Source organism: Sphingobium sp. SG1 (genome assembly GCF_057063145.1).
Window position 1 is genome coordinate 278,778 of sequence record NZ_JBVVOJ010000005.1, and the last position, 50,201, is coordinate 328,978.

The window sequence follows — 50,201 nt, forward strand, 5'->3', positions numbered from 1 at the left end:
GCGAGGAGCCGGACAATGATCCCAGCTTCTACGCGATCGACGGCGCCTATACCGCCGCGATGAATAGCTATGCCCGTGACGAGCTGAAGTACAAGACCGACCGTAGCTATGTGACGATCGGCGGGGTCAGCGGCTGGGACTGGAATCTGCAGGGCCAGCGCGGCCGCGACAGCGAAGTCTATGCCAGCGTCGCGCCCTATCTCAGCAAGGCCTTGCGCGAGAATAGCGGGCTCAAGGTCTTCGTCGGCCAGGGCTGGTATGATTTCGCCACCCCCTTCTTCGGCGCGGAATATGCGATGAGCCGCACCGGCTTCGATCCCGCGCGGATCCAGTATCATTATTATGATGCCGGCCACATGATGTATGTCCGCCCCGACGACCTGCGCAAGCTGAGCGCGGATATCCGGGCGTTCATCAACGCGCGCTGATCTACGCTAACGATCCGGCCCTTCCTCCCGCGCCTGCCAGTCTTCCCGACCATGGCGGACCCGCAGGATGAGGGGCCGGTCATCCTCGACAAGGTCATAGAGAATCAGATGCGCTCGAAAGCGGCGCAGTCGCACCGCGAAGGGGTATTCCGCAATCCGTTCGAAGGCCGCCGCCAATCCCGCATGGTAGAGGTCGGCCTGCAGCAGCCCGAACCGTTCGACACCATCCACGAAAATCGCCATAATATCGTCCGACGCCGCACGGGTCAGACGATAGCGCACCATCTCAGCCCTGCAGCCCGGCCTGCTTCAACGCCCGCTCGCGGATATCGTCCATCGTCTCGTCGCTGATCCCGCCTTCCCGGCCTTCATCGACCAGCATTTGCATATGGGCAATCTTCGCCTGTCGCTCCTGATCACGGCGGATCAGGTCGCGCACATAGTCGCTCGCATTGCTGTATCGTCCGGTCGCGGATTGCGCCTCGACCCAGTTCTTCATCGGATCGGGCAGGGAAATATTCATCGTCGCCATAGGTCGCTCCTGCTTCATCCTATCGCAAATTGGCAAAGATTGCCAATCATTCGAAGGCTTCACAGGCATGCCTCGCCATCGCAACAATCCCCTTTAACGCCCGTAAAATCCCCCTATGCTCCTGCCCAGCAAGGGAGATTCAATCATATGCGCCACGCGCTCACGGCCTTTCTGGCCGCTGTCAGCTTTTCGTCCATCGCCGTCGCCCAAACCCCGACTGCACCGCCGCCGGCTCAGCCGGCCATGGTCCAGCCTACCCCCACGCCGCAGAGCGAACTGGCCGGCCTGATCGCCAGAGATATGGAGGGGCTGATGACCCTCTATCGCGACCTGCACGCCAATCCCGAACTCTCGCTGCAGGAGGTGAACACCGCTGCCAAGCTGGCCAAGCGCCTGAAAGCAATGAAGTTCGACGTAACCGAGAAGGTCGGCGGCACCGGCGTCGTCGCGGTGATGAAGAACGGATCGGGGCCGGTGCTGCTGATCCGCGCCGACATGGACGGCCTGCCGGTGGTCGAGCAGACCAGCCTCGATTTCGCGTCCAAGGTCCGCACCAAAACGCCCGAGGGGGTCGAGACCGGCGTGATGCACGCCTGCGGCCATGACACCCACATGACCGCCTTCATCGAGACCGCCAAGCTCCTGTCCAGCCAGAAGGACAAGTGGAAGGGCACGCTGGTGATGATCCTCCAGCCGGCCGAGGAAGTGGGCAAGGGCGCCCGCGACATGCTGGAAGACGGGCTCTACACCCGCTTCCCGCGCCCGACCCATGCCATCGCCTTCCATGATGCCGCCAATCTCCAGGCCGGCGTCGTCGGCTATACGCCGGGCTATGCCCTCGCCAATGTCGACAGCGTCGATATCGTGGTGAAGGGGCTGGGCGGCCATGGCGCCTATCCGCAGACGACCCGCGACCCGATCGTGCTGGGTTCGCGCATCGTCACCTCGCTGCAGACCCTGGTCAGCCGCGAACAGGATCCGCAGGATCCCGCCGTCGTCACCGTCGGCAGCTTCCAGGCCGGCGCCAAGCACAACATCATCCCCGACCAGGCGCTGCTGCTGTTGACCGTGCGCAGCTATTCGGACGAGACCCGCGCCAAGCTGATCAAGGGGATCGAGCGGATCGCCCGTGGCGAGGCGATTGCGGCGGGCGTGCCCGACGACAAGATGCCGGTCGTCAGCGTCAAGGACGAGTTCACCCCGTCCACCTACAACCCGCCCGAATTTGCCGAACAGATGGGCGCGCTGCTCAAGGGGCATTTCGCCGAGGGCCGCGTGGTCAAGACCCCGGCGGTGATGGGCGGCGAGGATTTCGGCCGCTTCTACCGCGCCGACAAGTCGATCAACAGCTTCATCTTCTGGGTCGGCGGCGTGCCGGCCGACAAGATGGCAGCGGCGCAGGCCGGCCAGATCACCCTGCCCTCGCTGCACAGCCCGTTCTGGGCGCCGGAGGCAGACAAGGTGATCGCCACCGCCAGCGAGGCGATGACCGTCCTCGCCATGGACATCCTGAAGAAGGATTGAGCTTATACGCTGGCCGCGCAGCGGCGCCGATGCATGTCCATCAGCGCCAGCGCGGTCAGCGCCACGCCCAGCCCCAGGATCATGTCGATCAGATAATGGGTGCCCTCGACCGGCGTCGACAGCAGCATCGCCGCATTGAGCACGACGATCGGCCAGCGCAGCGCCGCAATCCGCCACCCCGCCGCAATATAGAGCACCGCCGCCGCCGTATGAAAGCTGGGCGCCGATACGATCCCGCGCAACTGCCCCAGATCGATGGCATGGACCGCATGCGTCCGCAGCGCCGGGATCAGCCCCTGCTGCCACAACTCGCTTTCGGGCATGTAGTGGATCGGTTCGTGCCACAGATAAGAGAATGGCCCGACCGCCGGCATCAGGCTGAACAGGATCAGGGTGATGACCGCCGCCAGCCAGAAGGTGGCGATGAAACGCCAGGCCCGTTCCTGCTCGCCCGCCCGCGCCATGCACCATAGCAGCAGGGCCGGCGTCACATAGATGCTGCGATAGGCGGCCGTTTCCAGGAATTGGAGCGTCCAGTGCGACGCCGTCAGCCGATACCAATGGAGCCAGTCGAACCCCAGTGCTTCGTCGATGCGCTGCAAGGTCGCGTCGGCATAGCCATGGGTCAACGCCGCCACGGGATAGCTGGCCGCCGCGCCCATGACCGAGATCAGCGTGAACAGGCCGACATAGGTGGCAAATGGCGCCACCACCCCAGCATGGCGCCAGCCGCTGCGCGGCAGGCCGAAGCGCAGCGCCAGCAACAGCGCCGCCGCCGCGCCATAGGCGATGCTGCTCACCTGCCAGAAATCGATACGCAGGTCCGCCATGTCCAGCAGCAGGGCGAGCAGCACCATGCTCACGCCCAAGGCCGCCAGAAAATGCCGCCGAATCGCCAACGGGGGCGTGATGATCGGGATCGGGCTCGCCGCCTGCGCGGCAACAGGCTCAGCCAGGGGCCAGGAGGTTTCGATCGACGGCATCACGCATATGTCCGGGAAGAAAGGCGGAAAGGCCGCCCTTCCGCCTCCCGTGCTTAAGCTGCGATGAACCGTTGCACTCTACTACCCGTCAGGGCTGCAACAGCCATCCCGCGCCACCGCCCAGCGCGATGATCGCCGGCATGCTCCACTGCCCCTTGATCCGCCAGGCACAGAGCGCACCGATCACGACGATCAGACTGGCGGCCCAGAGCCGGTCCGCTCGCATTGCCGCCGCCCAGCCCAGTTGCACCAGCGTCGCCGCGATCACCCCGACCACTGCCGCCGCCACCCCGGCCAGCAGATGGTGAAGCGCCGGATTTTCCACCAGCGCCTCCAGCCGTTCATAGAAGATCAGGGAAAAGGCGAAGGCCGGCAGGAACATGCCCGCTGTGATCGCCAGCGCGCCGCCCAGCCCCCCGGCCATATAGCCGGCAAAGGTCGCGAAGATGACCAGTGGTGCGGGCAATATCCCCGCCAGCGCCACCCCGTCGAGGAACAGCCCGTCCGACAGCCAGCCGCGCCCGACCGTATCGCCGCGTACATAGGGAATGGCGGTATAGGCGCCGCCAAAGGTCAGCAGCCCGCCCTTCAGCCCGGCTATGAACAGCAGCAGCATGTCAGGCCGCGCTGCACCAGCCACCGTCGGGATCGGCGCAACCGCCGCTGGTCCTTTATGCAGCAACAGCGCCAACATAACCGCCCCGACCAGCACCACGCCAATGACCATCGGCCGCGCGCGAAAGCCATAGACCAGCCCCGCCGCCAGCAACGGAATCCAGAAGGGCGTGCCGAGCAAAGTCGCGGCAAAGGCACCGATCGCCAGTGCCCAGAGCAGCCGGTCCTCCAGCACATGGCCACCGATCCGCTGCACCGCGCGCGCGATGATCGCCAGCACCACCAACTGAATGCCGAACAGCACCGGTAGCGCCCAGCCCGCGCCGGCGATCCAGTCGCGATAGAGCCAGGCGGCGACCAGCATCAGCAGCAGACCGGGCAGCATGAAGCCCAGCCCCGCCAGCAGCCCGCCGATCCGGCCGCGCGCCATCATGCCCATATGGACGCATAGTTCATGGGCTTCAGGCCCCGGCAATATCTGCATCACTGCCAGCAAGCGGTTGAAGCGTGGCCCGGACAGCCAGCGCTCCTCCTCCACCAAGGTCTGGCGCAGCATCGCGATCTGCGCGACCGGCCCGCCAAAGGCCAGGCAGCCAAAGCGCAGGAATTTCAGGAACAGCGGGAACAGGCGGATCGGCGGCGGACCATCATCCAGTGTCGTCATCGTCATCGGCTCCTGCCGCAGGCGCGGCGCATGGAGCGGAACTTGGACGATCATCGCCTGAACGGGCGCCCGCACGGCCCGTTGGCGCTCATCATAGCATCGCGCGCCGCGAAGAAAAGAGGCGGCGCAACAGGATGGGGCGGCCGTTCAGCCGCCCCTCCCGAGCGGACGATCAGGCGCCGAAGCCGCCGTCGATCGTGTGCATGGCGCCGGTGATGATGCCGGCTTCCGGCCCCGCCAGATAGGCGGCCAGCCCGGCAATTTCCTCGCCCGTGGCATGGCGCTTGATCGCCATGAAGCCGTGCATGGTGGCGCTCATCGGGCCATCGGCCGGGTTCATGTCGGTATTGGTCGGGCCGGGCTGGATGATGTTGACGGTGATGCCGCGCGCGCCGAAGTCGCGGGCCAGGCCACGCGCCATGCCCTGCAGCGCCGACTTGGTCAGCGCATAGGCCGCGCCACCCTCGAACGGCATGCGGTCGCCGTTGACCGAACCGATGACGATGATGCGGCCGCCATCATTCATCTGCCGCGCCGCCTCGACCGCCGCATGATAGGGCGCGCGGACATTGATATCGATCATCCGGTCGACCGCATCGGCGTCCAGCGTCAGCGGATCGCCCAGCACCAGCGTCCCCGCATTGACGACCAGCACGTCGAGCGCGCCCTCGCCCGCCACCACGTCGATCACCGCCTGGCGATCGGCCGCGTCAGAGCGGATGGCACGGGCGCCGACATCGGCAGCAAGCGCGGTGGCGGCATCCTGCGACCCGGCATAGGTGAAGGCGACATCGGCGCCGTCACCGGCGAAGCGCCGCACGATCGCGGCACCGATACCCCGGCTGCCGCCGAGGACGAGGACTTTCTTGGCAGTGAAATCGGTCATGGGACAATTCCTTGCTAAATTTGTAATGATCGCTATATAAATTACCAATCGCGCCCGTCAAGGATTTTTGTAATGACCATTAAAGAAAAAGCCAAGAGCCGGGGCCGCCCGCGCTCCTTCGACGAGGACGCCGCCCTTTCTGCGGCGCAGGCGCTGTTTCATCAACATGGCTATGATGGTGTCGGTGTCGCCGCGCTGGCGCAGGCGATGGGGATCAATCCGCCCAGCCTCTATGCCGCTTTCGGTGACAAGGCGTCCCTGTTCGACCGGGTGCTGGCGCGCTACGCCCGCAATGCCCTGCCGGTGGACGATATCCTTGTGCCCGGCGCGCCGCCGGCCGCCGCACTTACCGAATTGCTGCGCACCGCCGCGCGCATCTATGCCGCCGACCCGGCCGCGCCGGGCTGCATGGTGCTGGAGGCCGCACGCGGCGCCGACGCCACCGCCGCCGCACAGGCGCGTTGCTGGAAGGACAAAAGCGTCGATCGGGTCCGGGTCTATCTAACCCCCGGCCATCCCGAGCAGGCACTGCCAGTCGCCGATTATATGGTGGCGGTCATGTCCGGCCTGTCGTCCGATGCCCGTGACGGCAAGCCGATCGAGCGGCTGCTCGCCATCGCCGACATGGCCGGCCTCGCGCTGGAAGCCACGTTATCCACCGCCTGACCTATTGCGGCCGATGCCCCTTGCGCCATTTGGTCAGCAGATGGCGCGCCAGCATCAGCGGCGGCATGCGCAGCCAGTGAGACCGCACGAAGAAGGCGAAGACCAGCGCTTTGCGCGTCTCCTGCCCCCAGCCGTTGCGCGCCAGCAGTCGTGCCCGCACCAACCGGTCCCACAGGGTCAGCCGCGCGCCCGCGCCATAGATCGCCGCCGCCAGTCGCTGCGCCTGGCGCGCATGGGGAAGTATCCCATGCCGGGCCGCCCGCGCTTCTAACGCCTGGGGATCGATATCGGCCAGCAGGCAGTGAATATCCCACAGGTTGCGCAGGCCGCCCTGCAAATCGCCGTCCGCCAGCAGATGAGCGACCGCATGACAGACCCGGTCCTCAGCCGACAGCATATATAATCCATCGGCTATCGAAACCGCGTCCGCCATCATCGCGGCGGCATCCGGCGTCGGCCGCGCCGTCAGCGGCAGCACGGTATGATGCACGTCGATCATCCGGTCGCGCTCGGTGTGGATCATCGGCGGCAGCTCATGCATCCACTGCCGATAATAGGCATCGTCATAGGGGTCTTCCTTGACCCATTCCCAGCCGGCCGCGATCAGCGCATCGGCCGCCGCATCGATCCGGTCGCGCGGCACCAATATGTCGAGGTCACCGATGAAGCGCCCCCGCCCCGCCGGCAGGCCCGCCGCCGCATAGGCCGTCCCCTTGAGCAGGATCACCGGCAAGCCGATCGGTGCCAGCGCCGCCCGCGCCCGGTCTGCTTCCCAGATCGCCTGGCGCGCCTCCCGCGCCGCATCCTCCCGTGCATCCGCCAGGATCGGCCGCACCGCGTCGGGCACAGCCTGCCCCTCCAGCCGGAAGGCGAGCGTACCGATCAGCCGTTCCGCCCGCGCCATCGCGATCAGGCTGTTCCAGCCGGCCGCATCCAGCCCCGCCGTCGTCGTCGGATCGCGCAAGGCCCCGACCAGCAGCGCCGCGCTCATGCGATCTCGCTCCACAGCCTGTCGACCAGGGCGATCGCCGCATCCCCCGAGGGGAAGTCGATCGCCCGCGCCGGCACCTGCGCCACGAAGCGCGTCAGCGCGGCGAACGCCGGCTCGCCCAGCGCGACATAATTGGTCGACGCCTGGGTCAGGCGCATGAACACCTCGCCCTGTCCCACCGGCCGCTCCGCCGGCCCGGAGCCGAAGCGGGGGAACAGCAGCAGCGCCGGCATCCCGCCCTCGCCCATCCGCGCCACCGCATCGGCGCGCGGCACCATATGGCGGATATCGCCCTTGGCCGTCGCGCCCAGCAGCGGCCCCATGCGCGCCGCCGGCACCTCGCCCGCGATCACCTCGATCGCCTTGTTCTTGAGCGACACCAGCCGGGGAAAGGGCAGGATCGCCCCGCTGTCGAGATCGAGCAGCGCAAACTCGTCGCCCATCAGCCGCCAGCCGCGCTCGCCCAGTTGCGCCGCCAGCGTCGATTTGCCCGACCCGGACTCGCCGGTCATCACCAGCACCCGCCCATCCTTCTCGACGCTCGACGCGTGGAGCAGCAGATGCCGGCGCCAGCCCAGCGCCATCTGCAGGTTCATCCCCATTTCCGCTGCCAGCAGCCCATGCGCCAGGCTCATCGGCGCCGCGTCGGCCAGGCCATGGTCCCCGGTGATGAAGATGGACGGTCGCACCCAGCGCCGGACCACGCTGGTCGGCTGCAACCGCACGGTGAAATCGGCGATCGCGCCATCGACGTCGGGATAATCGGCGTAGAGGCGCTTCAACTGGTCGATCGGCTGCGCCCAGGCGGAACCGATGCGGAAGGTCGCCGGGCCGATGCGCAGGGTCAGGCTGTGCCTCATGCCGGGCGCACCAGCCCGATCCGGTCGAGATAGGCGAGATGCTGGCCGATTTCGCCCACCACATCGCCCTCGCCCAGATCATAGAGCAGGGCCAGCCGATCGCGCAGCATCGTTGCGCTCGCCGGCAGGCCGTCGGCCATGGCGTCCAATATCTCGGGCACCGGGCTGATCACCATATGGGTCTGGCCCGACGGGCGATGATAGAGCAGGACGATATCATCCAGCGGCCGGACGATGATCGCCTCCGCCCCTTCGCGACGATAAACTTCTTCCCTGACCACGCGTCCGGCACCTCCATGGCTCCCCTCTTGCCCTAAAGCCAAAAGGGTAGCCAAGTGCCTAACGCATCAGGGAAAGGCCTGCAGCGCAACGCCGACCGGAAGCTCCCGCGCGCCGACCGTCATCAGCGCGCGCATATAGGTGTCGAGCGCCCGGTCCAGCCCATGTTCGCGCACCGCCTGCGCCAACTGCTCGGGCGGCGCGGGATGGGTTAGCGCCCATTCGATCGCACGGGCAAAGCCATCGACATGACCGACCGGCACCGGCGGATGCTGGCCGGCGGCGGCCAGCAGCGGATGGATATTGCGGGTGCAATCGGTCGCCACCACGCCCGCGCCACAGCCCAGCGCCTCGATCATCGTGCCCGCCAGCCCTTCCCAGCAGGACGGCTGCAACAGCAGGTCCGCTTCGGCAAACAGGCTGGCCATGCGGTGCGGACAATCGACGAAGCCCAGAAACTCGACCCGGTCCGACAGGCCCAGCCGCGCGCATTGCGCCTCCAACTGGGCGCGCAGCGGTCCCTGCCCGACGATGCGCAGCCGCCAGTCGCGGCCCCGCAATTGCGCCAGCGCGGCCAGCGCGGTCGCCTGGTCCTTCTGCGGCGCCAGCCGCCCGACCATCAGCAATTGCGCCGGGCGCTGCGGGCAGCAGGCGGTGCCGCGATCGTTGCACGCCTGTTCCATCAGCCGGGTGACGGTGGGACGCGGCATCAGCCGCACGTCGCGACCGCCAAGCGGCCCCTCCTCGGCCAGCAATTGCCGATCGGTCTCACCCATGACGATGGTCATGCTGCAGGCCCTGGCAATTGCGCGAAACCGGGTCTTGCGCGCCCAGGCGGACAGGCCCTGCTGTCCCGGCCGGACGATCGGGTTGGAAATGCGGCCGACCGCACGGGTCTGCGTGCCCAGCGTCGCGGCGGCAACCAGCATGTTGCTCTGGTTGCCGGCCGAATAGACGACATCGGGCCGATGGCGACGCACCATCGCCGCCAGCGGCAGGAATTGCGCGATCATCGACAGCCGCCGGGCCCAGCGCGGCGCACAGACACGGCGCACCGTCAGCGCCGGGTCGATCATCCCGGCCAGCGGCCCGTCCAGATGCGCCAGCCACAGTTCGACCCGCAGCCCGCGCCGGTGGAGATGATTGGCAAGCTGGATCGCGACCCGGTCGAGCCCCCCGTCACCGGGGCGATAGAGATAGACGACCGCGAATGGAGAATGTGCCGCCACCTGGCGTGCATGGAACATGGTGTCGCCCTTGCGCTCGACGGAAATGTCGATGCTTCGACGCCGTCAACGCGGGCGACCCGTAATCGGTTCTTTCAGTTCAACCCGGCTTTGGGGCTTAACGCGGCATTTGCAGCGATGCGAAACAGGTAAAGCCGCTCTGTCCCGACTGGAGGCGGCGAATATAGTTCAGATAGGCCTGATTCTGTTCATAGCTGGTGCCCGGCAGCGGCCGGCCGCGCAGCGCCTGCTTGACCTGCTCGCCGGTATAGGTACGCCCCGTCGCCGGATAGGCGCCCGGCGTTCCCGCCGGCACCATCTGGCCGTTGGGGGCGATATAATTGCCCGACCGCGACGGATCGGGCACCGGAATGGTGCAGTTGAGAACAGACGCCGCCGTATTGGCCAGCGCCGGGCGGATCGACACGATTGCCGATGCCGCGACCGCGCCGCCCATCAGCAACTGGCGCCGCGAAGGGACGGCCAGATCGGGCGCCGATGCATCCGTTGCCGCCTTTTCAGGCTCCACGCTTTCCGGTCCGGGGATGGGCTCGCTCATGTCACAATGTTCCGCTATCGCGCTTGCCAAAGCGTAAATATTGGGCGCTATTCTCTGTAGCCATCGCAGCAAATGCGCGCAAAATCCAGCACGGTAACCATGAATCGACTGACAATTTCTCAGATTACATCCTCGCTGGCCGTGCTTCTACTCGGTACCGGTGGCGCGCTGATTCTCGGCGGATCACCGCTCACCATCGCGCTGCCGGTACTCGCCGGCCTGATCGTGCTGGTCATCACGGCCGAAGGCGTGCCGGTCGGCCGCGACGTGCCGACGATCGCGCTCGATGCGCCCGACCTGTTCGCCCACCCCGATTTTCCCGGCCTGCTGGAAGCCATTTCCGATCCGCTCATGCTGGTCGAGCGGGGCCGGATCGTCCATGCCAACCAGGCCGCCAAACGCCTGCTCGGCAGCCATATAGAGGGGGAGGATGCGCGCATCGCCATCCGCCACCCCGCCGCCGCCGAACGGCTGGCCAGCGTTGCACCGCTGGCCGAACCGGTGATGATCGAACTGGTGGGCCTGGGCACGCGCGAACAGCGCTGGCAGATGCGCATCGCGTCGGTGGGCGCAGTCGGCGACATGCGCCGGCTCGTCCATCTGGTCGACCATAGCGGCACCTATGCCGCCGAGCGGATGCGCGTCGATTTCGTCGCCAATGCCAGCCATGAACTGCGCACCCCGCTGGCCGGCATATTGGGCTTCATCGAGACGCTGGCCGACCCGGAACTGGGCAAGGACATCGAAACCCGCAAGCGCTTCCTCAAGATCATGGACGGCGAAGCGCGCCGGATGCAGCGGCTGATCGACGATCTCATCTCATTGAGCCGGATCGAGGCGGAGAAATATCGCCTGCCCGAAGCCGCCGTCGACCTGTCGGAACTGACCGCCGAAGTGGTCGGCGTGTTCCGCACCAGCAATGGCGATCGCGGCCGCGAGGTGGAGATGGAGATCACCCCCGGCCTGCCCGCGATCCAGGGCGACCGCGCCCAATTGTCGCAGCTGATACACAATCTCGTCGGCAATTCGGTCAAATATGGCCGCCCCGGCACGCCGATCCATGTCACCCTGGGCGAAGGGCCCAGCGGCATGGTGCGCCTGTCGGTGGCGGACGAAGGCGAGGGCATCGGCCCCGATCACCTCCCTCGCCTGACCGAGCGATTCTATCGCGTCGATTCGGGCCGCAGCCGGGCGATGGGCGGCACGGGTCTGGGCCTGGCCATCGTCAAACATATTGTCGAACGGCATCGTGGCCGGCTGGATATTTCCAGCGTCCTTGGAAAAGGCACCAATGTCAGCATCTTGCTGCCCGGCGCCCCGGCCGACGACACCGCGACCAAGACCAGGGCGTAAGGAAATTTCACTCCGAAGACGCGATCCGGCCCCTGTGTCATGAAAATGCAATCTGACTGTCACAAAGGCGCGATGGTCCGCGGCTAGGCGCCTCCCTGAGGGGCGCGACATTGCGAATCGCGGCCTGTTAGTTGGAGGTTTCCGTGAAGCAATTCGCCCTTTTCGCCGCGACCGCTGTGGCCGCTCTTTCGCTTGCCGGCTGCGGCGACCAGTCGGGCGGCGGCGCTGGCGCGACCCGTGACCAGATCCGCGCGGTCGGTTCCTCCACCGTCTATCCCTTCGCCACTGCGGTCGCCGAACTGTTCGTGCAGGGCAATCCCGGCATGAAGTCGCCGATCATCGAATCAACCGGCACCGGCGGCGGCATGAAGCTGTTCTGCGCCGGCGTCGGCGCCCAGCATCCCGACATTGCCGACGCCTCGCGCCGCATGAAGAAGGCCGAGTTCGATCAGTGCCAGAGCAATGGCGTGAAGGACATCATCGAGATTCAGGTCGGCGTCGACGGCCTCGCCTTCGCCGAGAGCAAGCAGGGCCCCGGCCTCAAGCTCACCCCCAAGATCGTCTATGAGGCGCTGGCCGCCAATCCCTATGGCAAGGGTCCGAACAAGGCCCAGACCTGGAAGGATGTCGACCCCAGCCTGCCCGCGATCGCCATCTCGGTATTCGGCCCGCCCTCGACCAGCGGCACCCGCGACTCGCTTGCCGAACTGATCCTGACCAAGGGTTGCGAGACCGACCCGGCGATGGAAGAACTCAAGAAGAAGAGCGAGGACGAGTTCAAGGCCACCTGCACCCGCGTGCGCGAGGATGGCAAATATGTGGACTCGGGCGAGAATGACAATCTGATCGTCCAGAAGCTGGGCGCCAACCCCAACGCCGTCGGCGTCTTCGGCTACAGCTTCCTGGAAGAGAATAAGGACACGCTGAAGGACGTGCCGATCAACGGTATCGAAGCCAGCTACGAGACCGTCTCGACCGGCCAATATCCCGGCGCCCGCCCGCTCTACATCTATGTGAAGAAGGCGCATATGCAGGCGATCCGTGGCCTGCAGGGCTTCCTCGACACCTTCGCCGCCAACTGGAACCCCGACGGCGCGCTGACCAAGCGCGGCATGGTCGCGGCGCCGGAAGACGTGCGCAAGAAGAGCGCGGAAATCGTCAAGTCGCTCAGCGTCCTCGACGGTTCGCAGCTGAAGTAAGGGCATCATGACCGGTCCTGCAATCCTCCTGCTGCTGGCGGGCCTGGGCGCGATCGCCTGGGTCAGCGCCCGCGCCCGTGCGCTGCGCCTTGCCGGCGTGGCGCGCGCCAGCGGCCGCCGCGACGCGGTACACAGCCTGCCCGGCTATCATGGCTGGTATGTCGCGCTGTGGACGCTGATCCCGGCCGGCATCTTCCTGGCGGTCTGGGCCAATGTCTCGCCCGGCCTCGTCACCCAGTCGGTTCTGGCCGACCCGGCGGCGCAGAGCCTGCCGATGGACGGCTTCTCCCGCTCCGCCATCCTGGGCGAGGCGCGGGCGATCGCCACCGGTGCGCAGGCCGGCGCCTTCAACCCGGCCGCAAATGCGCTGGTCGAACCCTATCGCACCGCGCTCAGCCATTATGGCATTGCCGGCGCGGTGCTGGCGCTGGTGCTCGCCTTCGCCGGCGGCGCCTATGCCTTCACCCGCGTCCGTCCGGACTTCCGTGCCCGCACACGGGTCGAGCGACTGGTCATGGCGACGCTGCTGATCGCCTCGCTGATCGCGATCATCACCACGCTCGGCATCGTCGCCTCGCTCTTGTGGGAAAGCTTCCGCTTCTTCTCCATGGTGAACCCGATCGACTTCCTGTTCGGCACCAAATGGAGCCCGCAGTCGGCCGCCATGGGTTATGGCAATGAGGATGCGTTCGGCGCGGTGCCGCTCTTCTGGGGCACCATCTTCATCGGCGCGATCATCGCCATGATCGTCGCCATCCCGCTCGGCCTGATGAGCGCCATCTATCTCACCCAATATGCCAGCCCCACGGTGCGCAAGTGGATGAAGCCGACGCTGGAAATGCTCGCGGGCGTGCCCACGGTCGTCTATGGCTATTTCGCGGCTTTGACCATCGCCCCCGCCCTGCGCGACTTTGCGGTGATGATCGGCATCCATGGCGCCTCCTCGGAAAGCGCGCTGGCCGCCGGCCTCGTCATGGGCGTGATGATCATCCCGTTCGTCTCCTCCATGGCCGATGACAGCATCGCTGCCGTGCCGCAGTCGATGCGCGACGGCAGCCTGGCGATGGGCGCCACCACCAGCGAGACGATCAGCCGCGTGCTGATCCCCGCCGCCCTGCCCGGCGTCGTCGGCGGCGTGCTGCTCGCCGTCAGCCGCGCCATCGGCGAAACGATGATCGTGGTGATGGCGGCCGGTCTGGCTGCCAACCTCACCCTCAACCCCTTTGCCAGCGTGACCACGGTGACGACCCAGATCGTCCAGTTGCTGACCGGCGACCAGGAGTTTGACAGCGCCAAGACGCTTGCCGCCTTCGCGCTCGGCCTGGTGCTGTTCATCGTCACCCTGCTGCTCAACATCGTGGCCCTGCGGGTCGTGAAGAAATATCGCGAGGCTTACGAATAATGAGCGCCGAACGCCTCCCCACCGACTGGAAGTCGGACGCCATGCGCAAGCGCATTGCCCGGCGCTATGCCGCCGAACGCCGCTTCAAGGCCGCCGGCATGGCCGCCGTGCTGCTCAGCGCCGCCTTCCTCGCCTTCCTGCTCTTCACCATGGTCGGCAATGGCATGCGCGGCTTCACCCGCACGGAAATCGCCCTCAAGGTCGATTTCCCGGCCTCGCCGCTCCTGCTCGATCCGGCCAACATCACCGATGAAGCGCTGGCCAACGCCAATCTGCCGATGGTCACCAGCACCGTCGCGCAGAAGGCATTGGGCAAGGATGCCGACGCGATGATCTCGCCGAGCGCCTGGATTGCGATCCGCGACGCCATCAAGGCCGATCCCAAGATCCTCGCCCGCACCGAGACCATCGACGTGCCCGCCGCGACCGCGATCGACCTCGCCGCCAAGAGCAAGGGATCGCCCGAGGCCGAGGCCCAGGTCGCGCGCCTGCGTCAGGCCGGCCTGCTCGCCACCGGCATCAACTGGGGCTTCCTGACCGCCAGCGACGGCACCGATCCGACCCAAGTCGGCATCTGGGGCGCCTTCAAGGGGTCGCTGCTGACCATGTTGGTGACGCTGGTGCTCAGCTTCCCGATCGGCGTCGCCACGGCGCTCTATCTGGAGGAATATGCCCGCAAGAGCTGGTGGACCGACATCATCGAAGTGTCGATCAACAATCTGGCGGCCGTGCCCTCGATCATCTTCGGCCTGCTCGGCCTGTCGATCTTCCTCAACCTGCTCCACCTGCCCCGCTCGGCCGCGCTGGTCGGCGGCATGACCCTGGCGCTGATGACCATGCCGGTCATCGTCATCGCCGGCCGCAACGCGATCAAGTCGGTGCCGCCCAGCATCCGCGACGCCGCGCTCGGCATCGGCGCCTCGCCGGTCCAGGTCGTGTTCCAGCATGTGCTGCCGCTGGCCCTGCCCGGCATCCTCACCGGCACGATCATCGGCATGGCCCGCGCGCTCGGCGAAACCGCACCGCTGCTGATGATCGGCATGCGCGCCTTCATCGCCACGCCGCCCGGCGGCATTGTCGATCCGGCCACCGTGCTGCCGGTGCAGATCTTCCTCTGGTCCGATGAAGTCTCCAAGGGCTTCGTCGAAAAGACCTCGGCCGCCATCATCGTCCTGCTGGCCTTCCTGCTCGCGATGAACGGCCTCGCCATCTACCTGCGCAACAAGTTTGAAAAACGGTGGTAATCACACCCATGACCGAAGAACAGCAAAGCCTGGCCGTGGCCAATCCGAAGATGACGGCCCGTGACGTCAAGGTCTTCTATGGCGAGAAACAGGCCATCAAGGGCGTGTCGATCGATGTCGACATGGACCATGTCACCGCCTTCATCGGCCCGTCGGGCTGCGGCAAGTCGACCTTTCTGCGGACCCTCAACCGCATGAACGACACCGTCGCCTCGGCGCGGGTCGAAGGCACGATCACGCTCGACGGCGAAGATATCTACGCCCCCTCGATGGACGTGGTGCAACTGCGCGCGCGGGTCGGCATGGTGTTCCAGAAGCCCAATCCCTTCCCCAAGTCGATCTACGAGAATATCGCCTATGGCCCCCGCATCCACGGCCTCGCCGCGGGCAAGGCGGACATGGACGTGATCGTCGAAAAGTCGCTGCGTCGCGCCGGCCTGTGGGACGAGGTCAAGGATCGCCTCAATGACAGCGGCACCGCTTTGTCGGGCGGTCAGCAGCAGCGTCTGTGCATCGGCCGCGCCATCGCGGTCGAACCCGAAGTCATCCTGATGGACGAACCCTGCTCGGCGCTCGACCCGATCGCCACCGCCAAGATCGAGGAACTGATCCACGAACTGCGCGGCCGCTATGGCATCGTCATCGTCACCCACAATATGCAGCAGGCCGCGCGCGTGTCGCAGCGCACCGCCTTCTTCCACCTGGGCGAACTGGTCGAATATGGCGTGACGAGCGACATCTTCACCAACCCGCGCCAGGAGCGGACCAAGGACTATATCACCGGTCGCTACGGCTGATCCCGCGCGCTTTCGAGCCAGATGCTTGCATCTGGCGGCTTGGAAAGCGCGCCACTTGAGATTCCGGCATCGATCCCTGCAGGATCGATGCCTGCGGAGAGAAGAAACATGGCTGAACATACGATCAAGGCATTTGACGAGGAAATCGACCGGCTGCGTGGCCTGATCGCCGAAATGGGCGGTCGCGCCGAAGCGGCGATCGAGAATGCGATGCTGGCGCTCCAGCGCCAGGACCAGCGTCTCGCCGCCGAAGTCGTCGCCGACGACAAGCGCATCGACGCGCTGGAAGCGGAAGTCGAGAAGCTGGTGGTGCAAATCATCGCCTTGCGCGCGCCGATGGCCAACGATCTGCGCGACGTGATCGCCGCCTTGAAGATCGTCAGCGTGGTCGAGCGGATCGGCGACTATGCCAAGAATATCGCCAAGCGCGTGCCGCTGATCGCCGCCAACCAGCACAAGCTGGAACCGGTGTCGCTGCTGCCCTCGATGGGCCAGGTCGCGGCCGAGATGGTGCATGACGTGCTCAACGCCTTCGCCGCGCGCGACGCCGAACTGGCGCTGGCGGTGGTGGAGCGCGACCAGGTGGTCGACGATTTCTACGACAGCGTGTTCCGCACGCTGGTGACCTATATGGTCGAAAATCCCAAGACGATCAGCGAGTGCGCGCACCTGCTGTTCATCGCCAAGAATATCGAACGCATCGGCGACCATGCGACCAATGTCGCGGAAATGGTCTATTATGCCGCAACGGGCCAGACCCTGCCCGAACGCGAACGCGGCGGCACCCAGCAGCAGGAGAATTGAGGCATGGCGCGGGCGAAGATGCTGTTGGTGGAGGATGACGCGGCGCTCGCCGAACTGCTCATCTGGCATTTCAAGCGTGAGGATTTCGAAGTCGCCCATACCGTCGATGGCGAGGAAGCGCTGCTGATGGCGCAGGAAAACACGCCCGACATCGTGCTGCTCGACTGGATGGTCGAAAGCCTGTCGGGGATCGAGGTCTGCCGTCGCCTGCGCCGCATGAACGGCACCGCCAATGTGCCGATCATCATGCTGACCGCGCGCGGCGAGGAAGAGGATCGCGTCCGCGGCCTGGAAACCGGTGCCGACGATTATGTGACCAAGCCCTTCTCCCCGCGCGAGCTGGTCGCCCGCGTCGGCGCGGTGCTGCGCCGCGTCCGCCCGGCGCTGGCCGGTGAGACCCTCACCTTCGCCGATGTCGAGATGGACACGGTCGGCCACAAGGTCCGTCGCGGCGGCCAGGTGATCCCGCTCGGCCCCACCGAATTCCGCCTCCTGAAGCATTTCCTGGAGCATCCCGGCTGGGTCTTCTCGCGCGAACGTCTGCTCGACAGCGTCTGGGGCCAGGACAGCGACATCGAACTGCGCACCGTCGACGTCCATATCCGCCGCCTGCGCAAGGCGATCAATGTCGATGGCCGCCACGACATCATCCGCACCGTCCGCTCGGCCGGTTATGCGCTGGACACCGACGGCCTGAACTGATCGTCGCCCCGCGCATGCGGACAAGAAAAAACCTCCCCGGCAAGCTGTGCCGGGGAGGTTTTTCTATTTCGGCAATGAGCCGCGATCAGGCCGCGCGGCGCGCCTTGTTCAGCTTCTTGAGCAGCATGTCGCGCTTCAGGCGCGACAGATGGTCGATGAACAGCACGCCTTCGAGATGGTCCATCTCATGCTGCAGACAGGTGGCCAGCAGCCCTTCCAGCTGCTCCTCATGGATGCGGCCATCGCGGTCCATCCAGCTCGCGCGGATTACCGCCGGGCGCTCCACCTCGGCAAACTGGTCGGGCACCGACAGACAGCCTTCATTATAGACCGACTGCTCGTCCGATTCCTTCAGGATTTCCGGATTGATGAACACCATCGGCTTCTTGACCGGCGGCGCGCCTTCCTCATCCGATTCCGGTTCCTGCAGATCCATCACCAGGATGCGCTTGGGCACGCCCACCTGGATCGCGGCCAGGCCGATGCCCGGCGCGTCATACATGGTTTCGAACATGTCGTCGATCAGACGCTGCAGATCGTCGTCGATCGCCTCTACGGGGGTCGAGATGGTACGCAGGCGCGGATCGGGCGCCTCAAGGATCGGAAGAATGGCCATGGCCAAAACATAAGCGGAACGGAGGAAAATTTCAAGCGAGACAGGCGCTGGTCCACGCACCGCTTGCCGCCCCGCCCGGAGGGGTCTAGGCGAAGGGCGTGACCGACGAAACCGCACAGCAGCGCCGCTACAAATCCTTCGAGGATACCCACCAGATGCTGATCGAACTGGCGGTCGGGCTGATCGCCGATCGCGGCATCGATGCGCTGTCCCTGTCCGCCCTCGCCCGCGCCGCCGGGGTCAACCGCACCACCATCTATTATCATTTCACCGATCGTGACGCCCTGGTCGCGGCGGTGAAGCTCTGGTCCTCGCAGCAGATCGTCGCCGCCTTCCGCCCGGAACTGCCGCGCCAGGCGCGGATCGACTATGTCACCCGCTTCGTGCTCGACAATCCCGCCATCATGTCGCTGTGGATCGAGGATTTCATCGCCCCCGGCGACATCCGCGCCAGCTATCCGCATTGGGACGCCCTGGTATCGGGCATCGGCACCAGCCTTGCCGCCGCCTTCCCCGACGAGCCGATCGACGCCGAAGTCTATTGCGTGATGCTGCTCACCAGCGCGCTGATCGGCCCGCGCGTCTTTCGCCATCGCGTCGCCCCCGATCTCGACACCGACGCCACCATCGCCCGCTTCCGCCAGGAGCAGCAGCGGGTGCTGCGCCGGGATGGCATCGCCGACGACTGACACAATTTACAACAACAGTGTTGCAAATTTAGATTGACCCGCTCATGCTGTCGAAAAGACAGACAGCGGAGAGCGATGATGCACGGCAAACGGCCCGGCTTTCAGGGCATGAGCGACGACAGTCTGGCCTGGCTCGGCACCGCGCCGATCCCCGCCGCCCCCTATCATGATCCGGCCTGGTTCGACCTGGAACGGGAAGCGGTGTTCCGCCGCGCCTGGTTGCAACTCGGCCATGTCTGCGAACTGCCCGACAGCGGCAACTTCATCCGCCGCGAGATCGAGGCGCTCAATGTGTCGCTGCTGATCGTGCGCGGCCGCGATGGCGAGATTCGCGCTTTCCACAATGTCTGCACCCATCGCGGCACCCAGTTGGTCGAGGAGGAAAGCGGCAGGCGCGGCACCTTCTCCTGCCCCTATCATCGCTGGTCGTTCGGCACCGATGGCGCATTGCTCGCTGCCCCCGATTTCGATCGTTTCTTCGTCGACAAGGCCGACTGCGCCCTGCCCCGCGTCGCGCTCGACATCTGCGGCGGGTTGATCTTCGTCCATCTCGGCACGCCGGACAAAGGCCTGCGCGACGATCTTGGCCCCTATGCGACGATGCTCGACGGCTTCCCGGCGGCGCAGGCCACCACCTTCTCCGAATATGTCTATGAGATCGACGCCAACTGGAAGCTGACCTACGACAATTTCCAGGAAAATTACCATCTCCGCTTCATCCATCCCCGCTCGGGCGCACCCGCCGTGGGCGAGGACAACCCGTTCGGCTATCCGGTGAAGATGGGCTTTCACGGCCCCCACCGCACCCAGACGATCTGGACCAATCCCGATCCCGCGCCCAAGCCGGTGCAGGCGCAATCCTTCGGCCGCGCCGCCCGTTTCGCCATGGCCGACGGCACCGCCGGCCCGCACAGCCGCGACTATCTCGCGCTCTTTCCCAATTTCTTCATCCTCGGATCGCCGGCCCAGCCCTTCTCCCACACCGTCTGGCCGATCGACGCCCGCCGCTCACGCGGCGTGATCCGCCTCTACTGGAAGGGCGAGGATGACTGCGCCAGCCGCCGCTATGCCCGCGAATATGCGATGGCCAGCGCGCGCGACATCCATGCCGAGGATCGTGACGTGATCGAGGCGGGGCAGCGCGGCCTCAACAGCGGCGCGCTCAAACATATCCATTTCCAGGCGCAGGAGGCGCTTTGCCGGCACCTTTTCATCGCCGTCGACGAACGGGTGCAGGCCTATCGAGCAGAACGGACCAGCGCTACGCCCCCTCTGCGGGCGGAGGCAATGGCATGACCACGCTCCTCCCCGCCGGCTTCGAGGCACTCGCCCCCTTTGCCGATCGCTGGGCGATCGACGGCTCGATTGCCCGCGCCGCCCGGCGCGGCGACGCCGATCCGGCCGATCGCGCCGCCTTCTTCGCGGCGGCCGCCCCCCTGCTCGACGCTGCCCTCGCCCATCTCGACCGCTACCCGCTCGACGCCCTGCCGCCGGCCGAGCAAAGGCTGATGGACATGATGCTGACCCTCGCCCATGTCTCGCTGACCGAAGAGATATTGGGCGACCAGGAATCCGCCCACGCCCGTCAACGCCAGCACATGCGCATTACCCGGACCCCGGCAGGCGCCTGAGAGACGCAGGCCCGCCCCGTCATTCCGAGTGCAGCCAAGCAATGACGAGGATCGACCAGAAGCCGCCATCGTCACCCCGGCCTTGAGCCGGGGTCCCGCTTCTTTATCGGTTGCATCGAAAAGCGGGATGCCGGGTCAAGCCCGGCATGACGGATGTGGGTAGGGCGGCTAACGACCAGAAGTGGACGTTCCTCCCCGGAACGGGGAGGTGGCAGCGCGAAGCGCTGACGGAGGGGCAGGTGCATCTTGGCGCTGCGCTATCCGGCCTGTGCCCCTCCACCACTCGCTACGCGAGCGGTCCCCCTCCCCGTGCCGGGGAGGAATGTCTTGTGCCCACCCAAATTCGCCGCCCTTCCCGTCCATCATCCGGCCTGTCCTACACGCCGCTTGTCTGATCTACTGCCCGAATGGATCATCACCCCTCCGACCTTCTCCCCCTGTCACGGCCCGCTGCGCACGGGCCATCGACGCGTGGTGATCGCGCCATAGGGGCATCCTTGGTGCGGGACAGAAGCGCGATTGTCGCGTCACAGGGGCGATGCAGGCGCATATTGAACACCCCCACCCCATGGGTGGTGACGCGCCACCGGCGCAAAGGCGGCGCGTCACAGGCGCGTTCCCGGCGCATTTCGCCCAAAAAGCCCGATAACGGTGTGAACTTCGGGAGACGCGTGCCCCCGCCTTCGGCCCGTCCTTCAGCCCAGCGGTCGCCGCGCGCGCAGCGCCTGGGCCAGCGTACCCTCGTCCAGATAGTCTAGTTCGCCGCCCACCGGTACGCCATGGGCCAGTTGGGTCAGGCGGATCGGGAAGCGCTCCAGCCGCTCGGCCAGATAATGGGCGGTGGTCTGCCCCTCCAGCGTGGCGTTCATCGCCAGCACCACCTCGTCGATGCCGCCCGCCTCGACCCGCGCGACCAGCGCATCGATGCTCAGATCCTCGGGCCGCACCCCCTCCAGTGCAGAGAGGCGCCCGCCCAGCACATGGAAGCGGCCGGGGAAGAGGCGCGACTTGTCCAGCGCCCACAGGTCCGCGACATCCTCCACCACGCACAGCGCCCGCGCGTCGCGGCGCGGATCGGCACAGATGCCGCAGGGATCGACCGTGTCGACATTGCCGCAGGTCTGGCAGGTGACCAGCCGTTCATTGACCGCCGCCAGCGCGCGCAGCAGCGGCTCCAGCGCGCCCTCGCGCTTCTTGAGCAGATGCAGCACCGCGCGGCGCGCCGAACGGGGGCCAAGGCCGGGCAGTCGCGACAGCGCCTGGGTCAGCGTCTCGATTTCTGGGGATGCCATGGAACCGAGATAAGGGCTTGCAAGTCGTCCCGACAAGAGGTTTGAGAGCGATCTTGGAAATAGGCCCCAGGCAGATTTCAAATGCGGTGCCAGCCCGCTCCCCACCCGGCCACCCAACGGCAGTATCTTGAAGGGCGGCCGGGTGGGGGAGCGGGCTGGTGCGGGAAGCGGAAAAACTATGCGTATCATTTACATGGGCACTCCCGATTTCGCTGTTCCAGCGCTCGATGCACTGGTGAAGGCCGGGCATGACATCGTCGCCGTCTATAGCCAGCCACCCCGCCCGGCCGGCCGTGGCAAGGCGCTGCGCCCCTCCCCGGTGCAGGCCCGTGCCGAGCAACTGGGGATAGAAGTGCGCACGCCCGTTTCGCTCAAGGACGAGGCGGTGCAGGCCGAATTTGCCGCGCTCGACGCCGATGTCGCGGTGGTTGCCGCCTATGGGCTGATCCTGCCGCGCGCGATCCTGGCGATGCCGCGCCATGGCTGCCTCAACATCCATGGCTCGCTGCTGCCGCGCTGGCGCGGCGCCGCGCCGGTGCAGCGCGCGATCCTGTCCGGCGACAATGTCACCGGCGTCACCATCATGGACATGGAGGCGGGGCTCGACACCGGGCCGATGCGCGCCAAGCATGTCACCCCGGTCGAGGACAAGACGGCCGGCGAATTGACGCAGGAACTGGCGGAGGCCGGTGCCGACCTGATGGTCGATGTGCTGGATGATCTTGCCGGCCATCCCCCGGTGGTCCAGCCTGAAGAGGGCGTCACCTATGCCGCCAAGATCGACAAGGCGGAGGCACGGATCGATTTCAGCCGCGACGCGCATCAGGTCGAACGGCAGATCCGCGCCTTCAACCCCTTCCCCGGCGCCTTCTTCGAATATGACGGCGAACGCTTCCGCATCCTCGCCGCCACGGTCGAGGATCATGCCGGGCCGGCGGGCGAACTGCTCGACCACAGCCTGCTGATCGGCTGCGGCCATGGCGCGATCCGTCCGACGCTGATCCAGCGCGCGGGGAAGGCGGCGATGTCGGCGGGCGAATTGCTGCGCGGCTTCGACATGCCCACCGGCAGCCGGGTCGACGCCTGATCCGATGGCCCGTTTCGCCTTCACCGTCGAATTTGACGGCCGCCCCTATATGGGCTGGCAGCGTCAGGCCCATGGCCCCAGCGTCCAGCAGGCGATCGAGGATGCGATCCATGCCGTCACCGGCGAGCGCGCGATCCTGCACGCTGCCGGCCGCACCGATGCCGGCGTCCATGGCCTGGCCATGCGGGCCCATGCCGATGTCGAAAAACCGCTGACGCCCTTTCGCCTGATGGAGGCGATCAATGCGAAGCTGCGGCCCCATCCGGTCGCGATCCTCGCCTGTGAGGAAGTCGCGCCAGACTGGCATGCCCGTTTCAGCTGCACCGGCCGCGCCTATATCTACCGCATCGCCAATCGCCGCGCGCCACTGACCCTGGAATCAGGGCTTGCCTGGCGGGTGATCCAGCCGCTCGACGCCGACGCCATGCACGATGCGGCGCAGATCCTGGTGGGCCATCACGACTTCACCACCTTCCGCTCGGTCCATTGCCAGGCGGCCAGTCCGCTGAAGTCGCTGGCGATGCTGGATGTGGAGCGACAGGGCGATCGCATCGCCATCCGGGCGGAGGCGCGATCCTTCCTCCATCACCAGGTGCGCTCGATGGTCGGCTGCCTCGCCATGGTCGGCATGGGCCGCTGGAGCGCCGATGACCTGCGCGATGCGCTGGAGGCACGCGACCGCGCCCGGCTGGCGCTCAACGCGCCGCCGGACGGTCTCTATTTCGTGCGTGCCGATTATAGCAGCGCGGTGGTCACCAGCTGATTCTTGCCGGCGCGCTTGGCCGCCAGCATCGCCTCGTCCGCGCGCGCCACGATGCTGTCCAGTTCGGTGTCATCGTCGGGGATCAGCGTGACCAGCCCAAAGCTGCCGCTGACACCGCCATGTGCGCCGCCCAGTTTCATCAATCCGACGCGCAGCGCCTCGCCCAGATCCGTGCCTTCCTCGTCGACCAGCAGCACGAACTCGTCGCCGCCCATCCGCGCCACGACATGGCGAGTGGCGAGCATATCCTCAATCAGCCGCGCCACATCGACCAGGCAGCGATCCCCGGCGCTATGGCCGAGACTGTCATTGAGCTGTTTGAACCCGTCGAGGTCGAGATAGATCAGGCTGACGGCGCGATGCGCCTCTGCTGCCTGCCGCAGCAAGGCCCGTGCCCGCACCACGAAGCCACGGCGGTTGAGCAGGCCGGTCAGCGGATCATGGATCGCATCGAAATGGGCCTGCCGCATCTCCGACAGATCCTCGACCACGGCGACATAGAATTCCGGCTCATCCCGCTCATCGCGAACCAGCGCCACGGTCAGGTTGATCCAGATCAGCGATGCGTCGGCGCGGATATAGCGCTTCTCCAGCGTATAGCGCTGCAACTCGCCCCGGTGCAGCCGGCCAAGCAGCGCGACATCGGCATCCAGATCATCGGGATGGGTGATCTGCTGGAAACCCAGCCGCATCAACATCGCGGCCGGATAGCCGGTAATCTCCTCGAAACGGGGATTGACGGTCAGGAAGCTGCCGTCGAGCGCGACATGGGCAATGCCGACCGGCGCGTGCTGGAAGGTCGCCTGGAACCGGCGCTCCGCATTGGCCAGATTGGCCTGAATTGTCTGCGCCTCCTGGCTCAGCGCCCGCGCGACATGGGTCAGGCGGTCGATCCGGCAGATCGCATCCGGGGTCATCACGGGATCGCGATCAGGAACAATGGACTGGGCGGAGGCGATGGGCACGATGGGCGACTATTCTTTCCTGACTGGCACGCTTCCTCCTGCGCCAGACAAGGTAAAGACTCTCTTTAGATTACATAATTTACTGGCTCCAGCCTATTGGAGCCGGGTGCGGAACGGGGTGAAGTCGGTGCCCGCATCATAGACGTCGAGCCCCTCGCGCCGCTTGAGGCCATTCACCACCACATAGGTGACCGGCGTCAGCACCGCTTCCCAGCCGACCTTCATCGCCCAGTTGGTGACCATCACGGTCAGCACCTGCGCCGTGGTCCAGTCGCCATAGAAAGCGAGCGGGTAGAAGAGCAGGCTGTCCACACCCTGCCCCACCACGGTCGAGCCGATGGTGCGCATCCACAGATGCCGTCCCTGGGTGATGATCTTCATCTTGGCCAGCACGAAGCTGTTGGCCAGTTCCCCCGCCCAGAAGGCGCAAAGCGAGGCAAAAACGATCCGCCAGGTACTGCCGAACACCGCCTCATAGGCTTTCTGGTCGGGCCAGCCCTCGGCCGGCGGCAAGGCCACCACCACCCAGCTCATCAGCGCCATGAACAGCATCGCGGCAAAGCCCGCCCAGACGCAGCGCCGCGCCCGTGCATAGCCATAGACCTCTGTCAGCACGTCGCCGATCACATAGCCAAGCGGAAAGAAGAGGATCCCCGCGCCAAAGGTCACGCCGCCCAGCGACGACAGCTTGGCCGCGCCGATCAGGTTGGACAGCAGCAATATGGCGACGAAGGCCGCCATGAAGAAATCATAATAGCGCAGCGGCCGTGCGCCCAGCACGGTCGCGTCGATTTTCCGGATGCCCGCATCGCTCATCCTTCGGTGCATATCCCGCCGACACACGATTGCAACGGCTGCGAAAGATTGCGCCGCGGCCCAAGCCCCGCTATCGCTCCCGCGCACGGCCCCGTAGCTCAGTTGGATAGAGCATCCGCCTTCTAAGCGGATGGTCGCAGGTTCGAATCCTGCCGGGGTCGCCAAATAATCCAGCAAAAACAATGAATTGAAAAGGCGGAAGATCGTCTCAGGCTGTCCAGCTACACCTTCGGGACACGGCTAGGACACGGTCGGCAGATCAGGGCACGGCTCAAGGACACGCCCCCGGTAACGATTCGCGTGCGGACATAAATGCTGACACACCTGACGCGGAAGAATCACCCGCCGCTCCAACGCCTTGAACCCGCACGACCCTTTCCACGCGACCGTTACGCCTAGCGATGCTATCGTCTCGTCGTAAGGAGAACTCGGGTGGACGATCACCTAAAAGCAGCAGCGCAGGCGTCGGCGATGACGAATTCGCAATTGATCGCGGTTCGTAATCGGATCGTGGACAGCAACGATTTGACTAGCCAGCAACAGGCGGTGATCGACGAGATCAAGCGTCGCGCGATCGACGCCTAGTGCGCAACGGCCCCGACATTGCGCTTACCATCGAGGCGTTCGTTCTGGCCGTGATGATGTTCGTCGCCGCGATCAGCGGGATCGTCCGACTGATCGACTGATCCGCGCAACCAATCGACGAGAACGGTCGTTTCATCCCGACCCGCACACCTGGAGAGACAAGCATTGCACCGCCCTGAAACCGATCCCACGACCCGCGCGACATCGTTTTTCGAGATTGATGGCGTGCTGGCGCTGGGCATCTTGTGCGGGGCGCTGTTCGCCGCCCTGGTGGGCTTGATGCGATAGGTCCGGAACCGATGCATCGAGACCTTCGTTTGGTAGGTTCCTCTGATATTCAGGACACCCTACCCCGCCAGCTTCGGCGGGGTATTTTTTGAAGGCGAGCGTTTGAAACCCGACCACCAATACGACCGCGACCGATCGTCGCTGGTCCTCAAGGTCCAGGCGATCTTTCTCGCTGCGATGATGATCGGATCGTCGGCCGCAGGCCTTTACAGCCTGCTCTAACACCCGCGTCAGGCTGGCCCTTGGCGCCAAGCGATCCCATTGCGGTCGCACCAGGCCGCATACGTCGTCGAACTGTTGGGCGAGATTTTCAGCCGAGGGTTCTGAAACCACATCTCGATCGTCCAGTCGGGATGCTGGTCGCGGACGGCGAGAACCTTCCTTCGGTCGTCTGCGAGAAAACGCCCCTTCGCCTCGATTATCCGCCGACCTTCGACATCGACGAAATCGGGCAGATAGGTGTGGGCGATGGTGTAGGGCAGCTTGATCGCTTCGTGCGCGAATTCGGCCGGGACGAGCGCGGCGCAACGGGCTTCGAATTTCGACCGGTAGCGCGGGGCGTTAGGCTTCATTCGTCGAAACCTTCGCGCCCGCAGAATCCAGCACTGGTGCCAGCGCAATCGCCTTTTGCGCCCCGGTCGGCCATCGCATGGCGACGCACCGGCCGCGTTCGATCCAGGTCTCGTTGACCGAATTCGACTGGTTTCCACCCAACACGCGGAGCAGCCGACCGTCCGCCGATACGCCCGTCAGAAACGCGACGTGACCGCCCCCAGGACGCTGGAACCGGACGATAGCGCCGAGATAGGCCTTTTCGACCGGTTCGCCGAAAGCGTCCCAAGACGATGCCCGGACGGCGATTTTCGGCGGCTGGAAACCAGCGTGGGAAACGACGTGCGCGGCAAAGGTGCCGCACCAGGCGGTTTCATCGGAATCGACGGCGATGCCGAGGATTTTGGGACCAAGGGACCGGACCCACGACATGATCGTGGGCGAATGCTTGGGGCCGACGATTTCGCGAACGCCCATCAGGGTGCGGGCATAGGTGAGCCAGGACGGCTCGAACGGTTGGGGACATGACCCCTATTTATTATGACGCAGGCGTAGCGATTACTTTACCAGCGCGCGATACAACGGCCGCATGCGACAATCCCCCTTATTTTTGGTCGGCGCGCTTGCGGTCGGTTTGGTGGGCGGGACGATGCTCCCGCGCAAAAGCCAGCCCCTCGCCGAAGCAAATGCACCCGAGGAAAATTGGACCCCTCGCGACACCATCCCCCGCGATCGGCCGATGTCAGCCGATGAACTAGATCAGCAGCAGCCATCTTCATCATCATCCGGTGGTGTCGCCCGTCCAGCCAATCCCCCGGTTCAATCCGGAGGCTCGACCTGGTCATATCGAAACTGTCGGGAAGCCCGCGCGGCAGGTGCTGCCCCGATCTATCGTGGCCAACCAGGATTTGGGGATCATATGGACGGAGACGGAGACGGCATCGCATGCGAGCCGTATCACCCGCGATAAGGCGATGGTTCGCTACCGACCAGATGCGCACGTCTGGTCATCATGCTCGTGTTTATGCTGATTGACCCTACCGCTCAGCCCGATAGGCTGCGGACGATCCCGGCCACAAACACCCCTTATATTCCCCCGAATATGGTGGGCCGGGATCAACTTACTTGAGGACCAGATTCAGACGGTCAGTAAGCGACCAACAGCGGCCCATCCCATCATCGTCACCCTGAACTTGTTTCAGGGTCCATTCCTCCCAGCAGACCAATGGCTTGTTGGGCCTGATGGATGCTGAAACAAGTTCAGCATGACGTTAGTGGAATGGCAGGAAACCACCCTTGCCAGGCGCTTATCGGGATGCCGTCACGCGCATAGGGGCATGCTGCGAGATAGGCGTCACAGCGATCTGAAAGCCGAAATATCCAGCGATGCCAATCGCAATACCGACCGCGATTTTCATGAAGCTGCCAGCTTCGATCCACCCCCGCGCCTTCCCTTCGACGGTCGTGCGCCACGTCTTGAGGTCGGCTAGATCGGCCTCGACGATGCGATAGCCGGGGATCATGGCCGCACGGTCGGCCTCGATCGTGCGAACAGCGCCCTCCACCGATGACAGCCGACTTTCGTGCGCGTCTTGGCGCTGGACGATGGCGGATAGGGTGGCCTGGATGCTATCCACTTTCCCTTCCAGCCGCCCGAGGATCAGGCTGGTGTCATCCACCGTTCGCAAGGCCGTCCGCAATAGCGACGATGATAGAACCGACGACACCGCCACCCGCGACGCGAATGATATTCGTTACGATGGCGGATCGGACTGGTGGGAGGTGCCACAGCCAGATGGCCGTAGCGCCGACCTTTTCCGCCACGCTTTTCAAACGGTCGATCACGCGGGCGATACCGGGAGCGTCGGCGTAAAGGTGCCAGCCGCCGACAGCGGCTCTTCACCGTCCCAACCCCGGCGCACGTTTTCCAAAGCGACCCGGCGCGTCTCAAGCTGCATGCGGATGCCCGACATGCTGGACATGGCTTGGCCGACCACCTGGGCGGTCGGATAGTCCTGCTCCAACGTCGCGCTCTGGGCGGCCGAACGAAGGGCGTCGATGTCGGCGATCAGCGCTTCAAGCGTCTGGATCGAAAATGCGTTGACCTCGCGAAGGGTCGTCTCTGCGGTAATGTCCATGCGCATATTTATCATTCGACGCAGACCACGCTGACCCGCTGACTTGGATTATTGCCGGTAGACAGGTTGCGCGTGATGTCAGCGCTGAACGTGCGCGCGGCGGTGGAGCGTTCGTCATCGACGTGGGTGAAGCTGCTGCTGTGGCTATACGTCCAGGTGATGCGGCCACCGCTGTCGCCGATCGTCGGACGCACACCGTCCAACGAGACGATCTTCGAACCGCCGCCCTGCGAGGCGACCAAGCCACCGTTTTTCCGCAAGTTCAGGACGATTTCGGCCGCCGACATGGTTTCCGTCTTCGATCCCTGATGGGTCAGGCCGCCGTCGCTGGAGGACGCACCGCCAAAAGCCGCTAGGGCAGCGTCGTATTGCTGCCGACCCTGCGTCGTCGCCGGATAAGTCGAAGTCACATCATAACTGTATACCCAACTTGTGTTGACGGTGACCTGGCCGCCATTGCTGCCAAAGGCGCCGGTCGTGGTCGAAGCGTTCGCTGCTGTCGCGCTGGAGGCACCGGTGCTTCGAAGCGTGCCCGCAAGCAAAGCGCCGCCGAAATACGTGGTGCCATCGACGCGAAGATATTCCTTCGCGTTCGCCTCGTTGCAATTGTTCAGGTCGCTGAAATATGGACCAGTCCAGCGCATGAAGCGGTTGCCACTTCCAAAAGGCGTCCCACCCCAGATCGACATCCATGACCCGCCATCGGTTGCGATCCACAGACCGTTTCGATACTCGGTGCGCGGACCACCGCCCGGCCGGACGATCTGGAAACGATCGGCGTTGATCGTCATCGACCCGGTCTGGCCATTGTTGGCCATTTCCCAGCCGCTGACGTAACCATTTACGTCAAGCTGGACAGCAGCACGGGCCAGCGCCTGATTGGCCTTTCCATCAACCGAAGTCACGGTTTCGCTGATCGTCGTGACCGCCGCTTCGTTCGAATAAGCGGTCATCACAGACCCTTGTTCGAATTTCACCTGGCGCCAGCCGATGACATTCACCGACGACCCATCGGCCTTGTAGTGGACCAGGCGCGCCACCGCCTGGGTGGCGTTCGCGGGAGCAGTTGCGGTCAGCTTGTGGACCTTCCGTCCTGCGTCGGTCGTATTGAAATCGTGACCGGAATAGTTCGGACTGCCCGACACCTGCGAAATCCAGTTCCCGCCGCTGTCGAGCCAAACGATCTCGGTGTAGCAGTGACCGCTACCGCCAAAGAGGACGTAAAGGCTGTCGGCGCTCAACGTATAAGGTGTGTTGCCAAACACCGGCACGCGCTCGCTGTCGATATAGGTGTGCTGACCAGACCAGTCGCCCGCACGATCCGTGATCTGACCCCACCCGCCAGATACGTGCGGATTCCAGCCGCCATGGGTAGCTGACCAATAATTCATGCCAGCCTGGAAGCCGCCATTTCGAAGCAAGTTCGGCGACCCGCTCTGAACGACCGTGGTCAAGTTCGCGAGCGTGGAATTCGTCGTCGCGATGGCGGTCGAATTCTGGGTGATGCTGGCTTGCTGCGCCGCCTGGGTGGTCGAACCGTTGCCAGGTGCGTAAGGGCTTGGACCGGCTGCTTCAGCGTAGGTCTGCCGCAGCATCGGATGGGTGTAGAACGCGTAGCTGTCGGTATAGCCCATCGACTGAATCGTGGGGTCTTTGACCAAGACAATATGGGCGCGCGCGGCGTTCGACGGCGCCTGAACCTTCGCCCAGCATCGCTTCCAACCATCGAGGCTCGTTCCGCCCTTTTCGGCGTCATGGTTCGACGAGATGTTATAATCCGACCGAATGCCGGTGCCGTTGGCGTCCTGCCAGTCGATCCGAATATAGGCCTGACAGCGGTGGGCCGCGATGTAGGCGCTGAACTCATACCAGCGATTGGCTTCGACAGCGATCTGATCGGTGTGCCATTGCGCCCAGTCGGTCGCGTTGCCGTTGGTCTGCCGAATGACCAAGGTGTGTTCGTTCGTCGGTCGCCAAGCGTCGCCGGAAATATCGACGCCATACTCGAATGGGCTGATGCCGGACGGGCTGTAGAAATTCCAACCCGCCGTTCCAGCCGCGAAGCTAGTTTCGTAAATCAGGTTGCCGCCACCGGTCGAATAGGTCGCTACCAGGCTAAGGGTATTGGCGACAGACGCAGCATCACGGCTAGCATCCGCCGCCGATCCTGCCGACCGTCCGGCCGCTGCTTGGCTGTTGTCGTTCGCAGCCTCCGCACGATCCGCCGAACCCGATGACGCGGTCGCTGAATTTCCAGCCTTCCCAGCCTCGATCTGGGCATTGCTGTAGGCGCTGGACGCTGCGTCCGCGCTATCCCTTGATGCCTTTTCGGACGTGATGTCCTCGACTGTGATGCCGGACATGTGCCACAGGCCATTCGGCGCGCCGCCCGTTGTCACGAATTCGAAAATCGGTTTCCAGAACGGTCTCCACGCGTTGGTGACCGTGAATTCGGCGCCGAATTCGGTAAAGCCAGGCGAATTGATCGCGACGTTGTTGACGGTGCCAGCGGGCGCCGCTTCGCTGGAATAGCCTACCGCAGAAGCGTCCCAATTGTTGTTGTCGGTGCCCAACGCCCAGAGGGCAACGGTCTGGCAATTGGTGGAATTGCTATAGAACCACGCGCGCACGCGATATCGACGGCCGACACTCTTCGGGATCGATTCCTTGAACGAAATTCGATTGTATCTGCCGCCCCGGCCACCAGCCTGCGCGGTGATATAGGGCTGCGGCCAGCCCGAACCAGGCCCGTAATCGAACTGAAAACCTGTCCCGTCATCGCCAAGATAGACATAAGCCGATTTGCCGACCGGCCCGACAAAGTTCGGGAAGCTGTTGGCAAATGTCTTATCGACGGCGTCAGCCGCAGTGGTCGCGCGAACTTCACTGGACTGTGACGCGCTCGCGTGCTGGCCAGCTTCGTCCGCCTTCGCCGTCGCTACTGCCGCGTTGTCGGCGGATGCCTGGGCACTCGCCTTCGACGCATTTTCCGACGTGATGTCTTCGATGCGGATCGACCGCCAGTTGACGCCATGGCCCGAAGCACCCGAGGGGCCATCACTGACCAGCACGGCGCGAGCGGCCTTCACATTGGCGGGAAGAAGGAGTTCGAAGCTGAAAGGCGTATACCACGAGCCAGCATTCGCCACGCCCTGGATATACCACTCGTTGCCGCCAGCGTTGTTGACGCAGTGGATGCCGATTTGGGCCTGATAGCTGCCCCACGCCTGGACTTCGCCCGACACACGGAAGCGCCGGTTCGACCAGTTTCCGGCGATCGGTTCGCCATCGTAGCTATCCCGGTCGTTTTGGGACAGGATATACTGGCTGATGTCGTTGGCGTAATAGACGCCGGTCGCGCCGGTCCAATCGCCCTTACCGGATGACGCGTCGAATTCACTACGGCTGACAATGTTGCCGGTGGCACGGTTCGCGGCAGTTCGGGCCGCAGACGCAGAAATTCCGGCCTGCTGGGTGGCAGTGGAGAGCGCCTGATTGACGTTGCTTTCGGAAGCGGCCGTTTGGTTGCGGAAACCTTCGGCGTCAGCCCTGGCGGTTTCTGCCCGGACACGGTTCTGTTCGACGGCCGCCGACTTTTGCGACACGTCGGTCTGGATCGCCGCGACTTCGCGTTCGCTTTCCGCCGCAGCGTCTGCGTGGCCCTTGGCGATGATTTCGCCAGTGACATCGCGCATTTCGAGCGATTTCAGGCGGAAGACGCCTTGTTTATCGATTCGGAAGAGCGGACGCCCCCACACGAAGCCAGCGTCGAGAAGTGCGTTCGCCGTCAGGTCCATCGTATGAACGGCCCAGCCGCTACCCCAACCCGCCTGGTTTGGGGCAATTGTGCAATTATATCCGCCCATGCCGCTGGCGCTTTCGACACCCTTGATCGCGGCGAGATAGAGCGCGCCATTGACCGGTGTTTCGTCTGCCTGCTGACCGACCAACTTCCAGGTGATCGTGACGCGGTATGTGTGGTCGCGGATTAGGAGGGCGCGTCCCTTCGACGTGATGTGCGGCGAAAAATGCGGGTTGTTGGCGACCTGGAGGACGCGGCCAGTGCTGGCGTCACTGTAGGGCGTGAAGCGGCCATCGTCGGCGAGCGAACCACTGGCACCGACCCATTCGGCCGACCAATTCGTGATGTCGCCGAAATCGGCGGGCATCATCGACTGAACTGCCGTGCTGGCGCTCAAGCGCGCGTTTTCGGAAGTGACGGCGCTGCGTTGAGCGTCATTTGCGAAGGTGGCCGCGTTGGTTTCGTGCTGGCCTGCTGCGCTGGCCGACTGTCCCGACTGATCGCGGGAAATGGCCGCCAGACGATCGGACTCGGCCGCCCGCGCTGCTGCGCCTTCCGTCGTTTCAGCCGCCTGGACGGTCTGGTCACGATAGCCTTTCGCTTGACTGTTCGCGGTCTGCGCGTCCGTCTTCGCAATAATGACTTCGTCGCGGATCGTGCCGGTCTGGGCGAGGATGTTGGCCGCATCGTCCCGCGCCTGTTTGGTCAGGGCAAGCGTCGCCGTCGAATTCTGGTCCGCCGCCTGGGCGTTCGAAGCGTGCTGCGCCGAAGCGTCCGCATTGGCTTTCGAGGTCGCGGTGTTGCCATAGGTGGCCTGGAGATCGGCCGCCGTTGACTTCGCCGTCGCGACATCCTGGTCCAGTTGGTTCAGCCGGATAGCGTGACCATCAACGGTCGTCTTGGTGCCCTCGATAATGCCGACCACCGTTTCGACCGGACGATCGCCGATGATCGTGCCGTTCGGCGCGCCGACGGTGGCTCCATCCTCCGGACGATTGTCACCGACGATCACACCCGCCGACCAGTCGATCGTCTGTTCGCCTGCCGTCGCGGTCAGGATTAGGGGATCGGATAGAACGCCCCGCACTGTGCGGTAGCGGATGGCGATTTCGTAGGCGGTGGATCGCGTGACCGACGTGATTTCGATGACGCGGGTGGATTTCGAATAGTCCCCCGCACTAGCCCATTCGACCGCGCCAACCGGACGATACTGAACCACGATCTGGGAAGCGTTGGGGTCATCGACCTCGCCTGCAACGACAATCGCGGGGATAGTCACGCCAGCCTTCGCGATTACCGTATCCGAGATCGACCAGGCGGTGGCATCGGGCGCGCCAGGATTGCTGGGATCGTAACCCGACAGCGCGGGCGACAGCGGGGGAACCTGCGACTGACCAAGGGCATAGGGATGTTTGCTGTCGGTCTCGGACTTCAACGACAGGTGGACGGTCAAATCAGCCGGATTGAATTCACGGCTGACGACCAGGCATTTCTGACCGTTGACCGCCAGTTCCGGCGCATCAAACGTGATCGCATCGCCGACCCGGACATTGAGCGCCCGCACTTTTGCAGCGACGTTGAACGTCAGAAATTCACGGCTGTTGCAGAGATCATAAGCGGCAAGCTGGTGCGCCTGGGCGGCCTGCTGAACGAGCGGCAATTCGATCTCGACGCTCTTCTTTTCACCGCCGTCGTCCGCGATCCATTGGGCGACCGACAGTTCTTCGCCGGAATACAGTTCCCAGTTTTGCGATTCTTCGCGGTAAGTCGGGACGATCGAATTCGCGCGGTCGCGCCAGGAATTCGAATTCATGATCTCGACATCACCGATGATATCGGAGGTCGTCAGGATGAACGTGCTGGCCTTGGGCGCATTGACCGAAACGGAGATTTGCGCGCCGCGCTGCACGGGCAGGCCGCCACCGGCCTGGAGGATGGTCGAGAGAACGGCGAACTTATCGTCAGTCGAAGATACGACACCGCCGACCTTCCAGCCGTTGGCGTCCGCGACGTTGGCACCGGCGACGAAAGCTGCGACATCGACCTCGCCCCAGCGCGCGCCAATCCCGTGAACTTTGACGCCGTTCTGATAACGGCCCAGCGTCCAATCTAGACCGGCAAGGAACGGGTTCTCGCTGAACGTCCAGGTCGCCGGATTGTCGCGACGATGCGGGCCAGAACCACCCGGATAGGTGGAATCTAGACGCGGGTCGTAAAGCGTCAGACCACGAAGCACCCAAAGCGACGCGGGAACGCCTTGGGGGAATTGGTCGGTGTCATAATCAAAAATGCTGATGGCGTGCGCGATGCCGGACAGCTTGCCGGGCGATCCGGGCAGCGGTTGCCCCGACGCTTGGGTGATGGTTTGTGGCGCCGGTGTCTGTCCGCGCTGCCAGCGTTGGGAAAGTTTGTTTCGGTATAGTTTCGAACCGCTGACGCCGGGCGTGGTCTGCACTGAAGTGTGCGGGTCACCGTAGAACGGCAGCGTAGTATCGCTGGCTGCGTAGCTTTCGATTCCGGCGATCGGGCCGATCGACAGCGCGGTGACGAGCGCGAGGTAACGGTTCTTTTTACCGTAGGACTGACGGTAAATAGCGCTGCCGCCCGTCGCGGTTCGACCGTAGGCGACTGGCACCGGCAGCTTGTCGTCGAGCTTGGTGTTTAGCTGTTGCCCCGCACTATCTGGCTTGGGCATTTTCATCGCGAGAGCGGAAATCGCGGTCAGCGCCAGACCGGTGACCGTGGCGACGGCGGCCCAGGTGACCGCTGTGGCGCCGATGGTGAAAGCGATGCCGAGGGTCGCGCCAAGCGCAGTCGCAACGCCGCCCACCGTGGCAAACGCCATCGCGGCGATAGGAAGAGCCGCAGGCATTAGCCGACCCTCCAGGCAACAGTGCAGACATGGGTGGGACCGAATTCACAGCGCGCGCCGGTCCCATCAGGATCAGCGAACCCCATGATCCGATCGCCCCCGACATGGACACCCAGCGCGGTCCATTCCGCCCCTTCCCTCCCACCGGGGAAGCCAATCAAATCGCCGACGATCGCGGACGCGGGTGGGATGCGGTCGAAGCCCATCGCATCGGCGAGGTCTTCCATGCTGTTCGCACCCAGCTTCTTGAGCGCCCGCTTCGCGCCAAGTTCGGTCGAATATCCCCGAGCCTCGTCGAGGCGCGTGTTCAGTCCGAGTGTGTGCAAATGATGCGCGGCCAGGCGGGCGCAATCTGCCTGCCCCCATTCGAAGGGGCGTTCGTGATAGGTGTCGATGGTGGTCTGGGTAGCGGTGACGCGGTCGATCAAATTCAGCATCGATTATTTATTCAGAACTGCGACGACGCTCCCTTCTGCTTGGCGATGGCGTCGGCGATTACCGACCAGCCCTTTCGGCTGTTCATCTCGACGCCCCAATAGGTCTCGGACAAAGCTGCGATGTTGAAGTCAAGGCCACTTTCGTCGGGCCAGACGGATCGATGCCACACGCCATTGAGCCGGATCGCTTCACTATCTGCGTAAAGGCGATCAAACGCAGAAACGGTTTCGACCTCGGCCGTCAGCGCACCTTCGCCAAGCTGCGTCCGCACAATGTCCAGGCGCCCCGTCCACATAAGTTCGGGCTTACCAATCGGCGCACCGGTCATCTCGTTTACGATCCCCCACCAGACCCTGACCGAACTGCCCTGGTGCTTAGGATGGGACAGGCTTCCCAAAGCGTTCGCCGATGGCGGGGACATAGTGAAGGTGAAGCGCGGGCTGTCGGTGGCGATCTGCTCCTGGATCGAAGAGGCAGCTATCAACGCGCCATACACAGGATCGCTGCCGTCAAAAGTGACGGGCTGGCCATCGACCGGAAAGGTGATTTCGCCCGATCCGTCGATGATGTTGACGACATAGCCGTCGGACAATTCGGCCCGGATCGCTGTAAATTGGCGGATATGGGCAGCGTCCAGCCCTGCCTTCATCGTGGCGTCCATTATCACTGGGCCTCCACGACGACGAAGCTGGTGCCCAGATTCGCGACCCGGCCGACCGTCCACGACTGGCTGTTTCCGTCGATGAAACCTTCGAGTTTGGGCGATCCGAATTCCAGCGTTTCCCCACCCGTCAGGCCGACCTTCAACATCGGCAGAAAGGTCAGGGTGGAACCAGCGACAGCGGTGATCTGGTGAAGGTAACGGACGCCATTTTTGACGACCGAAAAGAACTGGCCCACGAACTTGGTGGGGCCGCCACCGCTATGGACTAGGGTGCGCCCCGACGCTGCGCCGGTGACAGTGCCGCTCGAATAGGCGGTAAGATCGACACCGGTCTGGCGGACTTCGATCAGAACTTTTTCGGACAGGCCTGCCAAGAGGGCCGTGACAAACGGCCCGGCTTGGCGCGTCCGCATGGGTGCGACATCGACTTTATAGGACCAACGGTCGCCCATCCGGGCAATGCGCTGGCTCGGCCCGCCAAGGGTCGGATTGTGCTGGGTAGCGCTCGATTTGAGCGTGATCTCTGTCGAGGCTGCGACGAAATTTGAAGGGATGACGGTGGCCATCCCCTATTTATTTTGAACTCGATTATCCGCTATTTTGATGCGCTAGAGCCGGACTAAACGACCATTGACATTTATGCTGAGCCCCCTGCCTTCGGACCGTTCAGGCAAAGTGCCGTCTATGATCAATTCCGCTACCCGCATAGCCAGCCAATGAGCCGCCCTTTTTATTTCCGCACAATCGTCAACAGCTTTTTGAATATCAACGGCGTCCATTTCACGTCCGCGCCGGTAATCAACGCCTATGAAATTTTCACCCCCAGTGCCCCATACCGCGTGGACAACCATGTGTCGAGATTCATGGCCAGTGTTCAATGCATCACTTAAATCAGAAAACCTGGAGGTTACTTCCTGATCATTCAAACTTTGCAACCGCTCAGATAATCTAGTCAAGATCTGTCCAAACTGACACTTTTCAAGCCTTATCCAGTCTTGCTCCGATAGCACACACACTGCCCGCAAGACTGAAACTGTAGCCGATTTAGCTTGCGCTTCCAAAACGGTCGCTAGACCAATCCTCGCGAGATTTTCGTCGTCTAGCGCGATATTTCCACCTTTTGTGGGCCGTTCAATTGCCATACATCCCCCGAATGAAATTGAGTTCGGTGTTTGAAGGCTTGCACGTGCGGGAGCTATCGCACCAGTCGGTTTTGCTGCCTTGCCGCATTGTTCCGACTGGTCAGTTTCTGCGCCATCGCCACGGATTGCACCTGCGATTGCGTGATCTGCTCGCGCACCCAACTCGTCAGCACCGCGTCCTCCGCGTGGACGGTCGTGGCGAAGCTGATGTTCGTGCCACTGCCAGTCGATCCCGCCATAGCGCCTGATCGCATAGCGCCCGACAACAAGTTGTTCGGGACCACCTGTGCGCCGCGCGGCATGTAGACCAGTTCCGGCCCCTTTTCGCCGACCATCGACAGGCCACCGCCAAAGGAATTCGTTCCCTTCGCGTTCTTCGCCGGGCCGGTGCTGCTTTTCCCAAGCGATGCCTTGCCCAGCCCCTTCACGCCGAACGCGGCACCAATCGCCTCCAACACCACGAATTTCACGGCCATTTGGACCAAATCCGCAATGATCGATTTCGCCATATCCGAGAATGCTTCCTGGAGGGACTTCGCCCCCGTGATGGCGTCTGTGATCCCGTTCGTAATGTCATCCAGGCCACGGGTAGCGATCCGTCCGAACTGTTCTTCGAGCGAGCCGTTTCTTTCAGCGTAGTCGCGGACCTGCTGACCAATACCGCCGCGTCCGCGCCGGTCATCGCCCTGCTGACGCTCAAGATCGCCGGTCTCGTTACGCTTCTGTGTCGAACGGTTGGCTTCGGCGATCTGGCGCAGGCGATCGATTTCCGCTTTCGTCCAGCCAGCCTTTTCGCGGTCAAGGGCGAGTTGATCCTGCCCCTGTTTGAACGCCGCGTCATCGGCCTTTTGCTGCGCGGCGAGAGCCTGACGTTCATAGCTTTGGCGTTCGTCCAGCGTCCGGGCGAACTGCGCCAGAGATTGCAGGCGATCCGCATCCAGACGATTGGCTTCGACACCGAGATCGATCGCTGCCGCAGCCTGGTCGCGCCTGATCTGCTCCAATTCCTCTGCGCGCGCAGCGTCGAGATTGGCCTTCTTTTGCGTATATGTGCGCTCGGCCAACGCTTTCGCCTGGTCGGCCGCCGCAACTGTGATCCGCTTGTCACTAGACTGCTGGTCGGCTTGGGCGATGGCGTCACGCTTGTCCGCATCGAGCGCCTGAAGCGCGTATGTGTATCGCTCGGCCGCCGTTTTTGCGGACGCGGCGACAGCATCGCGATATGCGCTTTCCGCCTGCTCGATCGCGCGGGCACTGGCCGCACTATTGTCACGCGCCTTTGATCCGCCACCGCTGTTGGTTTTGGGATCAGGCGTTTCAGTCGGGGTCGGCTTGTAGTCGTTGGCGTCCTGCTTGCGGATGCGGCGATATTCATCGAGGGACCATTGCCGGTTTTGGTAGGCCTCCATCGACCGCTGATATTCCGGCGAATTCTTCCATTCCTCTTCTCGACGGGCACGGCTTTCGGCGCTTTCACCACGCGCGTTACGCGGACGGGCTGACATCGCGACTTCTTTGGCTGCGAGGAAATCGCTGTTTGCCTTCACATATTGGACGCCCGCCTGGGCCAGCGCGGCACGTTTGGCTTCGACTGCCAAGCGACCATATTCCGTAGCGAGAAGGCCCACCTGTCCGGTCAGCTTCGCGGTCTTCTCCAAAGCGCTGCGCTGGGCCGACGACATCGTATCTGTGGCGATCTTTGCCTTTGTTTCTGCGGCTTCGGCCTCTTTGCGCTTCTCGGTCAGGGACTGGATCGAGCGCTCCAGCTTTTCCGTCTCGACGGCCGCCTGGGTCGAAGAAACGGCGAGATAACCAAGCCCGACCGTCAGCGCGGTGATAGCAATGCCTACCGGCCCACCTAAAAAGCTGGTGGCCGTCGCCATCGCGGCCGAAAATCCCCGCACCGCCAGAGTGGACGCAACAGCGGCCCGACTGACCCCGTTCATCGCGGCGGCACGGGTGATCAGGGAGGCGGTATGACCACCAGACGCAGCGACATCGCGAATGGTAGCGGCCGTGGAAACGGCCATTGCGGCACCAGCACGGCCCAGAGCGGGCAGATAGGTGGAGGCGTATAGTCCGCCGACGATCAGCAGCGATTGCGCCACGGTGTCGAGGTTTTCGCTAAGATAGCCGATGCCTGCGGCCATCCGTTCCGTCCCACCAAGCGCGGCGTCGGTCGTGCCGATATATCGCGTCAATGCGGTGTGAAGGTTGGTCATGCTGGCCGCGACCGTCAGGGGCGCTTTGGCAGCTTGGCTTTCGAGGCTGGCTGATCCGGCTAGGAAACTGTCGAAGAAATCTTTGCTGGTCAGCTTGCCAGCCAGCATAGCGGCGCGCAGCTTCGTGACCGACCCACCGTAAGCGGCGTTACCGTTGGCGACCGCCTGTAGGATCGGCCGAGCGCCTTCGTTGATCGAATTAAATTCCTCGGCGTGGACGATCCCGCCCGCCAATGCCTGCGACATCTGCAACAGTGCGCCGCTGGCTTCTTCGGCCGACCCGCCCTGCACGCGAAGGGCCGCCGTGACGCCATTCGAGAACTGGAGCATCTGGGACTGACTGGCCCCAAGCGCCCCGGCAGATTGCGCCAGACGGCTGTAAAGCTGGCCCAACGGTTCCAGCGCGGTCCCGTTTTTGATCGCCGACTGATAAAGGGCTTCCTGAACCGTCGTCAGCGACTGGCCCGACAGTCCGGCAACTTTGAGACTGTTGGAAAATCGCGTCCAGGTCTCGGCCGCCGCCAGCGCTTCCCGCCCGGCGAACATCCCGGCGATCATCGTGCCGTAGGACTTCAACATCGGGCCAAGGCTGGCCATCTGGCGCTGCATGGTTCCGGCAAGATCGACTTGGGACCACGCGGTTTTGGCCTGCTGGGCAGCGCGCTTATGATCGGCGGCCATCTGTTGGGCCGCCCGTGCGTTGATGTTCTGAAGTCGTTTTAGTTCGCGCTCGAGGTCGCGTATGTTCGCCGAAAAGCGAACTTCCATGCTGTTATTACGGGCCATGAAGTATTTAGAATTATGGGGCCGACCGACCGGCCGACCCCATGATTCACTTCATCGTCTGTTCGACGGCTGCGAAGAATTCTTCTTCGCTTGGTGGCCTGGCGGCTCCACCCTCTGCACCATCACCGCTGGCGGCTATTTTGCCGCGAACGATTTGGTTGAATTCCCACAGGCTCATTTCTTTCACCTGGGCGGGTGTGTAACCGGCAGCACCGGCAAACTTGTATGTCTGGCCCCAGCTTATTCGGCCCAAGGGGTCGTCGGGGCCATTGGCTCCCCCGGCAGGTCTTCCATTGGTTCATCATCGACGCCGGAAAGCGCGGCCATCAGAAGCCGACCCGCAAGCGCCACGTAGTCGAAGAGATAACCTTCGCGGACGTTGCGCTTCACCAGATTATAGGCGTCCTGCTGGGACATCCCGCCACCGACCAGCCCCAGGCGGATCGTCTCGGTCACGTCTTCGACCAGCCAGTCGCCATGCAGGAGGCGGTTGGCGGCCACATAAGGACCGCACCCCAGCTTTTCCTGCAAAGCGATCAGTTCGCCAATTCGCAGGCCAAGGTCGTGATGACCTTCGCCCACGAACTGTTGATGGAGGATGGCCGAACGGGTCAAACGACCGTGACCTTATCGGCCTGCTCAAGCGTGACCTGAACCTCAACGGTCTTGACGCGCTCGCCGCTGATTTGAAACGAAGTCAGGAGAAACGGGCCGCGAACCGTGGGGCCGCCTTCGCCGCCGATCGTGACCTCGACATTCTTCGAGACGCCGGTGGTCGCCCATTCCAGCCATTCTTCAAGGTCAGGCTTATGGACCATACCAGCGCCATCAATCGAAGTGTCGTTGGCGCGAATGCGGCGAACGGTAATCGCGGGTGCGCTGGGGTCGGCGACATCCATCAGTTCATCGGTTTCGGCGGACGTGCTGAAATTAACGCCACGCGAGGTATTGATCAGGGCCGGGGCCGCAAAAGTTTCGGGGTTGCCGCCATCACCGATCTTCACAACGATCTGGTGGCCATAGACGGGCTGAATAGTAGCCATGTTTTAAATTCTCCGGAGAAATTATTTTCCGGATTATTTATTCAACCGCGCTATTCTGCCGTTTGGAGCAGATAGTCGAACTCCAGCGTGGCTTGCGCTGTCAGTGCGTCATTATCCATCCGATAGTTCGCACTCGACATTTCGAATCCGTGGACGATGAACCCTTCGATTTCGAGTTCAGCTTCCAATGCCGCGCGGATCATTCCAGCGATCATTTTGACTTCGCGCTTCGACGATCCGACAATGTTCACCACGGCAGTCGCGTCGTGAAATTCCCCTGCTTCCCGGTTCGACATGATGAAATCGTCGCCGATCTGGATGTATGGCTTCACCGAGTTGTGCGGCACCTCGCTATAAACGCGATCCTCGACGGCGCCGGTCGCGACGATCGCCATATAGATGGCCTTTTGCAGGGCGAATGCGGGGTCGCGGATCATAGTCCCAACTCCGTCTTGATCGCTTTCATGATCGCGCGCGCCAATGATCTACGGTGCCGACGCACATGAATTTTCTGCGCGGGGAGCCAAAAATGCTCGCCCTCGACCCATTTGCCATCGGGGCCTTCGTGGCCAAATTCGAGTGGCACGGCGTAATAGAGGTGATCGTCGCCGATACGGACGAAGTATTCGGCCTTGGTCGGATCACCTGGCAGCATCTCGATCGTGTCCGCGATGTGCGGCCCATCTTCAGAGCGCGGGGCGTTGCGCTTCACGACCCTCTGGAAACCTTCAGCCGCTCTTTTGTTCGCCTTGTCCGCGACCGTGTGAAGAGCACCTGGCAGTTTGCGGATGTCGTCGTTGAAACGGGCCAGCCCTCCGACTGTCAGCCCCCATGGGTCAGCCAAGGCTCACCTCCCCGGCCCTACAGGCCAGCAGTATCCAGCGCTTTCGGCCCTCTTCCAGGCAGCCCACCCATTTGATGGCGTAGGACTTATCGCTGCGGTCATCGACGACGATGCAATCCGGCCCAATCTGGTCGAAAATCGCTGTGGTGTAGCGGATGAAGATATCAGCGGGATCGAGGCCGGATAGCCGGTCACTTTGAACCTGTTCGCCACCACGCTTTGAAACGATCTGTGCAGGCAGATTAGCGAGGACCGTCACTATAACGTTTTCACGGCCGCCCATTCCATCGCTGACGGTGGAACGACGTTGGATCGTGATACGGTCGCGAAGATCGCCCGCGCCGGGTGCGCGCCAGGCCATTACGCCTCGTCCTCCGCATCGCCTTCAAATACGATGTGGACCGGCAGACCGTTGGCGTCGCAATAATGACCGGCGCCAGCCTCGACTGCGCGGATCGCGCAATCACCGGTCACTTCCACCACGCCAGGCGCGTAGACGATTGTCGTGTAAGGGTCCGGCACGAACCGAAATTCGCGCGTAAAGCAAACGTGAAGCGGGGCGTCGTCGTCGATCATAACGATATTTAGACCGCCACGCGATAACGGTTGAGGATGGCGTCAACCGCGAACGGAACAGTAGACAAGGCGGTTTCGGTGGTGGCTTCCCGGTTGGCGTAGAGGTGGCCGACGATCAGGCGGATCGCGTGAAGGAGATCGGCGGGAACCGTTTCGTAGCCAGCGGTGAATTCGACGGTCAGGTCTTGGATCGTGCGGGGATTGAGGATACGCAGGCGATCGCCGCGAACGATATAGTGGTCGGGATCGACAACGACGCCATCGGCGATGACTTCTGCGATCTGCTGAACAGGGCCGAGAGGAATTTGTAGCTTCTGGCGTGGCCGCCAGTCATCGGCCCATAGTTTCCAGGTCTGCGGCCGAAGGGCGATCCCAACGCCGTTCGGACCATCGATATAAGCGGCGGCAACATCGATTAGCGTCGCGAGATAATCGTCTTCATCGCTGTGCGCGATGGCCAGGTGCGTTTTGACATCCTCGACGGTCAGGACAGGGGAAGTCGGCGGCGAGATCGGTTTAAGGTCGGTCCAGTGCATGGACCTATTTATGAAAAAGGCCGGGTCGCCCCGGCCTCTTGTCATTCTGCGGCTTTCGCCGATTTCTTGGGCCGGACGGCCTTTTCGATCGCCGGGGATCGCGAGGCGGTTTCTTCTTTGACCACCTGTTCGGCATAGCCCGCCACGATCAAACGCGCCGCTTCAAAACCTTCGGCGAGATCGCCGGGCGCATAGCCCGGCTCACCCGCCATATGGATCAGAAGGCGGGCCTTCATCATGCCATCTTCAGCGCACGGACAGCGCCCGGCGCGAGAAGGTTAGAGTCCGCGCGGCCGAAGGCGACAAAGGCAGTCTGATCGTAATCAGCATAACGCTCGGTCAGCACCTTCACCGACATCGCACCCGCGCGGCGGACAGCGAACTTCGAGAAGTCGCCCGCCAGGGCTACGACGTTGCCAGTGGCGATCGGCGCCATCGCCTGGTTGATCCAGAACGACTTACCCGCGACGCGATCGGGTGCGCCTTCGACGGTGCTGGGGGTCCAAACATAGCGGCCTTCGTTGTCCTTCAGCAGACGAACAGCCTGGAGGAAATTGTCGCTGAACATCAGGCCGAAATTCGGCGAACTGCGATAAGCGGGATCGACCGAATGGATCAGACGGATGATCTCGTCGAAAGCAATCGCCGTCGCACTAGCGGCGGTGACGCCGACTTGTGCGGCGGTCACAATACCACGGGCTTCGCCCTCGCCCGACCCGGTCGTAAACAGCTTGTTGAGCTTGCGGCCCATGATTTCGGCGATCGCCGTGTTGACTTCACCGGCAACATCGATCGCGCTGTCGGCAAGCAGTTCATTCGACACGCGGAAAATGCCAGACGTAATCTTGTGCGCACCAAGCGAGACCTGGCCGAAAGTCAGACCAGCTTCGCCCGCCTGCGCGTTTTCAGCAATGGCCGGAGCATCCTGGCCGGTGTAGTCGGTTGTCGGGAAGCTGATGGTGCCGCCGCCAGAAGTCGAAATGTAGCGCACCGGGCCGCCCTCGTTGAGCGGACCAAAGGCCTTCATAGCTTTGATCAGTTCGGCCTGAAGCGTTGCGGGAACGGTGTAGCCGCCATCGGCGTCAGGCTTGGTGGCAAGGGCGCGGACTTCACCGCGCAGGAACGAGCGATAGGCGCGGGCTTCGACTTCGGCGCTGTCTTCGCCACGACCTTCGACCGTGACATTGCCAGCGAGGATTTCGGTGACCGGGCTATCGAATTCGCGGGCGCGGCTTTCGGCCTTTTCGGCGCGTTCAGCGCGCTTCGCGAGGTCGTCCGATTCCGACATCATGCGGTCGAATTCGGCTTCCTTTTCGCTGCGATTTTCGTCGGTGATAGTATCGAGCAGTTCACGCGCCTGGACTGCAATCTTCTGCGACTTCGATCGCAGTTCGGTAATAAGCATTCGAGTAATTTCTCCGGAGATTTGTTTTCCGAAGATTATTTATTCAAATGCTATCGACGCCCGTTTCAGCCGATACTTCCGCGAGCTATTGCCGATAATGCACGCTTCAACATTGGAGTGATATCGAGATTCTTGCATTCGACTTCACACATTTCTTCCGATCGCCATTCCGACATTGATCGCAGCGCGGCATCAGTCGCGGGATAGGCAGGGTTGATCACCAGGCTGATTTCACGGAGGTCCACGTCGATCAGGGTGCGAATGACCGTGCCATCGTCGGCTTCCAGCCACGACTGTTCGCGGACGATGAAGCCAAACGACATCTGGCAATCACCGTCACGGAGGGCGTCAAGCTGGGCAGGCGTAAAGCGGGCAATGTCGAGATCGAAGCGCAGGCCATAGCCGTCTTCCGACAGCGTCAGCTTGCCCGACCTGGTCGATCCCAGCGGCTGGCTATTGTCGTGCGACCACAGTGCGTGGATGTTGATCGTCCCGGCAGCGGCTTCGGCCAACGACCGGACGAAAGCGCCGTGAGCGATGCGTTCGACAAACCCGCCAAGATCGTGGCTGTCCGACGCGAACACAGCGGCGTAGCCGGTTGCTCGCTTGGGCTGATCGTCGGGTGCGCGGAATTCCACCTCCCCGATCGAGAAGTTACGGATTTCAGTCTTGGTTGTCATTGTCTTCCGCCTCCAGTGCGGGGTCATCATTCGGGGTAGGTTCGGGGGATGCGGGCTGCTGACCGGCCGATTTCAGCGGGACTGTCGCACCCTGGATCAGCAGGTCATCACCGGCAGGTAGCGGCGGTAGGTTGTCGTAAGCGCGCGCTTCGTTCGGAGTCCGAAGACCGGTCTGCACGGCGCGGGCGAGGCCGTTCATCCGCGACAGGAAGTCGCCGCGAGCCAAACCGTCCAGGTTGAATTCGACGAAATTCTTCGAATTGCGCTGGCCGAACAGCTTGCTGTTCATTTCCTGCTCAATCGCTTCCACGATCGGCAAGATGGTCTGCGAGGAGAACGACAAGTTCTGTTGTTCGACGTTCGAATAGGTGCCAGTGGACAAATCGAACAACAAAGCGGGCGCGATGTTGAAAATTCGCGACACCTCGGAGATTTGAAAGCGGCGCAGTTCGAGGAGTTGTTGGCGCGACGGGTCAAAACCCAATTCGTGCAATTTAAACCCTCCTGGAATCGGCAGGATATTTCGCTTCCGGTCGCGGCCTGACCGCAGGCTATTATTGATGTCCTCGCCCGCCCGCTCGGCTGCTGCCGGAGACATGGGCGGACCTTCCAGCACCAAGGGCGGCACACCGCCATTCTGAAAAATGGTCGCGGCGTAGCGTTCGGCTGCGATCACCAGGCCGATCGCGTTACGGTGGATGGAAAGCGGGCTGTAGTGATCAACCCCACAGCCTTTGGGCATCCATACGAAATCCAGGATGTCGGATGCGGGGACGGCCCGGCCCTCGATCTTGTAAATCCGGGTCAGGGAATTTCGATCGACTCGCTGCTCGATTTCGATTTTCGACCACGGCACCGGGGTCAGCGCCATAACTTTGCCCGCGCCATTCCTGATGATCTGCGTCAGGGCGCGGCCATCGAGCAGGAGGCGGGACACCGCCCATTTCCGCCAAGCAAAGCTGGTGTGGACCGTGTTGGCCTGATCGTGGACGACACGATAAAGCGGGTCGGTCGTGGCCTTTTCCGCGCCCACGCCTTTATCCGCGAACAGATGCAGCGGAAGATGGGCAATTGTTCCAGCGATCACGTTGACGGCGGCCCAGATAGCGGGGACGCCAAGCGCGGCGGCTTCGGTGACTTCTTCGCCGGAAAACGACGCGCTGCCGCCGAAAAAATCGCGGAAAGCGGCGGGACCGTTTAGGGAAACGGTCGGATTTTCAAGGGGGCTGGCGGATCGCGTTTCACGACCGCCGCCAAACAGGTCGAATAGCATGAACCTATTTATGATCCGGCCGGATTAGGGCTGGTCGAGCATCACCCGCGAATGGAGAAGGCCGGGTCTTCCCACGGACTAACGGGCGCGGCTGGCGTTCGATCCAGCGCTTTCACGCCGAGCGCCATCGCCAATGCGACCGCGCCGTCGATCCTAAACCTACTGGCCGATTTGTCGATTTTGCGGTTCCCGGCCGCGTCATCGACGGTCTGGGCGTTCATCATGCAGAACGTCGTCAGGGGGTGACCGTCGTGAACGAGATCGCCCTCCAGGACGGCTGTTTCCAAAGCCCGCACCATTGGATTGAAACCAATGAACCCCTGGCCAATTGCCTCTAGGCGCAGCCCATATCCTTCACCCTGCTGGGCTTCGAACCCGACATCATCGAAATATCGAAGGACTTCGCCCATCATCGTCCGGTCGAAAGCGAGGGCGCGGACATCATATAGCTGGCATAGATCGACGATTTTTTGCGCGACCTGGCGGGGGTTGATCGTCCGGCCCGGTGATGTTTCGAGCAACCCTCGCTTGGCATAGAGGTCATATCGCACACCGTCCGTCCGAGTGTGATCGGCCAGCATCGCGGCGGGCTTCCAATACCACGATTTGATCCGCGATCCGTCGCGCAACGAAACCGCGATTAGGGCCGTAAGGTCAGTCGTGCGAGACATATCCAGCCCAAGATAGATCGGTTCACCAGGTTCATATTCAAACTCCGACCGGCAGGCTTTCCAATCGGTCTGGCTGATCAGCGAGCCATGAAGCGAAACCCGCTGATTGAGGTATAGCAGCCGGAAAGCTGCCTCTTCGCTGGGCAGGCGAGCCGCGCGGTGCGCCATTGACCGAAATTCATCGATGTCACGGAAATCACCCAGTGCCGGGTTTGCGCGAAGCCACTGATCCTCGTCGAGAATATCGCAATCGTCGTCGGCCGCGTAAAGATGACAGACCACCGTCGGGTCTTCACCACGAAGGGCATCGTCGATCATTTCCGACAGGGGATGCGCCGGGTCATTGTTTTGGGTGCTGATGGCAATGAACAGGGGCTCGTGACGCGCACCCTGCGAACTGGTCAGCGTATCCAGCAATTCACGGGATTTCGACTGCGCCAGTTCGTCGTAGATGATCAGGCTGGGATTGAGCCCGTGCTGGCGGCCGCCATCAGCCGCAAGGGCGCGGTAATACGATCCCTCCCCTTTGACTCCGCTCGTCATGACGGTGATGGACTTGGTGGAATCCACCACGCGCAGATGTCGTTGCAACGCCGGGGTCGCGGAAATCATCCGCTTCATGGCATCGAACAGGATGGCGGCCTGTTTCCGATCGTTCGCCGCGCTATAAATTTGACCGAATTTCTCGGCCTCGGGACCGATCAGATGGGCCAGAGCGATGGCAGCGGCAATTTCAGTTTTTCCGTTTTTTCGACCGACGCTGAAAACAGCACGGCGAACGACCCGGCGACCGCCACGGTGGGGCGCGTAGATGTCGCGGATGAATTGCTTTTGCCAGTCGCGGAGGACGAACGGCCCGCTCTTGTCACCAATGGTGATCTGGAGCCGTTCGATGAAATCGATGACAAGTTCGGCGCGTTCTTCGACGCGCACGATGTCGGCCACGGTTAGTAGATCAGGCCGCTTTCGTCGTCAGCCTGCCCCGTGGAAGTTGAGATGTTCTGCCTGCTGATCGGGTCCAGCCCCAGCTTTGCGCCAAGCGCGGCGATCTGCGTGGCCGCTTCGCGCTGCATTGCAAACCACGGGCTGATTTTCGTCTGGCCGGTCGAGCCTTCGACTGTTGGCGGCGTCTCTGCGATCATCTTTGTCGCAAGCTGGTGCTGACTGACAGCCTCGCAATAGCTGGCAAGGATGAAGCTATCGGCAGCAGAAAAGACACCAGGCGGCATCGCGGCGACCAGTTTCGGCCAAACCTTCTTAGCGGCAGGTGTCATCAGGGTCGGCGCCCTGGCGCCGCCCTTCGGTTTTGGTTCGCGCTCGTTCAACGCCCGTTTGCCGGGGTTACCTTCGATCAGTTTGAGGTGGGTTGGTTTCTTGGGACGGGCCATGATACCGATATTTAGACATCGGTCATTCTGCGTGGCGTAGTCGGGGGGACAACCAGTTGGAAGCTGAAGCACTTTTCTGGACGAAGGTGGCAGCAATCGGGCAAGTCGCTGGTGCTGTAGCAACTTTTCTAGCCGTATGGGTGGCCCTTTATCTGGGATGGTCAGAACGCAGGATCAAATTGCGGGTGAAAGCCAATTTCGGCGTCATCGTCGATATACATGGCTCAACCCCGGTCATGTCGCTTGAAGTGGAAAACGTCGGTTTTCGGACTGCTCGGATCACGGGCTTTGGCTGGACGACCGGCTTCTTGTCCGTAGGGCCGCGCCTTCCAAAGTTTCTCAGGCTTCATAGCGGGCATCAGAATCCTGACTATCGCTGGGCGATAAACGAGAATTTTCCATGGGTGCTTGAGCCAGGTCAGTCGAAGGCGACGCATATGAGACGCGAAGCATTTATCGATGCTTTCATGTATCCCAGCGATAGTGGACTATTCAGAGAACTTCCTTTTTCGCAGAAACCAGTTTTATTGAGGCACCGCTGCTACGTTGGCGTGGCAACCCGCTCGAAAATCTATTTCGGCAAAGTCGATAAGCGGATCACAAAGGCGATCACTGCGGCCTATCGAGAGTCTATAAAAAAATCTCAGAGGCTGTGTCAGAACGCTGACGTAACGGTGGACGGCCGAGTTTCGATATGATTCCGAGGGGTTGCGACACCAACCT

56 protein-coding genes, 1 tRNA gene and 1 pseudogene (1 of these 58 only partly in view) are annotated in these 50,201 nt (G+C 63.2%); 20 read left to right on the forward strand and 38 right to left on the reverse strand.

Annotated elements, in window-relative coordinates:
* On the forward strand, positions 1–428 hold the 3' end of the coding sequence (locus tag AC0KVN_RS14100; RefSeq protein ID WP_435568249.1) for a S10 family peptidase. 1,087 nt of this gene lie to the left of the window's left edge; only the last 428 of its 1,515 coding nucleotides appear in the window; the start codon falls outside the window, past its left edge; its stop codon occupies positions 426–428.
* Positions 429–434: 6 nt separating this feature from the next.
* Here the strand turns inward: AC0KVN_RS14100 and AC0KVN_RS14105 are convergent, their stop codons facing one another.
* Both AC0KVN_RS14105 and AC0KVN_RS14110 read right to left on the reverse strand, forming a co-directional pair.
* A complete protein-coding gene (locus tag AC0KVN_RS14105) occupies positions 435–713 on the reverse strand; it encodes a type II toxin-antitoxin system RelE/ParE family toxin (protein ID WP_435568250.1) in 279 nt (92 codons plus the stop codon).
* 1 nt (position 714) lies between these two features.
* The gene (locus tag AC0KVN_RS14110; RefSeq protein WP_435568251.1) at positions 715–960 is read right to left on the reverse strand and encodes a type II toxin-antitoxin system ParD family antitoxin; all 246 of its coding nucleotides are present in this window, start codon (positions 958–960) and stop codon (positions 715–717) included.
* Between the two features lie 147 nt (positions 961–1,107).
* Between AC0KVN_RS14110 and AC0KVN_RS14115 the strand changes: the two genes are divergently transcribed.
* Complete coding sequence (locus AC0KVN_RS14115) at positions 1,108–2,484, forward strand: amidohydrolase (protein WP_435568252.1); 1,377 nt, start codon at positions 1,108–1,110, stop codon at positions 2,482–2,484.
* Positions 2,485–2,486: 2 nt separating this feature from the next.
* Here AC0KVN_RS14115 and AC0KVN_RS14120 read toward each other — a convergent pair whose 3' ends face one another.
* From AC0KVN_RS14120 to bdcA, 3 genes are all read right to left on the reverse strand, one after another.
* The gene (locus tag AC0KVN_RS14120; RefSeq protein ID WP_435568265.1) at positions 2,487–3,467 is read right to left on the reverse strand and encodes a phosphatase PAP2 family protein; all 981 of its coding nucleotides are present in this window, start codon (positions 3,465–3,467) and stop codon (positions 2,487–2,489) included.
* An 88-nt stretch (positions 3,468–3,555) separates the two neighbouring features.
* Positions 3,556–4,746 carry a chromate efflux transporter gene (gene chrA / locus AC0KVN_RS14125; RefSeq protein WP_435568253.1) on the reverse strand — a complete coding sequence of 397 codons (1,191 nt, stop codon included), beginning with the start codon at positions 4,744–4,746 and terminating at the stop codon, positions 3,556–3,558.
* A gap of 172 nt (positions 4,747–4,918) precedes the next feature.
* Complete coding sequence (gene bdcA / locus AC0KVN_RS14130) at positions 4,919–5,632, reverse strand: SDR family oxidoreductase (protein WP_037510644.1); 714 nt, start codon at positions 5,630–5,632, stop codon at positions 4,919–4,921.
* 72 nt (positions 5,633–5,704) lie between these two features.
* On the opposite strand from bdcA, the gene AC0KVN_RS14135 reads away from it, so the two are divergent.
* Positions 5,705–6,298 carry a TetR/AcrR family transcriptional regulator gene (locus tag AC0KVN_RS14135; RefSeq protein ID WP_435568254.1) on the forward strand — a complete coding sequence of 198 codons (594 nt, stop codon included), beginning with the start codon at positions 5,705–5,707 and terminating at the stop codon, positions 6,296–6,298.
* A 1-nt stretch (position 6,299) separates the two neighbouring features.
* Here AC0KVN_RS14135 and AC0KVN_RS14140 read toward each other — a convergent pair whose 3' ends face one another.
* The 5 genes from AC0KVN_RS14140 to AC0KVN_RS14160 all read right to left on the reverse strand — a co-directional run bounded on the left by AC0KVN_RS14140 (position 6,300) and on the right by AC0KVN_RS14160 (position 10,213).
* Entirely contained in the window at positions 6,300–7,289 is a 990-nt protein-coding gene (locus tag AC0KVN_RS14140) for a nucleotidyltransferase domain-containing protein (RefSeq protein ID WP_435568255.1), read from the reverse strand.
* Complete coding sequence (locus tag AC0KVN_RS14145) at positions 7,286–8,149, reverse strand: HprK-related kinase A (protein WP_435568256.1); 864 nt, start codon at positions 8,147–8,149, stop codon at positions 7,286–7,288. The genes AC0KVN_RS14140 and AC0KVN_RS14145 overlap by 4 nt, the downstream gene beginning before the upstream one ends.
* Positions 8,146–8,430, reverse strand: coding sequence for an HPr-rel-A system PqqD family peptide chaperone (locus AC0KVN_RS14150; protein WP_069336146.1), 285 nt, complete (start codon positions 8,428–8,430; stop codon positions 8,146–8,148). The genes AC0KVN_RS14145 and AC0KVN_RS14150 overlap by 4 nt, the downstream gene beginning before the upstream one ends.
* 66 nt (positions 8,431–8,496) lie before the next feature.
* Entirely contained in the window at positions 8,497–9,675 is a 1,179-nt protein-coding gene (locus AC0KVN_RS14155) for a glycosyltransferase (RefSeq protein WP_435568257.1), read from the reverse strand.
* Between the two features lie 97 nt (positions 9,676–9,772).
* Positions 9,773–10,213: a hypothetical protein gene (locus tag AC0KVN_RS14160; RefSeq protein WP_435568258.1), complete on the reverse strand. Its 441-nt coding sequence runs from the start codon at positions 10,211–10,213 to the stop codon at positions 9,773–9,775.
* 99 nt (positions 10,214–10,312) lie between these two features.
* Between AC0KVN_RS14160 and AC0KVN_RS14165 the strand changes: the two genes are divergently transcribed.
* The 7 genes from AC0KVN_RS14165 to phoB all read left to right on the forward strand — a co-directional run bounded on the left by AC0KVN_RS14165 (position 10,313) and on the right by phoB (position 17,714).
* Entirely contained in the window at positions 10,313–11,566 is a 1,254-nt protein-coding gene (locus tag AC0KVN_RS14165; protein WP_435568259.1) for an ATP-binding protein, read from the forward strand.
* 143 nt (positions 11,567–11,709) lie between these two features.
* A complete protein-coding gene (locus tag AC0KVN_RS14170; protein ID WP_004210869.1) occupies positions 11,710–12,765 on the forward strand; it encodes a substrate-binding domain-containing protein in 1,056 nt (351 codons plus the stop codon).
* A 7-nt stretch (positions 12,766–12,772) separates the two neighbouring features.
* The gene (gene pstC / locus AC0KVN_RS14175; protein WP_004210867.1) at positions 12,773–14,167 is read left to right on the forward strand and encodes a phosphate ABC transporter permease subunit PstC; all 1,395 of its coding nucleotides are present in this window, start codon (positions 12,773–12,775) and stop codon (positions 14,165–14,167) included.
* Positions 14,167–15,411 carry a phosphate ABC transporter permease PstA gene (gene pstA, locus AC0KVN_RS14180; protein ID WP_010337565.1) on the forward strand — a complete coding sequence of 415 codons (1,245 nt, stop codon included), beginning with the start codon at positions 14,167–14,169 and terminating at the stop codon, positions 15,409–15,411. Before pstC ends, pstA begins: the two co-directional genes overlap by 1 nt.
* Before the next feature lie 8 nt (positions 15,412–15,419).
* A complete protein-coding gene (pstB, locus tag AC0KVN_RS14185) occupies positions 15,420–16,208 on the forward strand; it encodes a phosphate ABC transporter ATP-binding protein PstB (RefSeq protein ID WP_004210863.1) in 789 nt (262 codons plus the stop codon).
* Between the two features lie 108 nt (positions 16,209–16,316).
* Positions 16,317–17,012 (forward strand): phosphate signaling complex protein PhoU, encoded by a 696-nt coding sequence (gene phoU, locus AC0KVN_RS14190; RefSeq protein WP_004210862.1) that lies wholly within the window; start codon positions 16,317–16,319, stop codon positions 17,010–17,012.
* Between the two features lie 3 nt (positions 17,013–17,015).
* Positions 17,016–17,714, forward strand: a complete 699-nt coding sequence (gene phoB, locus AC0KVN_RS14195; RefSeq protein WP_004210860.1) for a phosphate regulon transcriptional regulator PhoB — start codon at positions 17,016–17,018, stop codon at positions 17,712–17,714.
* An 85-nt stretch (positions 17,715–17,799) separates the two neighbouring features.
* On the opposite strand, the gene def is transcribed toward phoB, so the two are convergent.
* Complete coding sequence (gene def, locus AC0KVN_RS14200) at positions 17,800–18,330, reverse strand: peptide deformylase (protein ID WP_004210855.1); 531 nt, start codon at positions 18,328–18,330, stop codon at positions 17,800–17,802.
* Positions 18,331–18,428: 98 nt separating this feature from the next.
* On the opposite strand from def, the gene AC0KVN_RS14205 reads away from it, so the two are divergent.
* From AC0KVN_RS14205 to AC0KVN_RS14215, 3 genes are all read left to right on the forward strand, one after another.
* Positions 18,429–19,019 carry a TetR/AcrR family transcriptional regulator gene (locus AC0KVN_RS14205; protein ID WP_017498999.1) on the forward strand — a complete coding sequence of 197 codons (591 nt, stop codon included), beginning with the start codon at positions 18,429–18,431 and terminating at the stop codon, positions 19,017–19,019.
* A 108-nt stretch (positions 19,020–19,127) separates the two neighbouring features.
* Positions 19,128–20,315, forward strand: coding sequence for an aromatic ring-hydroxylating oxygenase subunit alpha (locus tag AC0KVN_RS14210; protein ID WP_435568260.1), 1,188 nt, complete (start codon positions 19,128–19,130; stop codon positions 20,313–20,315).
* On the forward strand, positions 20,312–20,650 hold the full coding sequence (locus AC0KVN_RS14215) for a hypothetical protein (RefSeq protein ID WP_435568261.1): 339 nt from the start codon (positions 20,312–20,314) through the stop codon (positions 20,648–20,650). The genes AC0KVN_RS14210 and AC0KVN_RS14215 overlap by 4 nt, the downstream gene beginning before the upstream one ends.
* Positions 20,651–21,345: 695 nt before the next feature.
* On the opposite strand, the gene recR is transcribed toward AC0KVN_RS14215, so the two are convergent.
* A complete protein-coding gene (gene recR / locus AC0KVN_RS14220; protein WP_017503434.1) occupies positions 21,346–21,942 on the reverse strand; it encodes a recombination mediator RecR in 597 nt (198 codons plus the stop codon).
* A gap of 178 nt (positions 21,943–22,120) precedes the next feature.
* Between recR and fmt the strand changes: the two genes are divergently transcribed.
* Positions 22,121–23,029, forward strand: a complete 909-nt coding sequence (fmt, locus tag AC0KVN_RS14225; protein WP_099234384.1) for a methionyl-tRNA formyltransferase — start codon at positions 22,121–22,123, stop codon at positions 23,027–23,029.
* A 4-nt stretch (positions 23,030–23,033) separates the two neighbouring features.
* Positions 23,034–23,792: a tRNA pseudouridine(38-40) synthase TruA gene (truA, locus tag AC0KVN_RS14230; protein WP_017503436.1), complete on the forward strand. Its 759-nt coding sequence runs from the start codon at positions 23,034–23,036 to the stop codon at positions 23,790–23,792.
* On the opposite strand, the gene AC0KVN_RS14235 is transcribed toward truA, so the two are convergent.
* Together AC0KVN_RS14235 and AC0KVN_RS14240 are read right to left on the reverse strand one after the other, a co-directional pair.
* A complete protein-coding gene (locus AC0KVN_RS14235; RefSeq protein WP_435568262.1) occupies positions 23,765–24,757 on the reverse strand; it encodes a GGDEF domain-containing protein in 993 nt (330 codons plus the stop codon). The two genes, truA and AC0KVN_RS14235, sit on opposite strands and share 28 nt — an antisense overlap.
* A 93-nt stretch (positions 24,758–24,850) precedes the next feature.
* Positions 24,851–25,573, reverse strand: a complete 723-nt coding sequence (locus AC0KVN_RS14240; protein WP_004210843.1) for a queuosine precursor transporter — start codon at positions 25,571–25,573, stop codon at positions 24,851–24,853.
* An 87-nt stretch (positions 25,574–25,660) separates the two neighbouring features.
* Between AC0KVN_RS14240 and AC0KVN_RS14245 the strand changes: the two genes are divergently transcribed.
* The 3 genes from AC0KVN_RS14245 (at position 25,661) to AC0KVN_RS14255 (ending at position 26,446) form a co-directional block, all read left to right on the forward strand.
* Positions 25,661–25,737: transfer RNA gene (locus AC0KVN_RS14245), tRNA-Arg, on the forward strand.
* Positions 25,738–26,005: 268 nt separating this feature from the next.
* The gene (locus tag AC0KVN_RS14250; protein ID WP_483656157.1) at positions 26,006–26,158 is read left to right on the forward strand and encodes a hypothetical protein; all 153 of its coding nucleotides are present in this window, start codon (positions 26,006–26,008) and stop codon (positions 26,156–26,158) included.
* Positions 26,159–26,323: 165 nt separating this feature from the next.
* The gene (locus AC0KVN_RS14255; protein WP_483656158.1) at positions 26,324–26,446 is read left to right on the forward strand and encodes a hypothetical protein; all 123 of its coding nucleotides are present in this window, start codon (positions 26,324–26,326) and stop codon (positions 26,444–26,446) included.
* 230 nt (positions 26,447–26,676) lie between these two features.
* On the opposite strand, the gene AC0KVN_RS14260 is transcribed toward AC0KVN_RS14255, so the two are convergent.
* The gene (locus tag AC0KVN_RS14260) at positions 26,677–27,018 is read right to left on the reverse strand and encodes a hypothetical protein (protein WP_483656159.1); all 342 of its coding nucleotides are present in this window, start codon (positions 27,016–27,018) and stop codon (positions 26,677–26,679) included.
* Positions 27,008–27,490 (reverse strand): annotated as a pseudogene (locus tag AC0KVN_RS14265) (TIGR02594 family protein); the annotation flags it as partial. The gene AC0KVN_RS14260 and the pseudogene AC0KVN_RS14265, both read right to left, overlap by 11 nt.
* 247 nt (positions 27,491–27,737) lie before the next feature.
* Between AC0KVN_RS14265 and AC0KVN_RS14270 the strand changes: the two are divergent.
* Positions 27,738–27,968, forward strand: a complete 231-nt coding sequence (locus AC0KVN_RS14270) for an excalibur calcium-binding domain-containing protein (RefSeq protein WP_081600937.1) — start codon at positions 27,738–27,740, stop codon at positions 27,966–27,968.
* 337 nt (positions 27,969–28,305) lie between these two features.
* Here AC0KVN_RS14270 and AC0KVN_RS14275 read toward each other — a convergent pair whose 3' ends face one another.
* The 22 genes from AC0KVN_RS14275 to AC0KVN_RS14380 form a co-directional block, all read right to left on the reverse strand.
* Positions 28,306–28,677, reverse strand: coding sequence for a hypothetical protein (locus tag AC0KVN_RS14275; RefSeq protein WP_483656160.1), 372 nt, complete (start codon positions 28,675–28,677; stop codon positions 28,306–28,308).
* A gap of 162 nt (positions 28,678–28,839) precedes the next feature.
* The gene (locus AC0KVN_RS14280; RefSeq protein ID WP_483656161.1) at positions 28,840–29,136 is read right to left on the reverse strand and encodes a hypothetical protein; all 297 of its coding nucleotides are present in this window, start codon (positions 29,134–29,136) and stop codon (positions 28,840–28,842) included.
* 11 nt (positions 29,137–29,147) lie between these two features.
* Positions 29,148–35,810 carry a hypothetical protein gene (locus AC0KVN_RS14285; protein ID WP_483656162.1) on the reverse strand — a complete coding sequence of 2,221 codons (6,663 nt, stop codon included), beginning with the start codon at positions 35,808–35,810 and terminating at the stop codon, positions 29,148–29,150.
* Positions 35,810–36,247 (reverse strand): DUF6950 family protein, encoded by a 438-nt coding sequence (locus AC0KVN_RS14290; RefSeq protein WP_483656163.1) that lies wholly within the window; start codon positions 36,245–36,247, stop codon positions 35,810–35,812. Before AC0KVN_RS14290 ends, AC0KVN_RS14285 begins: the two co-directional genes overlap by 1 nt.
* Positions 36,248–36,258: 11 nt before the next feature.
* A complete protein-coding gene (locus AC0KVN_RS14295) occupies positions 36,259–36,897 on the reverse strand; it encodes a hypothetical protein (protein WP_483656164.1) in 639 nt (212 codons plus the stop codon).
* A gap of 14 nt (positions 36,898–36,911) precedes the next feature.
* Positions 36,912–37,478 (reverse strand): hypothetical protein, encoded by a 567-nt coding sequence (locus AC0KVN_RS14300; protein WP_483656165.1) that lies wholly within the window; start codon positions 37,476–37,478, stop codon positions 36,912–36,914.
* Positions 37,479–37,520: 42 nt separating this feature from the next.
* Positions 37,521–38,054, reverse strand: a complete 534-nt coding sequence (locus AC0KVN_RS14305; RefSeq protein WP_483656166.1) for a hypothetical protein — start codon at positions 38,052–38,054, stop codon at positions 37,521–37,523.
* A gap of 53 nt (positions 38,055–38,107) precedes the next feature.
* The gene (locus AC0KVN_RS14310) at positions 38,108–41,062 is read right to left on the reverse strand and encodes a tape measure protein (RefSeq protein ID WP_483656167.1); all 2,955 of its coding nucleotides are present in this window, start codon (positions 41,060–41,062) and stop codon (positions 38,108–38,110) included.
* A 46-nt stretch (positions 41,063–41,108) separates the two neighbouring features.
* Positions 41,109–41,240 (reverse strand): hypothetical protein, encoded by a 132-nt coding sequence (locus tag AC0KVN_RS14315; protein ID WP_483656168.1) that lies wholly within the window; start codon positions 41,238–41,240, stop codon positions 41,109–41,111.
* Between the two features lie 62 nt (positions 41,241–41,302).
* Positions 41,303–41,677, reverse strand: coding sequence for a gene transfer agent family protein (locus tag AC0KVN_RS14320; RefSeq protein ID WP_483656169.1), 375 nt, complete (start codon positions 41,675–41,677; stop codon positions 41,303–41,305).
* Positions 41,674–42,105 (reverse strand): phage tail tube protein, encoded by a 432-nt coding sequence (locus tag AC0KVN_RS14325; RefSeq protein ID WP_483656170.1) that lies wholly within the window; start codon positions 42,103–42,105, stop codon positions 41,674–41,676. Before AC0KVN_RS14325 ends, AC0KVN_RS14320 begins: the two co-directional genes overlap by 4 nt.
* A 50-nt stretch (positions 42,106–42,155) precedes the next feature.
* Positions 42,156–42,542 (reverse strand): DUF3168 domain-containing protein, encoded by a 387-nt coding sequence (locus AC0KVN_RS14330; RefSeq protein ID WP_483656171.1) that lies wholly within the window; start codon positions 42,540–42,542, stop codon positions 42,156–42,158.
* Positions 42,539–42,949 (reverse strand): HK97 gp10 family phage protein, encoded by a 411-nt coding sequence (locus tag AC0KVN_RS14335; protein ID WP_483656172.1) that lies wholly within the window; start codon positions 42,947–42,949, stop codon positions 42,539–42,541. The genes AC0KVN_RS14330 and AC0KVN_RS14335 overlap by 4 nt, the downstream gene beginning before the upstream one ends.
* Complete coding sequence (locus AC0KVN_RS14340) at positions 42,942–43,310, reverse strand: head-tail adaptor protein (protein WP_483656173.1); 369 nt, start codon at positions 43,308–43,310, stop codon at positions 42,942–42,944. The genes AC0KVN_RS14335 and AC0KVN_RS14340 overlap by 8 nt, the downstream gene beginning before the upstream one ends.
* Positions 43,310–43,525, reverse strand: a complete 216-nt coding sequence (locus AC0KVN_RS14345) for a hypothetical protein (RefSeq protein WP_483656174.1) — start codon at positions 43,523–43,525, stop codon at positions 43,310–43,312. Before AC0KVN_RS14345 ends, AC0KVN_RS14340 begins: the two co-directional genes overlap by 1 nt.
* A gap of 8 nt (positions 43,526–43,533) precedes the next feature.
* On the reverse strand, positions 43,534–44,061 hold the full coding sequence (locus AC0KVN_RS14350; protein WP_483656175.1) for a head-tail connector protein: 528 nt from the start codon (positions 44,059–44,061) through the stop codon (positions 43,534–43,536).
* Between the two features lie 41 nt (positions 44,062–44,102).
* A complete protein-coding gene (locus AC0KVN_RS14355; RefSeq protein ID WP_483656176.1) occupies positions 44,103–44,300 on the reverse strand; it encodes a hypothetical protein in 198 nt (65 codons plus the stop codon).
* Positions 44,297–45,466 carry a phage major capsid protein gene (locus tag AC0KVN_RS14360; protein ID WP_483656177.1) on the reverse strand — a complete coding sequence of 390 codons (1,170 nt, stop codon included), beginning with the start codon at positions 45,464–45,466 and terminating at the stop codon, positions 44,297–44,299. Before AC0KVN_RS14360 ends, AC0KVN_RS14355 begins: the two co-directional genes overlap by 4 nt.
* Before the next feature lie 65 nt (positions 45,467–45,531).
* Positions 45,532–46,146, reverse strand: coding sequence for an HK97 family phage prohead protease (locus AC0KVN_RS14365; protein WP_483656178.1), 615 nt, complete (start codon positions 46,144–46,146; stop codon positions 45,532–45,534).
* A complete protein-coding gene (locus AC0KVN_RS14370; protein ID WP_483656179.1) occupies positions 46,130–47,419 on the reverse strand; it encodes a phage portal protein in 1,290 nt (429 codons plus the stop codon). Before AC0KVN_RS14370 ends, AC0KVN_RS14365 begins: the two co-directional genes overlap by 17 nt.
* A gap of 41 nt (positions 47,420–47,460) precedes the next feature.
* A complete protein-coding gene (locus tag AC0KVN_RS14375; protein WP_483656180.1) occupies positions 47,461–49,035 on the reverse strand; it encodes a terminase large subunit in 1,575 nt (524 codons plus the stop codon).
* Positions 49,036–49,037: 2 nt separating this feature from the next.
* A complete protein-coding gene (locus AC0KVN_RS14380; RefSeq protein ID WP_483656181.1) occupies positions 49,038–49,478 on the reverse strand; it encodes a phage terminase small subunit P27 family in 441 nt (146 codons plus the stop codon).
* Positions 49,479–49,534: 56 nt separating this feature from the next.
* On the opposite strand from AC0KVN_RS14380, the gene AC0KVN_RS14385 reads away from it, so the two are divergent.
* Positions 49,535–50,176 (forward strand): hypothetical protein, encoded by a 642-nt coding sequence (locus AC0KVN_RS14385; protein ID WP_483656182.1) that lies wholly within the window; start codon positions 49,535–49,537, stop codon positions 50,174–50,176.
* The last annotated feature ends 25 nt before the right edge of the window (positions 50,177–50,201 follow it).

What these genes read in the sequence shown, in the direction of transcription:
- AC0KVN_RS14340 (WP_483656173.1), bottom strand. Translation starts at nt 43,310, where the DNA reads ATGGCCTGGCGCGCACCCGGCGCGGGCGATCTTCGCGACCGTATCACG.
- pstB (WP_004210863.1), top strand. Translation starts at nt 15,420, where the DNA reads ATGACCGAAGAACAGCAAAGCCTGGCCGTGGCCAATCCGAAGATGACG.
- phoU (WP_004210862.1), top strand. Translation starts at nt 16,317, where the DNA reads ATGGCTGAACATACGATCAAGGCATTTGACGAGGAAATCGACCGGCTG.
- truA (WP_017503436.1), top strand. Translation starts at nt 23,034, where the DNA reads ATGGCCCGTTTCGCCTTCACCGTCGAATTTGACGGCCGCCCCTATATG.
- pstC (WP_004210867.1), top strand. Translation starts at nt 12,773, where the DNA reads ATGACCGGTCCTGCAATCCTCCTGCTGCTGGCGGGCCTGGGCGCGATC.
- phoB (WP_004210860.1), top strand. Translation starts at nt 17,016, where the DNA reads ATGGCGCGGGCGAAGATGCTGTTGGTGGAGGATGACGCGGCGCTCGCC.
- AC0KVN_RS14310 (WP_483656167.1), bottom strand. Translation starts at nt 41,062, where the DNA reads ATGGCCCGTAATAACAGCATGGAAGTTCGCTTTTCGGCGAACATACGC.
- AC0KVN_RS14165 (WP_435568259.1), top strand. Translation starts at nt 10,313, where the DNA reads ATGAATCGACTGACAATTTCTCAGATTACATCCTCGCTGGCCGTGCTT.
- AC0KVN_RS14145 (WP_435568256.1), bottom strand. Translation starts at nt 8,149, where the DNA reads ATGAGGCACAGCCTGACCCTGCGCATCGGCCCGGCGACCTTCCGCATC.
- AC0KVN_RS14300 (WP_483656165.1), bottom strand. Translation starts at nt 37,478, where the DNA reads ATGGCCACCGTCATCCCTTCAAATTTCGTCGCAGCCTCGACAGAGATC.
- AC0KVN_RS14315 (WP_483656168.1), bottom strand. Translation starts at nt 41,240, where the DNA reads ATGAGCCTGTGGGAATTCAACCAAATCGTTCGCGGCAAAATAGCCGCC.
- AC0KVN_RS14360 (WP_483656177.1), bottom strand. Translation starts at nt 45,466, where the DNA reads ATGCTTATTACCGAACTGCGATCGAAGTCGCAGAAGATTGCAGTCCAG.
- pstA (WP_010337565.1), top strand. Translation starts at nt 14,167, where the DNA reads ATGAGCGCCGAACGCCTCCCCACCGACTGGAAGTCGGACGCCATGCGC.
- AC0KVN_RS14115 (WP_435568252.1), top strand. Translation starts at nt 1,108, where the DNA reads ATGCGCCACGCGCTCACGGCCTTTCTGGCCGCTGTCAGCTTTTCGTCC.
- AC0KVN_RS14305 (WP_483656166.1), bottom strand. Translation starts at nt 38,054, where the DNA reads ATGGCAATTGAACGGCCCACAAAAGGTGGAAATATCGCGCTAGACGAC.
- fmt (WP_099234384.1), top strand. Translation starts at nt 22,121, where the DNA reads ATGCGTATCATTTACATGGGCACTCCCGATTTCGCTGTTCCAGCGCTC.
- AC0KVN_RS14345 (WP_483656174.1), bottom strand. Translation starts at nt 43,525, where the DNA reads ATGATCGACGACGACGCCCCGCTTCACGTTTGCTTTACGCGCGAATTT.
- def (WP_004210855.1), bottom strand. Translation starts at nt 18,330, where the DNA reads ATGGCCATTCTTCCGATCCTTGAGGCGCCCGATCCGCGCCTGCGTACC.
- AC0KVN_RS14135 (WP_435568254.1), top strand. Translation starts at nt 5,705, where the DNA reads ATGACCATTAAAGAAAAAGCCAAGAGCCGGGGCCGCCCGCGCTCCTTC.
- AC0KVN_RS14285 (WP_483656162.1), bottom strand. Translation starts at nt 35,810, where the DNA reads ATGCCTGCGGCTCTTCCTATCGCCGCGATGGCGTTTGCCACGGTGGGC.
- AC0KVN_RS14280 (WP_483656161.1), bottom strand. Translation starts at nt 29,136, where the DNA reads ATGGACATTACCGCAGAGACGACCCTTCGCGAGGTCAACGCATTTTCG.
- AC0KVN_RS14215 (WP_435568261.1), top strand. Translation starts at nt 20,312, where the DNA reads ATGACCACGCTCCTCCCCGCCGGCTTCGAGGCACTCGCCCCCTTTGCC.
- AC0KVN_RS14120 (WP_435568265.1), bottom strand. Translation starts at nt 3,467, where the DNA reads ATGCCGTCGATCGAAACCTCCTGGCCCCTGGCTGAGCCTGTTGCCGCG.
- AC0KVN_RS14370 (WP_483656179.1), bottom strand. Translation starts at nt 47,419, where the DNA reads ATGCTATTCGACCTGTTTGGCGGCGGTCGTGAAACGCGATCCGCCAGC.
- AC0KVN_RS14270 (WP_081600937.1), top strand. Translation starts at nt 27,738, where the DNA reads ATGTCAGCCGATGAACTAGATCAGCAGCAGCCATCTTCATCATCATCC.
- AC0KVN_RS14210 (WP_435568260.1), top strand. Translation starts at nt 19,128, where the DNA reads ATGAGCGACGACAGTCTGGCCTGGCTCGGCACCGCGCCGATCCCCGCC.
- recR (WP_017503434.1), bottom strand. Translation starts at nt 21,942, where the DNA reads ATGGCATCCCCAGAAATCGAGACGCTGACCCAGGCGCTGTCGCGACTG.
- AC0KVN_RS14110 (WP_435568251.1), bottom strand. Translation starts at nt 960, where the DNA reads ATGGCGACGATGAATATTTCCCTGCCCGATCCGATGAAGAACTGGGTC.
- AC0KVN_RS14355 (WP_483656176.1), bottom strand. Translation starts at nt 44,300, where the DNA reads ATGATGAAGGCCCGCCTTCTGATCCATATGGCGGGTGAGCCGGGCTAT.
- AC0KVN_RS14295 (WP_483656164.1), bottom strand. Translation starts at nt 36,897, where the DNA reads ATGAAGGCAGGGCTGGACGCTGCCCATATCCGCCAATTTACAGCGATC.
- bdcA (WP_037510644.1), bottom strand. Translation starts at nt 5,632, where the DNA reads ATGACCGATTTCACTGCCAAGAAAGTCCTCGTCCTCGGCGGCAGCCGG.
- AC0KVN_RS14365 (WP_483656178.1), bottom strand. Translation starts at nt 46,146, where the DNA reads ATGACAACCAAGACTGAAATCCGTAACTTCTCGATCGGGGAGGTGGAA.
- AC0KVN_RS14330 (WP_483656171.1), bottom strand. Translation starts at nt 42,542, where the DNA reads ATGATCCGCGACCCCGCATTCGCCCTGCAAAAGGCCATCTATATGGCG.
- AC0KVN_RS14240 (WP_004210843.1), bottom strand. Translation starts at nt 25,573, where the DNA reads ATGAGCGATGCGGGCATCCGGAAAATCGACGCGACCGTGCTGGGCGCA.
- AC0KVN_RS14140 (WP_435568255.1), bottom strand. Translation starts at nt 7,289, where the DNA reads ATGAGCGCGGCGCTGCTGGTCGGGGCCTTGCGCGATCCGACGACGACG.
- chrA (WP_435568253.1), bottom strand. Translation starts at nt 4,746, where the DNA reads ATGACGACACTGGATGATGGTCCGCCGCCGATCCGCCTGTTCCCGCTG.
- AC0KVN_RS14350 (WP_483656175.1), bottom strand. Translation starts at nt 44,061, where the DNA reads ATGCACTGGACCGACCTTAAACCGATCTCGCCGCCGACTTCCCCTGTC.
- AC0KVN_RS14105 (WP_435568250.1), bottom strand. Translation starts at nt 713, where the DNA reads ATGGTGCGCTATCGTCTGACCCGTGCGGCGTCGGACGATATTATGGCG.
- AC0KVN_RS14290 (WP_483656163.1), bottom strand. Translation starts at nt 36,247, where the DNA reads ATGCTGAATTTGATCGACCGCGTCACCGCTACCCAGACCACCATCGAC.
- AC0KVN_RS14380 (WP_483656181.1), bottom strand. Translation starts at nt 49,478, where the DNA reads ATGGCCCGTCCCAAGAAACCAACCCACCTCAAACTGATCGAAGGTAAC.
- AC0KVN_RS14325 (WP_483656170.1), bottom strand. Translation starts at nt 42,105, where the DNA reads ATGGCTACTATTCAGCCCGTCTATGGCCACCAGATCGTTGTGAAGATC.
- AC0KVN_RS14260 (WP_483656159.1), bottom strand. Translation starts at nt 27,018, where the DNA reads ATGAAGCCTAACGCCCCGCGCTACCGGTCGAAATTCGAAGCCCGTTGC.
- AC0KVN_RS14160 (WP_435568258.1), bottom strand. Translation starts at nt 10,213, where the DNA reads ATGAGCGAGCCCATCCCCGGACCGGAAAGCGTGGAGCCTGAAAAGGCG.
- AC0KVN_RS14155 (WP_435568257.1), bottom strand. Translation starts at nt 9,675, where the DNA reads ATGTTCCATGCACGCCAGGTGGCGGCACATTCTCCATTCGCGGTCGTC.